Raw genomic sequence first — 57,671 nt, 5'->3', positions numbered from 1 at the left:
CCGTCGGCGGCAAGCTGCCCGGGGATCGCTTCACCGAGGCTGAAGTCGGCGCCAAGTATCTTAGTGGCCACGCCACTGTGTTGCCTGTGCCGGAGGGCAACGACACCGTGGAATCCCTGCGCGCCATCCGCCGCAGGCATGGCTTCGAGCGCGTCATCATCGTGACCGACCCGCTGCATCGCTTGCGCGCCTGGCTAATCGCCCGCGACGAGGGGTTTGCGGCACGGGTGGTCGGTGCAGCCGGCTATCCCACGCCCACCTTCGCGCCGCCGTGGTGGCGCGATGTGGCCCACGAGTTGGGTGGCCTGGTGGTCTTCGGCGCGCGGAAGGTACTAGGGGAGGAGCTAGCTGAGCATCTGCGCAGCGGTCTACACCGCATCGAGGCGCTCATCCGCCCGACGCGACGCGCCCGACACGAAGAAATTCGCAATAAAACCGGGAAGTAAATCGCCTTGTCAGCGGCTATTTTTAAGTGTTTTTCCAGCTATCGCAGGAAATTTTTAGTTGATTTTGGTGGCAAAACCACTTCCTGCTCGATAGCGTGGTTAGTGAAAGCTCCCCCTATCGAAAGGAAAATCTATGTTTGACATCATCAACAACGTCTTCAACCTCGTAGCAGACACCCTGCAGGCACTGGTTAACCTGCCTTTCTCCTTCGCTGACAAGCTTTCCAGCGCTTTGTCCAGCAAGTAAACTCGGACATAGTTAGAGCTCCTGCCCAAGGTTTCCCGTAAAAAGGGAGACTGGGGCAGGAGCTTTTGCATTGCAATGGCAGCCAGACACCCCTGCCAGAATCAGAAAAGTACAAGCTTGTTGCGCCTACACTGCACTATGTGAGCTATTCCTATACCCCGCACGACGCCGCCCGCCTCTTCGACGAGAGCCCCAAGGGCTCCGTGTTTAATAGCAAGTCTGGCCCGGCTGACGCGGATCACCGCGGCGCCTTCGCCCGCGACCGCGCCCGCGTCCTGCACTCTGCTGCTTTGCGACGCCTCGCTGACAAGACGCAGGTGGTTGGCCCCCACGACGGCGATACGCCCCGCACGCGGCTGACCCACTCGCTGGAGGTGGGCCAGATTGCCCGCGGTATCGGCTCCGGGCTGGGGCTTGACCCAGACCTGTGCGACATGGCCGGCCTAACCCATGACATCGGGCACCCGCCGTATGGCCACAACGGTGAGAACGCACTCAACGAGGTAGCGGATATCTGCGGCGGCTTCGAAGGTAACGCGCAGACCCTGCGCATTTTGGCACGTCTGGAGCCGAAGGTAGTCGATGCGGAGGATAATTCTTTTGGGCTGAACCTCACGCGCGCCGCATTGGACGCGGCGTGCAAGTACCCGCGGACCAAGACCAATCCGGATGGCAGCGTGAACCGCAAGTATGGTTGTTACGACGAGGACGCCCACATCTTGGCCTGGCTGCGCGAAGGACACGAAGACTCCCGCCCCTCGATGGAGGCACAGGCGATGGATTGGTCTGATGACATCGCCTACTCGGTCCACGACGTCGAGGATGGCATCGTTTCGGGTCGTGTTTCCCTCGCTGTGCTCTGGGACTTGGTGGAGCTGGCTGCCCTCGCGGAGAAAGGTGCCAAAGCTTTCGGCGGCAGCGCGGACGAGCTTCTCGACGCCGCGGATTCCCTGCGTGCCCTGCCCGTCATCCAGCAAGTCAGCGAGTTTGATTCCTCGCTGCGCGCCTACACCACGCTGAAAAAGATGACTTCGGAGCTAGTGGGCCGCTACGTTGGTGCCACGGTGCAAGCCACCCGTGAGGCCAATGGCCCGGAGCTGGTTTTGGGGCGTCAGCAGGGTAACCTTTCCGTGCCAGCGCGTGCGGCAAATGAGGTCAAGCTTTTGAAGACCATCGCGGTGCTCTACGTGATGGATGAGCCGGTGCACTTGGCGCGTCAGGATCGCCAGCGCGAGCGCATCTACCGCGTTTTTGATTATCTTTCCGCCGGCGCACCGGGCGCCCTCGACCCGATGTTCCGACTGTGGTACAACCGCGCTGAATCGGATGCCGAGCGCCAGCGGGTCATTGTGGATCAGATCGCCTCGATGACCGAGTCCCGTTTGGAGCGGCTAGCGCGCCAGACCGCGGAGTTTTCTGGGTTTATGGGGTAATAGTGCGTGGCCGATACCTCAATCCATAATCCAATCTCTATGCAGCTTCTTAGACGGATTCAGCGTTAAGAGAGGGACTCCCCAAACCTCGTTTTGTTCCGACATTATGGGAACGCCCAGTTCGTGGAAAGCAACCCAGCGCAATGGAAAGTCATTGAATCTGTAAGCGATCCAGCTCGTCGCTGAGAGATACCAGGAATCGGGGTGGAGCGTATGGTTGGCTTTTATCTGTTCCTTGGTTTCCATGAGTTCTATGGAGTGGGAGCCAGACCGCAGCGCCATGCCGACATCGATGCCGAAAATCGAATTGTCAAGTTTCGCGCACCATTCAGGTTGCTAAATGGTGCGCGAAAGTCCCGCAGCTGAAGACTTTTTCTTGTCCTTACACGGAGAGATTGTGGACGAGGCGAAGAGAAACCGCCAACGGCGTAGAACGAGGAGCTGACAAATTGACTGTCATGCTCATCGTTACAGTTACCAGCTGGAATGTCTCCGTGGCGCTGGGCACCCTGACTCTGGAGGAGACACCTTAAATCCAAGCTCTTGAAGGGCCTTCATCGCCACTGCAGGGTTATCTCGAACGGCAGCTTGTAGCTGAATATCAAACCATGAATTGCGCGAAAGTTTCAGAGCCTTCTCCCAACCTTCATTTCTCTGAAAGCCGCACTCTTCAATCGTGAAATACAAGAAGTCTTCGAGTGAAGGCCGAAACCGATGACCGCCGACAGGAATGTGGAGAGCCTTCAGATTTCCGTCTTTGCGAGGGTCATTTTTCTTTGTCTTGCCGTTTTTCATTAGCGCAGGGCTCAACAAGCCGCCGATCCCAGAAAAATGGATATGTGCTGCTGGTGCGCGCTCTTTCTCACGTTCGTATTCAAATTTAATTGCAGATTGAGTGTGAACACGAATCTCGAATGCGCTGTTCCTGACGGTTAAGAACTTCGAATCGCGATCCTGCGTGAGTTTGTATTCCACAACTAGGGCATAAAGATCGCTGCGTTCTGATTCGACTCGCTTTTCTGCTGAGGTTGTTTTCCGTCCGTAGTAGAGCGGTGCTAATACCGACAAAACGAAGATGCCGTTGCTTTCATTGAGTATGAAATCGGCATCTAAATCGTTGTCTGAAACAGGTAGTGCAGCTTTGATCGTTGAATGTACTTCGTCCGCGAAATCTCGTGCTGCGTCCTCCCCGAAGATTCTCGGGTGTGGGTATTCACTCATCGAGGTCGAGCATCATTTCGACACGGCGAAGCTCATCATAAAGCTCACGCTCTTCAAGAGTGAGACATCCCATGGAGGCTAGGTCTCGCAGATCGCGTCGAGTGATTGGTTGTCCCTCTATAGAAGAGTACTTATCCACGAGCTGATGAGTGAGCATTTTTCTACGAGTTTGCAATTCTGAATTGTTTGTTCGACTGATGGTCAATGACATGGTGTACCTCCTCTAATTTGATTATCTCGCAATCTACATGTGGGGGTAGACATTGTGAGTTGATGAATTCGAACAAATCTAAGTCCATTCGAAAATCCGAGCTGCGATTCCAGATAAAACTACATTTTAACCGCGTATTCTGGGCCATCGCATTTTCTTTTTATTTGCAGAAATGAGACGTAGACACGGCACCCCTGTTGACTGAAGAGTGAGGTTAGAGTTTTGGTTGGAAGTCTTACTACTTACTGCGCTTTGACTGGTATGGGCAGGTGAACTTGGAGCTCCCAGTGCAAGAAGATCAGCGGAAGAGACGAACGCCGTTGTCCCCAAGCACCTCGAGAACCGCCGCGGTGTCAGTGGTGGACAGCTTCCATGCTGAGGACACGATGGTTTCCACTTTGTGCTCGCGCAGGAAGTCCGCCAAGTCGTCGAGGTTGTGCGGGGCAGTGCAGGTATTGCAGCCACGGATGGTGCCGAGCGCGGAATACAGATCTGCGCGGCTTTCAAGCGGCTGAGTGATTAGAACTTTGGAGAGATTATTCAGCATCGGGGATCTCGCAGAAGGATTCGTAGTGATCGTCGGTGTAGTACCAGACATCGGGGTCGGTTTCGCTGCCGCCGCCGGTGACGATGCGCTTGGCGCCGCGGTGGTTTAGGCCGGGCGAATCCACGGTGTATTCGCGGTAGTAGTTCTTGGACTCTTTGGGCAGTACGCCCTCGTAGTTTCCAAAACGCTTGTTGTCATTATCCGGATGGTCGTAGGGGCCGCCCGCCAAGATATCCTCGGCCGTTTCTTCTGCTTCCTCGGGCAGGGTATCCATCGCGCACGAGGCGTAGTGCCCGGAGAAATTTGCGGCGTTGGATGATGAAGCGGAGCTTGCAGTTGAACTCGTGGACTGCGAGCTACCAGAATCACCGCCAAGGTCGATTCCGAAGTAGCCAGCGGCTGCGACTAAGAGCAAGCTGCCGAGGACGGCTAAGGGCTTCTTCTTGGAGGAGGGGGGATTGGCCATACCCCCATCTTTGCAGGGATTTTCCTGCAATGAAAATCTAGCTAGCACTGGGAAAACACTCGGACCTTCTGCATTTTCCAGGTTTGGCTTTTGCCGCTTTTTGTCTACCCCAAGGGTGGGTAAATTTCTGTTCTTTCCAGCGGCTTTTCCATCTGTAGTTGTTGGGCAACTGCATCTGCACCCCAAGGCAAGCCAGCAACCTACAAGCGGGGTAGTCTTTAGCGCATGGCACAAGGCAGAATTCCGGAGAGCGACATCCAAGCAATCCGTGAACGCGCGCCTTTGGAAGAGATCGTGGGCGAGTATGTACAGCTCAAACCTGCGGGTTATGACTCTTTGAAGGGGCTGTCGCCCTTCAAGGGAGAGAAAACGCCTTCCTTCCACGTGCGCCCGCAACGCGGTTATTATCACTGCTTTTCCACGGGCAAGGGTGGCGATGTTTTTAGCTTCCTGATGGAAATGGAGCAGGTCTCTTTCCCCGAAGCAGTCGAGGCGGTGGCTCAAAAGATTGGCTACCACATCAATTACCAAGGCGGCAGCACCGGCAATCGCAACGAAAAACCTGGCACTCGGCAGCGCCTTATCGCGGCGAACAAGGCGGCCCACCAGTTCTACCGAGAGCAGCTAGAGACCCCGCAAGCAGCCAAGGCGCGCGAGTTCCTACTCGACCGTGGCTTTGGCCGCGAGATCATCTATGACTTCGAGTGCGGTTATGCCCCGGAGGGGTGGGACACTGCCACCAAGCACCTTCTTCGCATGGGCTTTTCCTTTGAGGAGCTAGAGGCTGCCGGCATTTCCAAGATGGGCAAGCGCGGGCCTATTGACCGCTTTCATCGGCGCCTGCTGTGGCCCATCAAGGACCTTTCGGGCAACGTCATTGGCTTTGGTGCCCGCAAGCTTTTTGAGGATGACAACCTGGGCAAGTACATGAACACGCCTGAGACCATGCTCTATCACAAGTCCAAGGTGCTCTTCGGCCTGGATTTGGCCAAGCGCAACATCGCGGAAGCACACCAGGCGGTGGTGGTGGAGGGCTACACCGACGTCATGGCGATGTATGCCGCGGGCGTGAAGACCGCCGTGGCCAGCTGTGGCACCGCGTTCGGCGGCGATCACCTGCAGGTCCTGCGCAGGTTGATGCTGGATGATTCCTACTTCAACGGCGAGCTCATCTACACCTTCGACGGTGATGAGGCGGGGCAGAAAGCCGCGATGCGCGCCTTCCAGGGCGAGCAATCTTTTACTGGTCAGTCCTTCGTTTCCGTGGCCCCTGAGGGCATGGACCCTTGCGATCTGCGCCTGGCCAAGGGCGACGCCGCGGTGCGTGAGCTCATCGCGGACCGCATCCCGATGTTCGAGTTCGTCATCCAGTCGGTGCTTAGCGAATACCGCATCGATACCGCAGAGGGGCGTCTGCAAGCATTGCGTCGTGCGGTGCCCGTGGTGGCACAGATTCGCGACGCCCCGCTGCAGCGTGAGTACGCCCGCCGCCTAGCTGGCTGGGTGGGTTGGCCCAACCCGGAGGAAGTCCTGCAGCAGGTCCAGCAGGAGGCTCGCCGGCCTAAGAAAAAGGACAAGAAGGCACGGCTTGCCGACGCCCCGATCAAAGCCGGCACGCCCGCTCCCGCACAACAGAACACTCCGGTCTTCCACGTGCCAAGCCCCCGTGAGACCCACCTGTGGCCGCAGCGGGAGGCCCTAAAGCTGGCCTTGCAGTACCCGGGCCTTGCCGGTTCTTACTTCGACGGGATTACCGCCGATGCGTACTCGAACGAGTCTTACCGCATCATCCGCGAGGCAATCTCTACTGTCGGTGGCGTTGCTGCCGGCGCCAACCTGCCCAGCGTGGAATGGATCGCCGCTGTGGCAGGGGAGATGCTCGATCTCACTGCGCGCAACTTTGTCAGTGAGCTTGCCGTGGAACCCATCAAGGTGGGCGATGAGTCCGATCCCAAGGCTTGGGAGGTTTATGCTGACAGCGTGCTTTCCCGCCTCCAGGAAGCCCGCGTGGGCGACCAAGTAGCCCAAATCAAGGCCCAACTAGGTCGCATGCGCCCCTCCGACGACGAGCAAGCCTATAACTCGCTCTTCGCCGATCTCGTCGCCCTTGAGCAGGCCCGCCGCGAGCTCAATGACAGGGCATTCCGTGGGCCGCAGCCTAATTAGTCTTCGTCGGGCTCGTAGATACGGTCGTGGCCGTCTAGCTGGTTTCCTTTGATGCGGCGGCCGCGGCTTAGATCCTTTACCTCTTTCATGCGGGGTTCTGGATCGAGCTTGTTTGCCACTGCCTTGCGGGTGGCGTTTACTGCGTTCTTGGTGACGGGGGAGTTGATCGCTTTTTCGTACGCGCCCTTGATCTGGTGATAACGCTTGCGGCCGGCCTTGGTACCAAAGACATAACCTGCGGCGGCGCCTACTACGAACTGGATCATGGTTGGAGTATCTCACCCTTCAGGTAGTGATTTAACGCTAATAACCTCACCCAGCCTACCTGTATCGGTGGTGTAGTGGTGGGTACCCTCATTGATGAAATTTATTGTGACCGCTTCCCAACGCGGGTAAAGCACGATAGCTTAAAGACGTGACCGCTCGATCCTGTCTCCCGCAAGCGGCATCAGCCGCAATAGCCATCGCCGCCCTGACCACGGCTGCCATCGGTGTTGTTCCTGTCAGCTCGGATTCGAACGAAGATAAAGTAAGCAGCGTCCGGAGCTAAGCCCAACTCGGCTAAGGTCCTCACTTTGCCGCAAAAGATCATCTTTTAGCCGGAAAAATTTAACTTTCTCGCCACCTTATGCAGCTAGCGTTCTGTGCGTTCTTGTTGCTAATTCAATGGAGAAAGTAAATATGGTTCGTCATCGTTATTCGATAGTTGCTACTTCCCGCCGTTCTGTAGCGGCCGCAATTCTGGCAGTGGGTGTAGCGGGTGCAGGCGCACATGTGAATCCTGCGCCAGCTAGTGCACAGTTATCGTCTTCGATGCCAGCGCTTACGGGGGCTGTTACCGGCTCGAGCAGTGGTGCCCCAGCAGTCCAGCATGACGGCGCACCAACCCCAACTCCATTCACCACCGACTACTTGGTTGGCTTTCCTTCCGATGTCTCTTCCTACCAATACGGCGTCTACTGGGAAGTAGTCCGCATGTTTGACCATGTGAAGACCCAGCAGCCAATCATGGATGAGAACCTCGAAAAGGCCATCGCCATCAACAACGCTGCTGCTGATGATCCAGCGCTGATTAAGCGCGCTCAGCAAGATGCTGCTGCTGACACTGATGGAGTGATGCTTGCGGTTTCTGACGCACTGGGTGAGGAGTTTGGCGCCGCTTTCCGCGATGCTCTTGCCGAGCACCGCCTGCCAAAGACGGAGTACCTATTGGGAAATGGCTACCTAGCTCGTGCAGGCGGATTAGCTAGCTCTACCTTCGCGGAGAAGTACTACTTCGACGTGCGCCGTCCTTTCCAGGTAGCACCCGATGCTATTCACAAGTACAACGACGGTAAGAAGGACTATTACGGCACCACGCCAGCCTTTCCGTCTGGCCATACAAACCAGGCAACTTGGATCACCACGTTGATGGCCCACATGCTCCCGGAGGTTGCACCGCAGCTCGTGCTGCGCGGTGCGGAAGCTGGCAACCACCGCGTGGTCATGGGAGTGCACTATCCGCTCGACGTTATCGGCGGCCGTATGACGGGGCAGGCCGCAGCAGCCGACCGTCTCAACGATCCACGTATGCACGATGCGCTTGACCAAGCAGCAGCCGAAATCCGTGCCGAGATGAAGTGGCGCACTGGCAAGGACATCTCCGAGCTCGTAGCCCAGCAGGCTGATGCGGGTAAGAATTACGCTACCGACGAGCAGGCGGTTGAGCGTTATGCTCCGATGCTGGACTACGGCTTTAAGCCTGCTTATGCCACCGATGCTCCAATGATTGTCCCGAAGGCCGCGCCGGTCCTGCTCGAATCAACCCATCCCGAGCTCACTTGGGAGCAGCGCGCCGAGGTGCTTCGCCAAACCGCAAACCCCGCTGGCCACCCTCTCGACTGGCAGGGCGAAGCAGGCTCCTGGCAGCGCCTAAATCTGGCAAAGGCCATGGCTGCGACGGTAACTGTCAATCCAGATGGAGTAGTTCAAGTCTCTAATTAAACAGATCGCAGGGGGAACCTCCCCCAGTCTTGGTCATACCTGCGCGCGAAGAGACAGAAACGTGTAATCATTGGCGAGACAGCAAATGTTGGTATGACACCTAAAACGCTTTCAAGGAGCACAATGGCTAAGCCGAAAATTATGGCTGTGTACGGTACTCGACCTGAAGCAATCAAGGTCGCACCGGTCATCAAAACTCTAGAGGCTGATGATCGCTTCGAGTCCGTTGCAGTCTCTACTGGCCAGCACAAGGAAATGCTGGAGCAAGTAAACACCATGTTTGGAATTACCCCCAAGCATGACCTGGGATTGATGAAGCCGGGACAGACCCTCAATGAGATTGTTTCCCGTGCAATTGCCGGCCTCGATGAGATCATCGTTGCTGAGGAGCCGGACGTCATCATTTCCCAGGGTGATACATCAACGGCCATGGCAGCGGCTCTTGCTGGCTTCCACCGCGGTGTGCAGATCGTTCACCTGGAGGCAGGACTGCGTACCGGCAACATTTTGTCCCCGTTCCCGGAGGAAGCAAACCGTAAGATCATCGGTCAGGTTGCAGCCCTGCACCTTGCGCCGACTGAAGGCGCAATGGAGAACCTGCGCCGCGAGGACGTTCGTTCTAAGGACATCGTTATAACCGGCAATACGGTTATTGATGCTCTCCTTGAAGCAGCAACTTGGGACATCGAATTCTCGGATCCAACTCTTGCTGAGGCCGCTAACTCGGACAAGCGTTTCGTTGTTGTCACCACACACCGCCGCGAGAACCTTGACGCGATGAAGGAGATCGGTGGTGCTGTACAGGATCTAGCAAAGGCATATCCGGATACTATTTTTGCGCTGCCGCTGCACCTGAACCCAAAGGTCCGCGAAGCAGTTCTTCCGGAGGTTGAGGCGCTGGAGAACGTCATCATTACTGATCCTCTTCCGTACGATCAGTTCACCAAGCTCCAGAACCGTGCGGCCATCATCCTGACCGACTCTGGCGGAGTCCAGGAGGAAGCACCTTCCTTGGGCAAGCCGGTTTTGGTCATGCGCCAAAACACCGAGCGCCCTGAGGCCGTCGTCGCCGGCACCGTGAAGCTGGTGGGAACCAACCGTGAGCTTATCGTGGCGGAAGCGAAGCTTCTGCTTGATGACAATGCCGCTTATTCTGCAATGGCTAATGCCGTTAACCCATATGGCGATGGCAAGGGCGCTCAACGCTCGGTTGCAGCAATTGCAGAGCTTCTAGAAGTGGGAAAGCGTCTGCCAGACTTTAGTACTGAGATGGTGCCGGATGAGGTGCCGCGTTTTGAAGAGGTCGTAGCTCCGGAGGAAGAGCTGGAAAAGTAGCCAGTCCGCAGTTCACTCTGGCATAAACTACCCGCCGCATTGGAACACCCATTGTGTTCCAATGCGGTGGTTTTGTATTTCTCAGTGGGTAGGCCAAATTTAAATCTTCATTTGGGATTGGAACTAATCGCACTCTTGATCAGTCCAATAGAGCATGGAGGAAAATAGTGAGCCCAAGGTAGGCGGCGTTGTCATTGACAACGTAGTACGCACTGATACGGGGTGGAAGGCCATAGGGCGGACGAAGGGCTTCAGCGGTGCCATCGTTGAACTTAGTGAGGTTGGCGCCAGCAGGCAAGAAGTACAACGCCTGTTGGAAGAGCGTGGTTGGACACTGGTGTTCAACGAGCAGCGCTTTGCCGTCACGGCGCGGATGACGGTGTTGGAGCTGGTTGACATTGCTCTGCAAGCATTGCGCACTGGGAAAATCGGGCAAGGAAATCGAATTCAAACCGTGAACATGTATCAGCGTGCACGGCGGTTTCTCGTAAGCGAGCGAGGAATTCCAGCGCTGGGGAATCTCCGCCTGGAAGATTGTGAGACGCGCGTAGTCCATTCTTGGCTGTCACGAGTGGCGGACAGCTCGCTTACTTCGGCGCGGCATCTGCGAATTCTGCTCTTACATGCTTTCTCGATAGCTGAGCGGCAAGGGCTTGAGCTATGGACACAGAACCCCGCGCGGACTGCTCAGCTGCCGCATTTGCCGCGCGCTGAACCGGTTGAGGTTACACCGGAGGAGTTCAATGAGCTCCTTGCGCAGATCCTTGCTTGGGAGAGTCAAGGAAAGCGTACCGACCTTTCAGGGATTGTGTGCTGCTACATGGCAACCGGAATTCGTCCGAGTGAACTTCCCGCGCTGCTGTGGGAAGAAGTGGACTTGGATAGCAAGCCGGCGACGATGATTGTCAGTGGCTGTGCTGTATACCAAGACGGAAAGTTAGTTCGGCAGCCGGAGCCGAAGACTGCGGCCGGCTTTCGCGAAATTGTCATCCCTGAATGGTTTGCGGAGATGTTGCGTGAGCGATTTGCCCGCCGCGATCCGAATGTGCCTTATGTTTTTCCTAGTAGGGCTGGAACGATGCACAGCATGCACAACCTCGGCAATAGGTTCCGACAGGCACGTGGCGCGCGTTTTAAGTACATCAAGTTGAAGTCTTTCCGCTCCACCGTCGCAACCGTAATCGCCCGCGAAAAGGGGGCTGAGGAGGCTGCCAGACATCTTGGGCATACAAGCCCCGCGATCACCAGCCGGCACTACATAAAGCGCGCAAACAAAACCGGCGACCACAACGACATCCTCGAGGCCCTAAAGCCCACTGTGTTCAACGAGCGGTAGGGAAGTCCAAGCCCAAAGTTTTATGAACCAACGTGATACAAAACGAAAAAAGAACCGCCTGAAATCAGGCGGTTCCTGTCTGCTCCTCCAACTGGGCTCGAACCAGTTAAGCTATCTATGGTAGAATCCCTTTTGAGCAGGTCAGGAGCATATTGCACCGCCAACTATTGCCTACTAATGTCAATTAATGCCACGCGATATATCACGTATATGGCACGAAGGAGAAAGTCATGGCACGCAAAGCACGTTGGGGGAGTATCAAGAAGTTGCCGTCAGGGAACTACCAAGCGAGCTACCCACACCCCGAGAACAGCGACCTGTCAATGCGCATCAAAGCCCCGCACACGTTCGGACTCAAGGAAGAAGCCGAGACGTGGTTGGCGAAGGAAAGGACGCTCATTGCACAAGATAAGTGGCTGCACCCCGACGAACGGGCGGAGGAGCGCGCACGCGAAGCCGAGGAGCAGGCACGCGAGGAAGCCGAGAAAGCCAAGGGGTTAATCCCGTTCAAGGTGTATGCCGAGAAGTGGATTTCAACACGAACAAACCGTGACGGCCAGCTACTCGCCTCACGTACCCGTGAAGAGTACCTAAGGTACCTAGATGACCGTCTGGCGGAGTTTGCGGATAAACCACTATCAAGTATCACCGCCGAAACGGTGCGTGCCTGGTACGCAGAGCAGATTTCCACAGGCAAAAAGACCAGTGTGGGACGCCAATACGATTTCTTCAAATCAGTACTAAAAACAGCCGTCGAGGACAAATTGATAGCCGAGAACCCCTGCAAAGTCGAAGGCGGTTCAAAGGTCAGCACCGAAGTTGAAGTGAAAGCTCCAACCGATGCAGAGCTGCAAATCATCATCGACGAGATGCCCGACGACCTCAAGCACGTGGTGCTTATCGCAGCGTCAGCAGGTCTCAGGTGGGGTGAAATTGCTCCGTTGACCCCGGAGGACGTCGAAGAGATCTTATCGCCTGAGACGGGCGAGGTGGACGAGGTACGCATCCACGTGACTAAGGCAGAAGTCAGGCTCAAAGGAGGCAAAAAGGAAGTCAAGAAACCCAAGTCAAAAGCGGGTGTACGTGTTATGAGTTTCTTTGGTCAGGACGCGAAAGATGTTGCAGCGCACGTAAGGACGGTTAAACCGGGAGAGCGGCTGACCACGCGGACGTATGCAGGGGTTAGGTATCACTGGAAGAAAGCACGTGAGAAAGCGGGGCGTCCAGACCTGCACTTTCACGCACTCAGGCATTACAGCGGTACACGTTTTGCTCAGGCAGGCGCGACTCTCAAAGAGATTATGGACTGGCTAGGCCATAGCGACGTGAATAGTGCTATGGCCTATCAGAAGGCCGTTCAGAGCAGAATGAAAGAGCTGGCACGGCGGGCCGCCAGAAACTAGCAAAACCCTCAGAACGAATGCTAAGGCAGGTTTTCCGACTCTCGGGCAAATTCGGGAATGTACTGAGTTATGTACCGACTTTGCAGAGAATTGGACTCAGCGCGAAGAGCCCTAAAACATCGGCTTATAGCCCGGCTGCGTGGATTTCTGAGCACCTCGCTGCTGCTGGTTCTGCCGCTGGCGTGTCTGAGCGCGCTGCTCCTGGAGCTGCTGGTTCTCACCTACCGTGCGCTCGTAATAGTCCTGCGTACCGTCTACGACGGCTGCAAACCCCTTCACGCGCTTCTTCTTAAAGTTCTCGTAGTGCCCCTGCATCTTCGGCGATGTGAGCACGTAGTCCAGAAAGTCAGAATCCAGCTGCTTCATATTCTCGCGAGAGTTCTTAACGGCCTCGGCGGCTTCGGCCTCCTGGCGCAGCCGTTGCAGTTCCTCGTGTTTCGCCGTTACCGCGTCCGTGGTCTCCTGCAGTAGTGCTGCCTTGTCCTGCTGCTTCTTCTCCAACTCCTCGCGCTCGTCTCGCAGTTTCTGCACCTGGGCGTGTGCCTGAGCAACGATGTCGTTGGCCTTCTGACGCGCATCAGCCAGTAGCGTGCCCACCTGCTCCTGACCGTCGCCATAGCCCTTCTTGTGGCCAGCGGCGTAACCCTTCTTCGCTGCGTTCTGCTTCAGCGCCGGTAACTTCGCCTTATCTTCGTCCAGCTGCTTGCGCTCGTCCTCGACCTCCTGACGCTGCTGCTGCACGTCTGCATACAGCGCGCCTGCTTCGACCTCGCCGGCCTCATAACCCTCCTGGAAACCTTCGTTACGCGCGGTCTCGCGCATAACCTTCACCGCCGCCTTATCGCGCTCCAACTGCTCGCGCTCGGCTGCGAGTGCTTCAGTCTCCTTGGCTCGCTCCTCGTCCGCCTTACGTGCGTACTCATGGTTCGACAAATGTTCGCGGCTGCGCTCGCTGCTTTCGAGAATCACGTCTACGCCGGTCTCTTTAAGTTCCTTGCGGATCTTCTTGTGAAGACTGCCCAAATGGCTCGGCGACTTGAACAGTTCAAAATCGTTCTGCCGTAGTCTGCCATCCTCCGTAACCGGCGTGACTCCTATTTGAATCTGCGGTACTACCTCATCGAAATGGCCCGTCACGAGTACAACGTTCTTTGCGCCCCCGGCTTTCTTGATAACGATGTCTACGACCGGCTGCAGCGTGTCCATAAACTTCTCCCGGTCCGTGGGGTCTGTCTTCCAGTTCGGGGTGTGCTCAGCTACCCACTCCGGCGACAGACCTAGCACAATCCCGCGCATGACCACCGAGTCCCGGCGCTTGCGCCCCGTGACTGTCGCTAGGCGGTCTTGTAGTCGTTGCTCAATCTCTTCCGTACTTCCCGGCGTTGTCCACTCGTCCCGTGGTCCGTCCGTCGGGAAATACGTCATGTTGTTGAGCGACCGACTCGGGTCAATACCTTCGTTCGAGTGCGGCCGGTAGATACCGTTCTCGGCATCTACGTCACGCGCCCAATGCCGAATCATCGCCGTCGTTGCATCGGCCTTGACCTTGCCGCCCTTACTAACGTCGTACGTGACGCGGGTCTGTGCCATGTTCTTTATCCTGTCCTCTAAAAAGTTAACTTTCCAATAAGTGTAGCCCCATACACTTATTTCGCTGCGCTCCATAAGTTCCTGGGGCCCTCCGGGGGCCCTGCCGGGGGCTGAGCAAAACTAAAACCCCGACACATTGCGTGCCGGAGTTTTTCTGTTTTGCTTTGACGGTCTAGGAATACTGGCCGTAGCCCTCGTATCCCTGACCGCCTGAATCCTCGTTGCGCTCCTGGCGCTCCTCGGATTGCTCCGTGCGTTGCTTGCTCTGTTCTGCAAACAGTTCGTCAAGTAACGACTCCGCCCGCTCGACTTGAGCCTCGCGGTTCAATGAGTCCTCGCCCGTGACCAACTCCCGCAGCCGCTTGCCGAGATTCTCGTCAGCGCGCTTGCGTGCATTGTTCAAACGCCGTTGGGCGTTCTTTGCTTGCTGCTGCAGCTCTTCGAGTGTTGCCATGATGGTTAGTTCTCCTTGTTTTGGTTTTGGTGTTTTGACGTGATGGGCAAGACGCAAGCGCCTTACTCCAGGAGGTCCGCGTTGGCGGTCTAAACGGGTCATGAGGCTGCACCCCCTGCGGTAATCGAGGCGAAGATCTGTTGTAGTTCTTCGTCAGTGACTGCTGCCGTGGCCCAGTTCGCGCGGTTGATAACCGCTACAGCTTCATCGGCGTTAAGTACGTTCTGTTCAAGACTGACGTACGTAGGGCTACCCACCAGGACGGCGCTGTAGCGCTGGATAGAGTGCCGTTGTTCCACCGGTAAACTATCGTTGTTTTCGCTGACTACGCGGATGACGTCGCGGGTATTCGCGGATACGCGTACTTCGAGATTCGTACGTTCCTTGTCGTCGGTGCCGGGCCAATTCCATACGTAGGTTTTGCCGTTGCTGCTGACGCATAATTGTCGCGAATTGGCCGGTTCTCCGGCGACAAGTGCGCCGTTGGCTACTGCGGTGCTTACCGTCGTTGCTGAGCTGTCTAGCGCACCTGTAGTGCGTGTTGCGTAGCCGCTACGGCTGTAGCTGAGTCCCGCAAGGTAGTTCGTGTACGTACTGTCAGAGTTCTGCACTTGCAAAATGCGGTGTTGCTGGCCGTCTTCGCTGCCGTCGAGCAGCCAAGCGCGCGGCGGCGCGGCGGGATTCGCGCAAATTGCTGTGCAAAGGAAATCCGTACGCGAAAAGTACGCGTTCGGCTTCGCGTCTGCGGCAAAGTCCATCTGCGGCGGGTTGATACGCGAGGTGCGGGCCGTCACCTGCTGACCTGCGTTAGCGAAATCAGCAAGTAGCGCGTCGGCGTCTTCTGTCGGAGTGTTCGGGTCGCCGTACAGAATCTGCTTGATGATGTCTACAATCGGCGCGACTGTTCGCGATTCAATTTCGCTAATCACCGCTTCGCGCTCTTCTGGGTCTGCGATGTTCTCGGCCCTACGGCGCAGCTGTTCCAGATTCTGCGAAAGCGGGCCAACCGTGATGTAGTCGAAGTATTCGCGTGTGCCGTTAAAGAATCCCTTGTTCAGGTAAATCGTGTACTGACCCTTCTCGACCTTGATGAGAATCTGGAATCGCCTGTACGCTTGCGATTCGTCTTCTGCCATCTGAGGGCGGCCAAAACGATCTATGTAGGTACCCGCGAGTCCCTGGAAGAAATCATCTGGGGTAGTCGCCGCAGTGACGATGTTGAGCTGTTGAATGGGATACGTACGGCCGTACTTGATATTGGCCGAAAGGCGGCCGTCACCAGGTTGCCTGAACGGTGCAAACATGCGGAAGGCGTTTCCTCTATTGCCGCAAGCCTGAATAATCGAGCCGGCACGGGCGTCTTCCCAAACAACGCACTCTTCACCGTCGTAGCCGTCAAAACCGACGTTTTCGCCGCCGATTTTGAATACCAGAAAACCCAGTTCGTGCGGAAGCGGGCCGGTCATCAGGTCTTTGCCAGTACCGCCGTCGCCGTAGACCAAGATATTCACAATCCGTGGCGGTAAGGGCGCGTACTGCAAGTAGTCACCGCGCAGCTTTGTCAGATGCGCAAGCATTCCGCGCTTGACGTAAAGCTTCAAGTACTTTTCGCGCACTTCAGCGAGCGTCATTTTTCCCTGAGCGACCAGCGCCGATACTTCATCGACATTGGCTTTCTTCTTCTGCGCACGGCGCTCATCGTCTTCGTCGACCTGTTCCCAGAGATCCGGTACGTTGGTCACTACTTCGCTGCGGTCGTAGGTCTCCTTATCCGCCTGAGCAGGGTCTTCGTGCGTCAAGTACTTACAGAGCGGCAAAAACGCGCTAGGAGGCTTTCCCTCTACGTACTGCGGTGGAACACCGAACGCCTTTGCGACCGCTGCAATCGATTTGTACGACTTGCATAACAGCGGAATATGCCAATGAGCTGGCTTTTTGTCACCAACAGCCGCACCCTTCGGTGGCGTGTACTTACTCTTAAAGTCCTTAGGCGTGTAGGTGTCGCGGTCGTGGTTGATGTACGCCCAATACGTCATGCCCTTCGGCGCGAGCGCTTCTTGAATACGCTCCTCCGTGAGCAAATCGCCGTAGCCGTCGTAAAACGCTTGCTGCGTAATGAAAAATGCGCTGAACTTCTTCTTTTCGTACTTGTGCCACTTTCCGCCAGGGCGATAGGGGCATTCGTCGGTACCTACGCGTTGCTGAAGTTGCAGCGACTCAGGCAACGCCTTTACTTTTTGCGGCTCCGATTCCGGCGCTAAAGTTGCATCTTCCGTCATGTGAGTTTCGTCATACTTTTCAGACTTAGACATCTCGGACCACCGCCGAAAAGCAGAAAAAACAGAAAACACAGATTTGCCGATCTGTGTTTTTCGCGGAGGCGAAACGCTGTAACCTGCGGAAACGCAAAATTTCGCAGCGGAGTCCGCGGGCGAGACACAAGCCCAGCTCGCCCGCGCGCGTTAGTGTTTTTGCTGGTAGTTGTAGGTTTTCGTTTTGTGGTTGGTGAAATTCCGTTTGGAAAAAACAGAAAACACAGACCGTATTCGAGAATTCACTTTTCGTGGAAGAATTCCCTGTGAATCTTGGAGAAACCTGGCAACGCTGCCACGGGCGTGAATTTAATCCTTGCGAGGCGGCAATGATTCGCGTAATCTTGTAAGCGAAGTTTGTTTTATTTAGCTCCGCTGTTCCAGCAGCGGAGTTTTTCATTTGCTGCATGGCTACGCATCACCACCGACCACAACAGCGTCGCCGTAGAGGAATTTGGCAAGCTCCAGGGCAGGAATAAGACGCTGTTTGCCTTTGCCCATGGTGCTGGGCACTGGACGAAGTTCACCACGGGCGATAAGACGCTCTAGGTGGCGTTGCGAAATAGATGCACGCTCACAGACCTCCGAGGGCTTGAAAGCCTTGAGAAGCGTGTCGTCGTTGAGAATGATTTGTGTTACCGGTGCGGACACAACAAAAACCTTTCGGTGTTGTGTCGCGTCTTCAATGACGGTCCTAGCACGCGCCCATGCTGCCGCCGTGAGTATCTCTAACCTTGTACCCCCAGAACGTACTCACGCGAGCCGAGGAGGTGCTGCCTTACTGTTTCACATCCACCGGTAGGCAGCTACCAGGGTGCTGAGCGTCTTCATCTTGGCGGGGCGGACTAACGCACGTCCAGCGTGCCCCTACGTCGTGAACCCGCTAGTTTCACGACCCGACTGGCCAACGTCGGTTTCTCTCGCACCGGGGAAGCCAACCCCCGGCAAAGACAATTTTCAGTTGCTAGTTCATCATATCAACAACTGCCAACTTGTGCCAGGCCTCAGACGGGGTTTGAAGTCACGTGAGGGGCAGAGTTTTCGATATAGCATTTTTATAGCACGGCGGCATATATGGCACGCCTGACAAAGCAAAAAACCCACTGTTACCAGCGGGTTTAAGAAGCTCCTCCAACTGGGCTCGAACCAGTGACCCTTCGATTAACAGTCGAATGCTCTGCCAACTGAGCTATGGAGGAATAAACCATGCTGAGAACTTTTTGAAGTGCTCTCTGCAACGAAAAGTAACTATAGTTTAGCTCGTTTGAAAATGGCAAATTGGCTGTTCAGTGTGGGTAAATGGGGTATTTGAAGAGTGGAAAATGACGTTAATGTAAACGGTCTTGGTAGGGCGGGTTAATCTGGTTCCATGAGCCAAGAGATTTCTTTCGATCCGATTCGCTGGGACTCGCGTTCGATCGTGCTTCGAACGAATCTCAAGTACCGGAAGGCCGCTGGTTCTCGTATTGAACGCGCACTGCGTGCGCGTCTTCCGGAGCGTGCCCTTGACGTACATTTTCGCTTTAACCGCCCACTGCAGGTCAGTGGTAGCGCGCTGGCAACCGCGGCTTCCACCTTGTGCGGCAGGCAGTATTCGCACATTGACTTAAAGTTTCCAGTATCTGAGGAGACTCGGAAAAGCATCGAAGGCTGGACGGGAGCTCATGTCGAAGCAGAAAGCGAAGAGGCACGTCCGCAACCACGACAAAATGGTGCGGTATTGCTTAACTTCTCCGGTGGTTTTGATTCCCTTGCCTCTCGCTATTTGCTGCCGGAATCGCATGAACTTATTTCCCTCGATTTAGGCGGGCGCTTTGCGCGCGAACGGAAGTTTTTCCGTCAGTTTGACCCGCTAATCGTGAAAACGAACATCACGGATACTCCACTCCGGGCCAATTCTTGGTCTTTCCTCGGCATCGGGAGCATTTTGGCGGCTGAGTCTTTGCGCGGGGCGTATTGCACCTTCGGCGCAATTCTGGAAGCCACGCTTTTGCAACGGGGGACGCCATTTGAGCGCAACAACACTTTTCCGCCGTTTGCAGCAGCGGGGCTGTGCAATGCGCCTGCGGCGCAGGGGCTCTCCGAGATTGGCACGTTGCTTATCCTCGAGCATTTCGCGCCAGAGTTAATTGGTGAGTCTCTGGGGTCGCTCGCAGGGCCGAGGGAAGAAAAACAAGTGCGCAAATGGGCGCTTGTGGAAGCGCTGCGTTACTACGCGGGAATTGAAACGGGACCGCTTGCGGGCCCAGTTTTTCCAGATGCACCTCAGTATCGCGTCGGTGAAAATTTCGTTGTGGACCTAAGCGCATTGGCTGTTGCTTGGTTGGGCCGACCAGATTTGACGCGTCTGATGGTTCGGGATGCGGAACACAAACTAATTCCGACTGCCAAGAGCCTAAATCTTGGTTTCCTGCTCAAAGCGGATAAGCGCATGTATGCCAAGTATCCCGGCCCGCTTAAAGGTAGGTTGGCAGAACAACTCAATGCCGCTGGGATTGAGTGGTATTCGCCGGCGGATGAACAATCTTGTGAGGAGGTTCGCCAGTTCATCGAATCGCTGGCGTGCGAATCATAGGGAATAGGTGGCTGAAAAGGCGTCGTCGCTGAAGAACTCAGACCAATTCCCATCGACAGAAATGGCAAAGTCAACGACGCCCTTGAGGACAAAAACCGGCGGCGAAGCATGTCCTTCGCCCCAGTCGCCAACGATGAATCGACGGTGTTCTGATTCGTTTTCGGTGGCGGCAGCCCAGGGAGCTAGGTGATTGTCGTTGTGGAAGTCATCGCTTTCATTGATGAGATAAGCAACGTAGTTAGGAAAACTCTGCTGGTAGAGCGGAATCAGATCAGTAACAGCAGACACGTCCGAAATGTCTTTAACTTTCCACACCTTATCTAGGTATTGGTTCACTGCTGCCGGAAGGTAATGTGCGATGTCGGTCTGGGGGTTCGACACGATGGCAAGGGAATCAGGGAAGCAATGGGAGTAGTAAAGGGATGCGAAACCTCCTGCCGAGGACCCATAAAAAATAAGGTTATGGGCGTTTAAGTCTTTCTGGATTTTTGAAAGAACGTTGACCAGATCTGTCTGGAGCGGGCAAGCGTCGTCGCCAGTAAACCAGCCGATGCTGCTGCCGCGTTCAAGGGATGGATCGCTGACGAACACGACGTTGGCCTCGGAGTGATCGGTGAGCTGCTCACCTGTAAACAATGGCAGTGTGGTCTGCGCCAGATTTGCCGCCGCATGGAAAATGACGACTGTGGTGGCAGCATTGCGGTTGATAACGCGTAATTCGACGAGTGTGTGCCCGAAATCGATGACGTTGATGCCGTCGTGAATGGGTTCGGTGAGGAAGGCGTCTAGGCTGCGATGCAAGACGACGTCGGCTGAGTAGCGCGAATAATTCCTAACAAAAGCCATAACTTCGGATTCTAATGCACGAGGGCTTGTGCTTTGGTTATCGTTTATATGGTCCGCTAAATGAAACGAGGTTACGAGTCCATTATGGATGTTAAGAAGCTGCGTCGCGCCCTGTGGCATTTTCGGCATGGTGGAATCACACAGTTAAATCGTTTCCTGGAATTTGAAGAGAGAAAGCGTCTCGAGCAGTCCACCGATGAAGCAGATGTTCGTCGCCTCCAACAAGTAGAACGAGTCGAACGACGCGGATTCGACCCTCTGGATTTCGCGGAATACACCCCGAATCCGCAGTGGAAGAAGCCATACGAGCACATCAAGGTAGGCGTCATTCTCGATGACTTCTCGCACTTAGCGTGGGGTGAAGAATTCACCACCATCTCACTGCTGCCGGATACCTGGCGCGAGGAGCTTGACCGCGGCTTCGACTTCCTGTTCGTTGAGTCGGCCTGGCAAGGCAATAGCGCGGCGTGGCGCTATCAGGTTGTCGGCAGTCAAGCGCCTTCGCAAGGGCTGAAGGACCTCGTAGCGGAATGTAAGGCAAGGGGTATTCCTACAGTCTTTTGGAATAAGGAAGATCCCGTCCATTACGAGGATTTTATCGGTTCTGCACAGCTATTTGATTATGTGTTTACTACCGATGCCGATCTAGTCGAGAAGTATCGAGCTGAGATTCCACAAGCAACCATTGGCGTCTTGCCGTTTGCGGTGCAACCTGCCATTCATAACCCAATTCGGGATGCTGATAGAAGCAAATATGGGCTCGGCTCAGTGTGTTTTGCAGGAACTTATTTTCGTGACAAATTTCCAGAACGTGCCCGAGATCAAAAGCTAATTTTGGATGGTGCTATCCAAGCTTGTGAAAGTCTGCGAAGCTCCTTGACCATTTACTCCCGTAACGAAGACGTGGACGAGAAGTATCGCTTCCCCGAGCCTTATGATGACTGGGTAGTCGGAGCCCTACCGTATTCCACGATGCTTACTGCATACAGAGCGTTCAAAGTTTTCTTGAATGTCAATACCGTGACGACTAGTCCGACGATGCTTTCGCGCCGGGTATTGGAGCTTGCTGCCTGTGGAGCGAACGTGATTAGTACTCCTGCGAAGGGCATCGAGGAATTCTTTCCACACGGAGAGCTTACGACGGTAGCTGAACATTCACAGATTCCAGCGATTATTGAAGCGACGGTTCGTTCCAAACTATCGCGTGAGAGACAAGTGCATCGTGCTCAGCGCGTGCTGTGGGACGGGCATACGTATACTCACCGCGCCGCGGCAATTCTCGAAGCGCTAAATCTCGATGCTTCTGCTCGCCAAGTTGATCCTGTACTGGTGAGCGCAATCGTCTCCACCAACCGGCCAGAACGCCTCGAAGGAGTTCTAGAAACAGTCTGCTCGCAACGTGAGGTGGATTTGGAGATACTCGTTCTAACTCATGGCTTTAAAGCTAAAGATGTTATTGACCCCGCCGATTTTCCGACTGTGCAGTTCTTGACTGCATCAGCGGAGGTAAGCCTTGGTGCTTGCCTGAACCAGCTGGTGGAAGCCGCACGTGGGCAGGTAATCGCGAAGATGGACGATGACGATTTTTATGGTCCCATCTATCTTCATGATCAGTTAAACGCATTGCGCTTCTCCGGCGCAGATGTAGTGGGAAAGCAAGCGGCGTATCTGTACCTAGAAAGCAGCAACGAGTTGGTCTTGCGAAAGGAGTGGAATGAGCATTCCTGGGTGGATCTCGTGCTCGGAGCCACGCTAGTGGGGTGGAAGAACACCTTCAGCGAGCATCCTTTTGCTGAAGTAGGCAGGGGAGAAGACACTCGCTTTCTCCAGTCGCTTGCAGCCGAAGGTGCCAAGATCTATTCGGCTGATAGGTTCAATTACATCCAGTACCGCAGTGCCGGATCCCATACCTGGGATATAGACGATTCTGCTCTGAAACGCAGCGGGCGCGTGGTCAGTTACGGGTGCAATCTGGAACATGTCTACGTGGAGGAGCAGTAGAGCATGTTTTTCATTGGGCGCACCCGCTATAGTCAGTTGCTTCCGGAGACCAATTCTTGGCATTTATCTGTCGGGGTTAAGAGCATTGAGGCTTATCGTGAGAGGTTGTATGACTCAGCTCGTCTTAAAATCCGCGAAAAGCTATTTACTGAACTAACGCTCCCATCGCTGGATGCAGCGCGCCAGGCTGCGGGGATAGATCTCACTCATGTCGTTTCCTATTCCGAGTCTTTGCCAGATGCGTTTAAAACGGGGCTTGAAGAGGCAGCTCAGAAATTTCCATTTGTCGTTCTCGACGAGCAGCCAGACGGGCATTGGGGAACTTCTCTTGATGCAATTGCTCGTCAACATGTTGGTGACGGCGAAGCCTTCGGCCGTTACCGGATTGATGATGACGATGTCGTGGCCAAGAGTTACTTCACTACGGTCTCGCGCTATGTATCGCCTGAGTTTGCGGGGATGGTGGTCAGCCTGCCACTTGGAGTTGAGGCGATCTATCACGAAGGTAAGGTAACTTTTCCTCGTATTTCCCATTGGCCGATGTACTCCCTTGGATTGCTCGACGTGTGTCTTTTTCAAGGGGACGATGAGCTAGTGCAGCCACCGAGTGGTGCGCATAATATGGCTGACCGGCGCGGGCCTGTAATTTTGGATTCGCAATCGGTGAGCTATGTGCGTCTCAACCATGTTAATCAAGACAGCGGGTTACGTACCGGCAACGCGGCCTCATTGTCTGACATCATGCACAGTCTTTCTGCTTTTCCTCCGCTCACTGAACTCGAAGAGTTCAATGAACAATTTCCAACCACTGCAAGCTTGCTTGAACGCGAGACTTGGGTGGAGGTTAACTCCGGTAAACAACGAGTGGTGTTGCCAAAGAAAATTAAGCTTCCTACGCCGATGCAGGAAGTGCACGTGAAAATTGAACACACCTTCCCGCGGTGGGCGAGAGAAAAACAGGCTGTGGTCTCGTTTGACCTGTGCGACATAGAAGGGGGATCTGTTCCACTCCGAAGAGCGATGAGCGGCATCGGAAATTCCCGGTGGAAGCAGATTGGACACTACTGCTATTTGAATACGAAGCCAGGTCGCGCAGTGACCAGTCTTGATATTTTGCTGCCCGAGGACGTGAGACTTCATGGGTTCAAGCTCATCCCCTTTGGCCGCGGTGGCGTTCCATTTAGCGTTGATGGAGTCTGGATTTCCACGGAAAATTCCGAGACATCCTAGGTAATTGTTCGATGTCAAACCCTGCACAAGAACAAATTCCAAAATCCCAATTCTGATACAATCAACGAAGTTTGAAGCGCTATGGATGGGCCAAGTTGAGTGAGGTGTGAGTCATTAAAGTTCTGGTTCTCTCACAGTATTGGCTGCCCGAAAATGGTGTTCCGCAGCGGCGTTGGGCGTGGTTAACGCGAATTCTTAAGCGCAACGGTCATGAAGTGGTTGTTGTCTGCCCGCCACCGCACTATGAACGTTCTGTCCCGCTGCGGGAATGGCTCAAAAGAGAAAGGCCGTGGCGGCGCTTTCGTATTGAAGAAGGCGCTTTCGGCGAGACCATGGTACGAACTGGGTACTTTCCTTCTGGGCGTTCCTTGAGCAGTCGAATTCTCAATCAGGCGGTCGTCGCGTTGTCGATGATGACGTTTCCAGTGCGTAAGCCGCGCGCTTTGAAAGGTTATCGCCCAGATCTCGTGATCGGAACTGTTCCTGCGCTGCCCACATCCGTTGTGACTAGGCTGATTGCCAAATCTTTGAGACGGCCATATACCATCGATCTGCGCGATGCTTGGCCGGCACTTCTCGACGTCAGCGATGACTGGAATTCGGCTACTGGAACGCCTTCTATTCGCGAGCGCTTAGCGCGGTTTGGTGCACTTCAAGCCTTGACAACACTTACTGAATGGGCGATGAACCGCGTACTCAAAAAAGCAGATGGCATCATAACGACGTCTCAGAAGCTAGAAGATTGGTTGCGAAATGAGCATCATTCATCTTCTCAAGATATGACGACTATCCGTAATGTCTTTCCTCCACGGAGCACGTTTAGTAAGAAAGACAGCGACAACGCAAATGATTCGCTGCACGTACTTTATGCGGGCACGCTGGGCCGTGCACAGAAGCTGGGTAATGCTCTTCGAGCAGCGCGCATTGCCCAGGATAGAGGCGCAAGCATCGAGCTTCGCTTCGTGGGAGACGGCGCGGCCTGGGAAGAACTCCACGAGACTGCGCAGCACCTTGGCGTAAACGTTGATTTTTATCACCGCCAAGCGGCTGAGGCGCTGGAGGAGCATTATGCGTGGGCAGATACAGCCTTGGTGCATTTGGCGGACTGGGAGCCTTTAACGAGGACGATTCCGTCTAAGACCTATGAGCTGATGAATCTTGGTCTACATATTTCCGGCGCTGTAGATGGAGAGTGCGCTGAGCTTATCAATGAACTGCATGCGGGACACGTGGTTCATTCTGAGTCCCCAGAAGAATTGGCGCAATTGTGGATTCGTTTGGCAGAGGATCGCAGTCTTCTACACGTCACCGATGAGGGGGCTGATTGGGTCAAGCAGCAAAGAGATGAAGTAGTTCCACGCCAGCTCATCGACTTTATTGACCGTGTGGTGAGAAGCTCATGAAGCTTTCTTCGCTTGCTCTTTTAAACCTGGATTCCCATGAGGAGCGTACGTGGCTTCTTATTACGAAGGAGACGGCGCTGTTGCATTTGAGTGAGTTCGGAACCGATTTCGAGGTCATATTTAGCGCTAAAGAGCTGCCTAAAACTCCCCTTAAGGGTGATCGACTACTCGTGCTGGGAAGCAAATGCGAACATGAGAATGCGCAAGGCGACGATACTTGCCAAATATTTTCCCGCTGGTTAGAGGTGCCTGGCACTGAAGCCCTTTGGGTGCTTCCGCTGGAGAGTGACGAAACCTTCTCGGCACTGCGCGATGCATTTTCTGGAGAAGAGCCACTGGAAATCTCTGCGTTAAACGTGTCTGCTGGATATCTCTGGTTGGAGATTGGTATTTCCGCAGAGGAAAGCAAAAGCGAAATAGCACCGGAGGCTGCTTTCCTATCCGCTATGGAGCTGCTTGGAAGCGAGGAACGGTCTGGAGACAACGCTGACAAGACTTTGGATTCAACTCCTGAGTTTCCAAGTATTCGCAGCCAGATCATTATGAAAGTGACGCCGCGACTTAAGCCACTGAAGCAACGGTTACCTAAGAATGTGGTCGTGGCGTTGTACAAAATCTTGGAGAAGATTCGATGACGCGTGCACCCGGTATCAGCATCGTTCTGCCTACATACAACGATTCCGTGAGTCTCGCGGCGGCACTTCGCTCCGTAGCCAAACAAACTTTGCCGGTCCAGCTTATTGAAGTGGTCGTCGTCTTTAACGGAACTTATGAGAAATCACGGCGAACGCTAGAGAAGTTCCGTGTCGAGCACCCAGAACTAAAGATTGTTAGCGCAACATCGACCCGAAAGGGCGCTGGCTGTGCGCGCAACATCGGGTTATCTTTAATCTCGCGTCCTTATGTCACTTTTCTTGACGATGATGACACCTTGGAAGAACGCTTCCTTGAGCACGCTTGGTCTCAGTGCGGCAAAAATTCGGTCGTTCTTCTTGGCATTAAAAATGTGAGCACCGATGGGGATGCTGCTGGCTCTAACTCTCTTGACGCGAGGATCTCGCCTTTGCAAGGCAGGAAAGTACCAGTCGCCTCTATACCTTGGGCACTAGGGTTTAATGCCTCTAAGGTTTTTCCAGCGGAGCTTGTGGCTGAGCATCGCTTCGAAGAAAGTTTGCGTTCGGGCGAAGACGTAGTCTTCTTTTCCAAGTTTCTTGAGCATCTGGGGCTTGAAGTGAGGATTCCCGCCTCGCTCGAGGGCGCTCGGTATTGCCGGACGATGACGCACGATTCAGTGTCCCGTCAGACACACAGTTTTGATTTTGCCGTCCGCCAGCGCCTGGAATGCATTTCGAAGATTCAGCCAACGCGTGCGCTACACAATAAGGACGCTGTGTCCGTTGCAAAGACAGCACTGGTCGATGCGCAATTCGAGTTCATACGCTCCTACCTTGAGCAACATCCGCACGAGACCGACAAGGCCATTGAAACAGCGGTCAGTCTTGGTGTCGCGGGGCTACCGTGGGACCAATTGCGCCCCGAACCCGTACGCCGAGCAGTGATCTCGTACTGTTTCCCGCCTTTTGCAGATACCGCCGGCAATGTAGCAGCGAAGCGAATTCGTGAACGCGGTGAGATTGTCGATGTGTTTTCAGCAAATATGTCGCGGGTGCGCAAGGAAGATCCGAGCGCACTACTGATGGTGGAGGAATACCTGGGGTGTCACGAAATTCTCGATGTGACGGCTTCTTTTGCACGCTGGTTCTTCATCTGCAATTTTGCCGTCCAGGCCGCACGGCGAGCCACCAAACGCGGGCGTGAGCGGGGCGGCTACCAGTCTTTGTATACCCGCTCAATGTGGTCGGGCTCCCACGTTGCGGGGGTACTTCTCAAACGCAAGAATCACAAACTCTATTGGGAAGCTGAGTTCTCCGATCCGATGCGTCTGGATGCGCGGGGCAACGAGCGAGTAGGGGAGATTACTTTTCACCCTGTCACCATTGCGTTGCATAAAGTCGTGGCTCAGGCCGGTATTGAGCCCAAGGCTCTTAATTCCCACTTTGCGTTGACGGAAGCGGCAACGTTTGTTTTGGCTGATGAACTGGTGTTCACTAACGACAATCAGCGTGAATTAATGCTCGCGCCCTATCCGGAAAATCTTCGCCAGTGTTTCAGGTCGAAGTCCCGAGTTGTTGCGCAGTCGCGGCCAGACGGCAACCTATATGATCTTGTGGAATCAAAGTATTCCGTTGATGGAAACCTGGTAAACATCGGTTATTTCGGCACCTTCTATGAAAACCGGGGCGTCGGCGACGTAGTCAAGGCGCTACAGAGTCTTCCCCAAGTTCAGCAGGACCGTGTACGCCTTCATATTTTCTGCCCGAATCCGGAACAGGCTCAGGCCCAGTTATGGATGATCGGTGCTCCCGAGCAGATCATCATTAATCCCACGGTTCCATATCTTGAGTTTCTAAACCTAGCTACGAAATTTGATGCTTTGTTGGTCAATGACACGGATACGAGCGGGACGAGCTTCAACAAGAATCCCTTCTTGCCTTCAAAGTATGCGGACTACGTGGGCGCCGGCGTTGCGGTGTGGGGAATCGTCACGGAAGGCTCTCCGCTTTCGGAGCTGCTTGTCGACGTCCACTCTCACGCCGGCGACATACCTTCCATTGCGGCCGGATTCAAAAAGATAATAAACGAGACCTAGGCGGGGCTGCCTAGCCATAAGAACGGGTATTATCTTTCCAGTGACTCTGATTCCATATCGAGCCAAAGTGACCATAATCGACAGCGAAAGGATTGGCGATTCGTGAAGTTTAGACTAAGCCATTCGCTGCGGAAGGAAGCCGCTTCCAACCAACAACTGAACAAAAAATACTCGGACCACGAAGGCCCAATTTTGATTGTTCGGAGGGGAGAACTTCGGCCGCTTCAGGTTCGTCCGACTTTCGTTGAGTACATTAGGCAAATTTGGTCAAGACGGTATTTCATATGGGCCGACGCTCGTTCCAAGGCTTTGCGCACCACACGGGATTATCGACTTTGGAAATTGTGGTTGGTAATCAATCCCGTACTCAACGTCGTTTTTTATGGATTTATGTTCGGCATCTTGTTTAAAACTTCGCACGGTGTACCGAATTTTATTGGGTTCCTTTTCCTTGGTACCACTTTTATGCCAATGATGTCCGGGCTTTTGGCCCAAGGCACGAGCCTAATTCCCTCAAATCGCGCGATGATTAGGGCCTTCAATTTTCCAACTGCTTCGCTTGCAATATCCCAAACATTAAGAGCTGCGATTGACAATCTAATTCCAGCCGCCGTGGCAATTGTAATTGCCTTATTACTGCAGTGGCATACTCCACCGTCTTGGAAATTAGTATTGGTAATTCCGCTTTTTGTCTTGATCCATATATTTGGATGCGGGCTTTTGTTCTTTACCGGAAGAATATGTGCCCAGATTTCTGATATCAAAGCGATAGTTCCTTTGCTTACGCAAGCATGGTTTTTTCTGTCCGGCGTAATGTTTACGATGGATCGTTTCAATCATCTTCCGATGATTAAGCAAATAATGACATACAATCCGGCGTATCAATTTCTGACAGCGGTTAGGAATGTTTCTATTTATGACACTCTTCCGAATTGGCAAGATTGGGCGTCGCTAAGTATTTGGTCGTTTGGAACTTTTATACTCGGATTTTTGTTTTTCTGGCGAGCTGAGCATAAGTACGTAAGGTTAACCTAGAAGGCGCGGCGTGGACATTAGATATATTGAATCCGCGAATGTCGTTGTCAGCGGCGTAAGTAAGCGGTATGTGATTTCGCAAGATCGTTCGGACGATGCTTCCGTAGTAAGAGCAAGAAAACAAGACCAAGTCGTAGATGCTCTCGTCGATGCGAATTTCGTAGTTCAACCAGGGGAATCAGTTGGAATAATCGGTCTAAATGGCTCAGGAAAGTCAACTCTGCTCTCGATTATTGCTGGTGGGCAAGCACCAACAACTGGCCAGGTTTATACGGCTTCAACGCCCACATTGATGGGTGTAGCTCCTGCATTGCAAGGTGGGCTTACAGGCGCACAAAACATTTATGTGGGGTGCCTTGCCCTTGGAATGACTCCTGAAGAAGCAAAGAAACAAATCCCGATTATTGCTGATTGGACCGAACTTGGTGAAGCCATAAATAGGCCAAAGTCTACCTATTCTTCGGGCATGGGCGCACGATTGGCATTTGCCATTTCGACCGCAATAGAACCCGAAATTTTGATGATCGATGAGGCACTATCGACGGGAGATGCAGCTTTTGCGGACAAAGCGACAAAGAGAATGGGTGAGCTCTTAGATCGAGCCGGAAATCTATTCCTTGTTTCCCATTCTATCGCTGATATCGAGAAAAATTGTCAACGCTGTATCTGGATAAATAAAGGAAGAATTATTGCTGATGGGCCAACTTCAGAGGTCGCTCCGAAGTACCATGAATGGGCACGGCTAATGGGAAAACCTGACAAAAATCCAGGGTACAAATATCTCCAAGAAGTTATTGACTCGTATGTGCAGCCATTGATTGCTCTAGACGAAGCTTCGATTACTCCTAGGGCAGAAGCTCCGATGAAGAAACGAAGAACGAGGAAGAGAAAACGACCTGCTCATCGTAAATGATCTCGTAAGGAATAGCGGAGCGTATTTGACAGCTGATTAGTTGCTTTAAATCCGCAAACCATAATGGGCCGGTGTGTCCAAAAAATGATTTTAACTCGAAATACGACTCGAAGGCTTACTGATATAATTCGCTAGGCATGCGAGCATATGCTTCCGGGTGAACTCGAAATCGCGCGCGGAGGAGTTGATTTAGTCCTGTTCACGCCGTTGGATGCTTTAAAGACTCCAAAAATAGTGATTGCCAACAAAAGTGGGACATGAAGAAGATGAAGATTAATGCTAGTGGTTCTGGAAGTGATAGGAAAATAACCAGTGTGAAGTTCCTGTCCGCACTTTTGCTGCTTTCAGTGCTCTTGTTTGGTATAAGCCAATTGGGTAGGTCGAATCCTTGGAGCATGTTGGCAGGTGCAGGAGCTTTCCTATTACTCGCTTCCTTTTTAGGGCTAACTATTGTGTGGGCAAAGCGTTCGTTCAGCATCTTAAACCACCAGATTGGAGAGCTGAAAAAACTCACACTATCGGGCGCTAATAATTATCGTGAAAACTCCTCTCAACCTTTAGCACTTGCAGATTCTTTAGGTGGCGTTGTGACAACGAATGTCGCTAACCGAGTTGAACCTGATGAGGGCGAACCTGATTCTTTGCTCGGAGTTAGGAGTCTTTATGATCCTCGAAGGTTGCCTGCGAGTCGCATAGAGCGCGGAAATACTCCCGGTGTTATTGGTCGGAAAGCTGCTGAATTTGAGCTAACTGATTTTAGCCGTCGCAATTTTTCAGAAATTTTCAATTCGGAGCCTACGGATTGGCAAGAGTCAATTTTGACAGTCGTTCCACTGAAATGCGCTGAGTCTTTGGGAAGTAGCTGTATTCAAAAACGCTTGACACCAAATACGCTAGATAAACTAGAGGACCAACGCTTCAGGTACTTAATTATTGATGAAGATGAGCTTACAACGGGCCTGTGGGCTGGGGTCCTCGAAACTTATAGAACGCAACTGTTTCTTTCGCTCAATGCCCTGATCCGCAGCCTCCGTGCCTCAGGCACGGTAGTGATCTTAAAGCCTAGCTCGATGATATTTCCTTTCACCCTTACTTTGCGTGAGAGTGCAGACGTAATTTTGCCGTCGAACGGCGTTGATGTCCAAGATGCCTCTACTGGTGGGGGTCTCGAAATCCTGCGGAAACTCGAGAATATTGGAGGCGAATTAGATGTCTAAGAGCGCTTTGGTTTATGCGGATATTAATCCCAGTGCCATTGATGGATCTTCCATTTGGATGATGTCCATTACTGAAGTTCTGTCACGGGTTTTTGATCGGGTTACGTTACTGTTGAAGTGTACTCCAACTGATTATTCGCTTCTTGAGTCTTTGTCCGAGTTGGAAAATGTATTCTTGGACTTTCCTGAGGCGGATGCGGCCAGTGAGTCTCCAATAGAGCATTCGATCAGCCAGTGCGCGGATCGGGCAGAAATTCTAGTCCAGCAGCATGCTACAGATGTGGTTTTGGTTCGTGGATTCGATGCGTGCAATGAATTTTGTCTGAGGCCTCGACTTTCGAAAGTTTTATGGTCTTATGTCACTGATTTGCCTTTTCCGCCTAGTAAGATCTCTCAGAATGCACTGAACCGTTTGGAACGAATTTCTTCTAGATCCGCAGGGCTCTTTGCCCAGACCGAAGCTTCACGAGCTTACTTGGAGGCGCTTGCTAAATCAGCTCCCGGAAAAGTTGCGTTGCTTCCCCCAATGATTCCGGAAGCGGGGTTTGCCGAGATTGATCAGATCGAACCAAACTCTGCTAAAAAAATTGGCCAAGTCACTGAGCCAGTGCAGCTGGTCTATGCGGGAAAGTTTGCAAAAGACTGGAAAACTTTAGAAATGCTCGAATTGCCAGGCGAACTGGAAAAATTGGGTGTTGCTGCCGAGTTGAACGTTGTCGGCTCAAAGGTGAATCACGATAAAACTGATCCGGAATGGCGCATTAAAATGCTGGAGGCCCTCGAACGCGCTAAGTCTGGTGAAATAGTCGGCGTTAATTACTACGGCGGTCTTCCTCGCTCTGAGGCTCTTAGCATCATTAAGAAGAGCCACATCGGTCTTGGCTGGAGAACCGCAAAGCTAGATTCCAGTCTGGAGCTTTCCACTAAAGCGTTGGAATATTCTGCCGCAGGGGTACCTCCGATCATTAATCGGACACCTGACCATGAACTTCTTTTGGGCCGCGAATATCCTCTTTTCGTCGACAACAGTATGAACGCCGCTGACTTGGCAGAACACGTTAAGGCGAAGCTCGATGATATTGGTATTGCCGGTCAGAAGGCTCGAGGCGCGGTTGAGTATTATTCCATGTCTGCCGCCGCCAAGCGGCTCACAAAGATATGGGGACTTGACCGAAATACTTTTGTGCAATTCACGACGTCACAAGAGCCCACCAAATTGTTAGTTGCGTCCCATGACCTAAAGTTCGCAGGGGAGTTGATCACTCAATTTCAAAAAGATCCGCGATTCGAAGTACGTTTTGATCATTGGGATTCGCTGCATAAACACGACGAAGCGGCAGGCCGTGAATTAGCGCAGTGGGCGGATGCCATATTTTGCGAATTTGCAGGTCCCAACTTGGCCTTCTATTCCCATGCGAAGCCTACTCATACAAAGTTGTTTGCTCGCCTGCACGGATTTGAGGTCAGAAATAAAGCTCGCTGGTTTAAAGATGTCGACTTCGAGCAAGTAGACGGAATCATTACCGTATCTGAACACTACAAGGTTGAAACCGAAAAGTTTCTACCGGAAATTTCGGGCCGAGTGCTGGTACTCCCAAACATGATTGACTGCAATGATTTTGATCGTGCCAAGTCTAGTGGGGCGCAATATGTTTTGGGAATGGTAGGCATGGTGCCGTTTCTTAAGCGACCCGATCGGGCACTCGTTTTGCTGGAAAAGTTGCTTGATGAAGATCCACGCTTCGTTCTGAGAATAAGAGGACGGATGCCCTGGGACTACCCTTATGTATGGAACTCAAGTCTCGAAAGAAACCAATACCTTGATTTCTTTAAGAAGGTTACATCGAATAATAAAGTTCGTGATCGTGTCGTGTTCGATGAGTTCGGTACCGACATGGCGGCATGGTTGCGAGGAGTGGGTTTCGTCTTGTCACCTAGTGACGTCGAAAGTTTCCACCTTGCTCCAGCGGAAGGTATGAGTTCGGGGGCAATCCCAATTGTGTGGAATCGGCCTGGCGCAGAGGCGGTGTTTGGTTCAGAAAACGTCTATGACTCTTACGAAGATATGGTCCGACGGATTAGCGACCTGCGCGATAATGCGTATCAACGGCATTCACAGAATGCAAAGAATTATGCATCAAAATGGGATATTAGAATTGTTTACGAAAAGTGGGCGGAGCTTTTCCAAGGAGTAAATGAGTAATGGTTGCGGGAAAAACTGAGGCTTCGGCAAATGTGCATTCACTAGAATGTCCTTCGGTTGTTGAACTAAAACCAGGGAACTATCAGTCAATCAGTTCATTCTTAAAATGGTGGATGCTGCACTTTAACGGCACAACCCCTCGACGTTTCCTAGTCGACTTAACTGATCTTGACACCAGTATTCGAAACGCTGCCTCTGAGATTGTTAGGGCTTCGGGTCACTCGGTGGTTGGTGAAGCCACTGTTCAGTTCAGGCCGGATTTGAGTTTGATATCCAACGTTGTTTTATCCGAGTCTGTATTCGCAGACATTGAAAACCGGCCAGAAAAGCTGGATCTGTTTTTAAACTATTATCGGTTGACACTTCGTTCTATTGCGAATCAGGAACCGGTTCAGGGGACACGATTCGTTCATTTCACGCATATTTCTCGTGACAAAGAAAATACGGTTATATCCCTTGCAAAAGAGATTAATCGTCTAAACGCAACGAGTAAGTTCGCGACGCTTTACCTAAATGTTTTCGAACATCCCGAAGAAGGCTATTTGAAGCCGAACAACGGGCACATCGACCAAGTTATGCGCCCATCGCTTTTTAATGGGCGTCCTGAATTCCTCTTTGACCGGGCATTTTTAAGTCTGGCTGAGCCTGAGCTAAAGAACAAAGGGTTTTTCATTCGGGTGTGCATCGACGACGATGATTTATGGATGCCGTATGCCATCGAGGAGATGGTAAAGCAAGGTAAAGCGTTGTTAGATATGCCAGGGCGAGATAATCGATGTGTGGGAATATCTAACCAGTTTCTTTACTATCCCATCGATGGAGGACGTCTCGATTCGGTGGATATGCGAATGGTTATGCCGGGGTCGAAATTTAATGTCGCGGACAAATGGACGGCAATTCTTTCCCGACATCCATGGATGCTTCCCGAATCGTTTAGTAGTAACGTGGCTCGACAGATGCGGGCAAGGAAGGTAGATATTTCAGTCGCGCGAAATGCTCGTCCAATTCTGATATACGTGCGCCGTCACGGCAGATTGTCGGCTATGACTAAGTTCGAGCATTATAGGAACGAACCTCGAGTGTTGAAAGCAGTAGGTTCAGACTACGATGCGCTCGAGTCAGCTATTGAGTTGAGTCGCAATTTCGAGGTTGAGAGTACACCGGAGTTTTCAGTTGATCCGCCCACTCCTGAAGCCAGGGCAGAATTGATTTCGCCTTCTTGTCTGCAAATTCGACTAAATTCCGACGAGTTAACTGCTGCATTTGGACTACAGCCCTCTGAACTCGAAGTGCGCGTCAAATGTGCCACAAATGATGGAACAGATATTAACGTCTTTCCTTTTCAACCATCTTTTGAGGTAAACCCTTCGCTATGGACCGGCCGAGCAATTCTTACAATTTGCGATGCGGAAGGTAAGGAATTGTTTGGTACTTGGATTCGCGGTAACGAAAGCTACCTATCGTAGGACTTTTGGGGTGGGGATGGGCCGACCTGAGGTTAACTTGAGATAGCCAGGCACGGTGCCGCCGAGTCGTTTCAGTTCTGTCTTATTGACAACCGTTCCAATCATCAAAAGTAATATGGAGCATGCGCATTTCTATTACGACTTGGGGTGTTCGGGCAGTCTTCAACATAATAAAGTGCAGCACCACATGCCCTTTCAAAATTTGCTCTGCATGCCTGAACAACGTTCGCAAGGTGGCGTTAGATTTTTAATTTCCGGTTAATCGGGTAGGAAGTTCGCTGCTCTCAGGAGGGGCATGACAATCAGGAACGGGTTCCTCAATTGCGACTAACTGGTTTTGCTCGCGGAGAAAGACGAAACTTCTTGATGGACGAACCGGGCTAGGTCTTGCTTTGCATCGAATAGAGCAAAGCAAGACCTAGCCCTCTGCACCCAGTCAGGTTTCGCCTATTTCATTTGGCTACCGCCACAGCCCTTTAGTATCAACGAGCTCCTTGCTGCTTACTTCGGCGATTGGCAGGTCCTTGAACTCTTTATGATCTACAAGGAGGACCACGACGTCGGCAGTTGCGATGGCGTCCTCAACGGAAGCGAGGGTGACGTTGTCGAATCCCTTGAGACGTTTCGGTAGCTCGGAGATGTTGGGCTCAACGGCTAGGAGCTCGATAGGGTCGAGTTCTTCAGCGAGGTCAACGGTGATGTTGAGCGCAGGGGACTCGCGGAGGTCATCGATGTCGGCCTTGAAAGCGAGGCCGAGTACTGCAACCTTCTTGGCATCCGTCTTGGAGACTGCATCCTTGACCTTGTTGATGACCCAACCGGGCTTGCCGTCGTTGACCTTGCGGGCGGTGTGGATCAGCTTCGAGTTCTCCGGGTCAGCGGCAACGATGAACCACGGATCGACTGCGATGCAGTGGCCACCGACGCCAGGGCCAGGCTGCAAGATGTTCACGCGTGGGTGGTGATTGGCGAGGTTGATGAGCTCCCATACGTCGATGCCGAGCTTGTCGCAGATGAGCGAAAGCTCGTTCGCAAAAGCGATATTGACATCGCGGAAAGAGTTCTCGGTGAGCTTTGCCATTTCTGCAGTTACGTCGTTGGTAGCAAGCAGCTCGCCCTTGCAGAAGGTTGCGTAAATCTCGGTTGCGCGGCGGGTGGCCTCTGTAGTTTGGCCGCCGATAATACGGTCATTCGTGCGCAATTCTTCCATTGCGTACCCAGGGAGGATGCGCTCAGGGCAGTGCGCGAAATAGAGGACCGGTTTGCCGTCTGGATTCTCGGCACCATCAGCAACGAGGTCAGTGCGAATTTCGAGAATGCGTTCAGCCATCTTTGCAGTGGTCTGCGGTGGGGAAGTCGACTCGAGCACAATGAGCTCATCGCCTACAAGCTGAGGTGCAATTGCCTCTGCGGCCGAGTAGATGAACTTCATGTCAACGTCATAAGAATCCGTGAACGGGGTTGGAACCGCGATGATGTAAGCATCAGCATGAACTTGCTCAGTGGTAGCGCGGAAGCGACCCGAAGAAAGAGCTGCAGTTAATTCCTCTTGGAGACCTGGCTCGACGATGGTTACTTCACCACGGTTGATTTTCTCCACGTTTGCGGCATTGACGTCTACTCCTGTTACGTCTACACCGGAGTTTGCCATTACTACAGCCGTTGGAAGGCCAATGTAGCCAAGTCCGACGAATGCAACCTTCTGTTTGGTCATTTTGGAGTTCCTAACCTACCTGCGTGCAGTTTTGAAACCGAGTCCCGTGTGGAAGAAACGGCTAACAGGAAGAACTTAGCACTTTTTATTCGTCTTTTTTGATTTAGGGAGAAAATGAGGTGACGAGCGCTCGGAACTGTTAGATGCTTTGTGTCACTGGGTTAATTCGGCTTAAACAATGCCTTAAGGCGGGGGATTCAATTCTGAGATTTTATAACGGGCAGGCAGTTTAAGGGTCGTGTGTGGGAGTCTTACACCGTGCATGTATTCTAGGTGAGCATCCCAGCATGCATTTAGGGGCTATAGCTCAGTCGGTTAGAGCCGCGGACTCATAATCCGCTGGTCCCGGGTTCGAGCCCCGGTGGCCCCACCCTTTGGGATTCTTATCACAAAGTGCCAGCGCACAGGGGGAGCCTTTGTAATCTGAAGAAGATTTATTTCTTCTCTTTCGGAGGTTCTCCCGATGTCTCGCTCTCTTGGTTTGATGGTAACTACTCTGGGCGCTGCCACACTACTTGTAGGCTGCGGTGGAGGAGATTCAGATTCTCAGCCCACGTCGGAGCCAACGACAACGGCGACGACATCGCAGACCACCATTTCCTCCTCTAGCTCGGCTACTTCCACGACTTCTTCTTCTACGCCAGCTTCTGAAGGAACCCCCTCACCGACGGAACCGGCAGCACAGCTAGAGGTAAGTCCGGCTCAGGTAACGGAAGAAACCGTCCAGCAACAAGAAGCATTTTTGGCTCCACCAGCGGGCGTCGATGCAAATGTCGATCCTGATGCAGGCGCCTACGTTGAACAGCCGGCTCCGGAAGCACCAGCTGTTGAGGAACAGCAGGCTCCAGCGCCGGCGCCAGCGGCTGCTTACTATCCGAACTGTGCAGCGGTTCGTGCTGCTGGTGCAGCCCCGATCTATGCGGGAGATCCTGGCTACAGCTCCGATCTCGATCGCGACGGTGACGGCGTAGCTTGTGAAAACTAGCTAAACGGCAACTGTTAAGGAGAAGGCATTTGCGCGGCGTCGCCAAGCATGTGCCCTTTCTTGTCGTGCCTGCCTAGTTGATAAATAGTGGCAGCAGGAACGCCATGCCGGTGCTCCAGACAAGGTGGAGCGTGGTGGTAGAAGAACAGGAAATTGGGCGCATCGTGTTCTTGGGTGGGCTGCGTCCTTCGGATGAAGAGCTCTCGGAGCGTCTGCAGGGCGCTATTGGTCCGGATTGGATTCGCCATGAGATTACGCCGATTTCGGTGCGCGATGTGGTCTTCTACCTGGCTAGCGCGGCGGAGCTACCAGCTGATGCGAATCGCACTTTCGATATTGGCGGCCCGGACACTCTGGAATACGCCTTCATGATGAAGGAGTACGCGAAGACGGAAGGTTTGTTGCCGCGCTTGGCGTTCTCCGCGCCGGTGACCACCCCGGAGTTGGCTGCTCGGTGGATTGCTTTGGTGACGCCGATTAAGACGGGCCTGGCGGAGCCGCTCATCGGCAGTCTGCTGCACAATACTGTGGCCAAGGAGCGCGACCTGGAAGAGATAGCCGCCACTACCGCAGCCTCAAACTCCCGAACTGGCAGCCGCCGGCCATCGCGTTCCCAATTGTCTGGACTGCGCTGTATGGGCCGGTGCGCTGACCGCAAGCTCTGCGGATTTAGTTCGTCGCGCCTGGAAGTCCGCACCTGAGCGCGGTGCGTTGCTAGTACCCTATGCGGCATGGACGGGCTTTGCCACCGTGCTCAGTGCGGAGATAGTGCGATTGAATCGCAGACACTAGCACTGCGCTAGAGGATTGTGACTCGGCCATGCCAGAACGGCCCGCTATTTACGGTAAATGAGGCGCCGGAGTTGCGATCGCCGTCTTTTTCGCAGGTAAGGGTGTCGCCAGCGGAACCGATGCGGCAATCGACGTTGTAGGTCTGGTCAGTGGTTGGGCTGGTGACTGTCACGGTCGTTTTCGGGACAGCAGTGACATGGGGGTTGCTTTGACTGTAGGTGTAGGTCGCTGCGGTTGCTGCCTTGTAGAGCTCCGCTACATAGGCGCAGGAGCTCATGCTGCCGGGGCGAACGGTGATGTCTGCGGGGAAGTCGTAGCAGTCGGTTGAAGCGATGGCATCGCCGTTGGGATAGGTGTTGCTGCCAGACTGGGTATCTGGATTTGCGGCGGCCCCGCTAGCGGCTTGGGCGTTGGCGCCCTCGCCGCTATTGCCCAGAGTTGGCTGTGGACCTTGATGTTCCTTTGCAGTGTCTTCGCTGGAGGTTGAACGGGCATCGGATTGCGTAGCGCCGGCAGCTTGAGAGAAAGAGGTTTCGGGCAATGCTTCGGAGGAATGCTCGCTGTTGTCGCTGCCATTGCTACAACCGGTCAAAAGAAGTGTTGCGGCAAGGGGCAGGGAAAGTAGGAGAGAAGAGAGTTTGTGCATAGGTGTATTCTAAGGCGATTGCCCAGCGCACTGCGGGAAACGGGGAATCTTCCCCTATGTGCGTTCCTTGCCTAAATTCGGCTTCGCGGAGCGTGTCAAGTTTTGTGTGGGGTTTGGTTCTCTTAGAGGTATTTATTGAAGCGGTCGGGGTATGCCACAGCCATTTGGTTGCTGGCTTGCTTCCAGCCGGAAGCCTTTCCGCCCTCGACAAGTCGGCTCGATGACGCTGCGGCCCGTTTTCCTTTCTTGGCGCGTTGATCAGCGCGTTTGTCTTCAATAGTGCAGATCATCAACTACAGTGTCTATAGCGCGGATTCGTCGTTGGTAGGTTGCACTCGGTTGCGGGTGGCTTTACGCAGCTCATTGTTAAACGACTCGATAGAGTTCGTTGTGCAGATGACTTTCCTCGCTGCCGGAGGAAACTGTAAAAACGGCACGAACCGCTTCCACGCGTCCTGCCAGACTTTAACGGACTGGAGGTATTTCTAACCCAGCTCAGAGCCTGCAAATTCCTCCAACGCCGCGGCAGCACTGGCCTCATCTGGGGCGGTGTAGATTTTCTTCAACGCCGCTGACACTTTCTTCCGGTCCCCGTAGGTTACCCACCGGTTGGCGGCACGAATCGGGCGCACGACACAGGTTTGCACCATGAAACCAGGCGACCGAGTCAGGTAAGCCTTTCAGCCCATCACAGCAGACAATTAAGACGTTCTTAACCCCACGGTTCGACAAGTTAGAGCTCACTTGTGTCCAAAACGACGCTCCTTCTTCTTTAGCTATCCATAGTCCCTAGATGTGCTTGATTGCTTCGATATCAACGCCGATGGCCATGTAGGCAGACTTGTTGATCACCCAGTGAAGTGCCCCGAGTTTTGTTCCTAGGTATTTGCCTTGATTTCTATTATTTCCTGTGGCGGGATCTGCTTCCAAAAGGTCAAGCCCGCGTCCGTGGTTCGGGCGCTTGCCCGCATCAATATTTTTGTTTTCGTCCCACGCCGCACCCCCGCTGGCGCTGGTAGCGTTTATACATACCGCAACCGACAGCCACGGGAGGCCTATTCTATGAACGGCGATGTTACTGAGTTGCTTGTATGCGCCGGGGTAGTGCTTGTCATGGTGCTCTACTGGACCTACTACATTAGGTGCGTGCGGAGGCAACCTAGATCGGAAAAATGGTACGACGATGTCGACTTTGTAGGCGCAGAAAGTGATGGCGTCCTTTTTATTTATCCTTACTGCTCGCTCATCATGGGCGCTGCCGGCGCCATGGGGTTGGTCGCAAGTGCCAACCCTCCCGAGTTTGTCTACACGGTGCTGAAGGTTCCGCTCGCGGCAGCTTTCGTTATCGGAGTCATTGGATTTACGGGCGCGGTCGGGGTTCCGCTTCCGTGGCCTTTTGTTCCGCGTTGGGTCGTCGATATCCGCAAAGCAAAGCGTGCCCAAAGGCGTGAGCACAGACAAGCCAGAAAAAGAGAAACGGAAGAATAGCTACTGCAGGAAGAGGCCATCTTGTCCAGCGTTCGCGGGGTGGCAGCGTCACGCTGCTGCGAGCGTTGCATGAATCACCGCATTCACATGAGCAAATGGAATCCGCTCCTGCTCAATGCGCAGCCGGCACGCAGTGAAGAGAAGGCGGTAGGCGCGCTGCTCTTCGGTGCTGAGGTGGGTAAGGGCGGCGGAGCCGTCGCCGGGGTCGGGGACAGCCAGGTGCTGGAATTCGGTGACGGTGGCTGTGTCCATGAGCAGTGACGTCGTGTGGGGGAAATGGGCGCGCACGGCGTTGAGGATGGCAAAGCCGGCGGCGTCGAGGTCGCCCCAGTAGGTGATGTGTCGTTCCGTCGGGGTACAACTCACGGCCGATAAAGCTCACGTGCCGGAGGGTATCTAGCACCACGTTGCGCCAGCGGAGATCCTCTGGCTGGCTCGAGCCCAAACGGCTCAAGATCTTGTCCAACGCGTGGTAGCGCGCAAGGGCAGTCTCTGTATCATCGGAGCCGAATTCGCCCAAGCTGTGGGAGGTGGCGGCATCAAGATCCCGCTGGAAATCCTGGACCACCTGGCCGCGAGCATCCTTGACGTCGATGCGCACGGTGCGCTCACCGTTGAAGGGAGAGCGCTCCAGGGACTTGTTGATGAATTCCATGCGCCTCTCAATATCACTGCGAGCACGGCGCAGGTCAGTGGTGAGGTGGGAGAGGTTTCGCACGGTGGAGCCGTTGAGAAGCTCGAGGAAGCGGGCGCGGAAATCCGCCAGGCGGTCGGCGCGGTGACCGCGTGCGGCGTTATCGGCTCGATGTTGAGCAAGCCGGATAGCCGCCACTACTGCAGCCTCAAACTCCCGAACTGGCAGCCACCGGCTATCGCGTTCCCAATTGTCTGGACTGCACTTTATGCTGACATCGCGGTCATCAACTCGATCGTTCTTGCCGACCACATCGAAGAAGACACCGCCAAATCCAAAGCCGCAGCACGCAAGCATGCCGCGGTTCTCGGTGCGAACCTCGCATGGAATGCCGGCTGGAGCGGCGTCTTCTTCCGCTCGAAGCGTAAGAGGCTGGCCGCCGTTTGGGCCGGCGTCCTGGCCGCAAGCTCCGGGGACCTCGTGCGCCGCGCCTGGAAGTTCGCACCCGAGCGCGGTGCGTTGCTCGCACCCTATGCGGCATGGACGGGCTTTGCCACCGTGCTCAGTGCGGAGATTGCGCGGCTTAATCGGAAGCGCTAGGGATTCGCTAAAATTTCTAACGTGGAAGATTTTCAATTTCACCAGCAAATCGCAGTATTTGGTCAAGCCGGAAGCGGAAAGACCGTTCTACTTTCGTCTCTCTACGGACACCTGAATGAGCAAAGTGTTGTGGACTCGAACGGCTACCGCTTCTTGGCGCAAGAATCGACCGATGGAAATCGTCTCCTTCAGCGCTACTACGGCATGAAGGAGAAGAATGTAGCTCCTGCAGCCGATAAATTTGTGTCTTCGAAGTACGACTTCAAGTTGATGCCGATTTCGGAACCGTTGGGTGAGCGAAGCAAACGCCCACGCATCCACATCACTTGGCGTGACTACCCAGGTGAGTGGTTTGAATCGAAGCCCTCGAGCGAAATGGAAAAGGAAGATAGGTCAGCAACTTTCCGTGAGCTCGTCAAATCTGATGTGGCTTTGGTCCTAGTTGATGGCCAAAAGCTTGTGGACTATGAAGGCGATGAAGCTCGCTACCTGAAGTCGCTATTCACCACTTTGCGCAATATGCTGCTTACGGTTCGTGAAGAGATTCTCGATGGTCACGAGCAGCTTGAGCAATTCCCTCGCATTTGGGTTATTGCGCTGTCGAAGGCTGACTTGCTCCCTGAGATGACAGCGCATGATCTCCAAAAAATGATCATTTTGCATGCAGCAGATGAGCTGAACGGGTTGCGCCAGGTCCTCGCTGACTTGGTAGAGGGCGATAAGGCTCTTTCTGTTGGTGAGGACTACGCAGTACTTTCTTCTGCGGAGTTCGCCCACGGCGAAATCGACGTCGAGCAGCAAAAGGGCTTGGAGGCAATCCTCCCGCTGGCCACCATCTTTCCGATTGAGCGCTACCAACGTTGGGCAAAACTACGAATCCTTCCAGCCGCTCTCTTGGATGAAAAGTTGGCTAAGGCAGGCATTAGCCTCATTATGACTCTTGCCTCCGGCTTTAACGCACAGAGCTTCGCTCCGAACCTCCTTAAAAAGTTGCCTAGAAGGTTGGCAGGTAAGTGGGGCAAGGTTCAGTTGATTGAGCGAATTATCCAAGAGCTTGCTGGTCTAGCTGTGCCAATGCTTGAAGAAAAACGCCAAAAGGCACTGGAGAATCACAACTTCTACGAGATGCTTCTATCCGATTTCGTTCTAAAGATTCGGCAGTCCATTGAAGACGGTTTCCTTAAGAGGTCGCCTCAATGGGGATAATTTGGGCGACTAGGGGAAAGAACTGGGGAAACTGCTTTCTCATGGATGGCGGTTTCCAGGACCCATTGCCGGAGTATCTTTCGGCTTTTTCTGGGCTGGAAAACTCTCGCGAGGTGTTTCAGAAGATGGGAGACCGCGTCATTATGAGGTTCGAAGACCCGGAAGGCCGACGCGATTGTTCCGGCCGCCCAATCGAGCATGATTTCGTCATTGATGGCCCAGAGCTGGAAGCGAAGTCTACGTTGGAAGAAGCACGCGACTTCGTTTGGCCGTTGGTAGCTGGCCAGTATGAAAAATGCTGGGCGGCGGACTCCGTCTAGCTAAGGCGCTGGGCGATACGCACTCTGCTGGCGAACCTACAAAACAAAGTGCGGCCCCTAACTGCGGCAAAGTGAACCGCATTGTGAATGAATTTGAAACTACCCCGCGGCGGCAGTGATTTACTGCGCCGCGGGGTGGCTATCTGGAGAAGAGTGAAGTACTTTCGTACTTTGCCTGACTTTTCTGCCGCTTTAGCGGTCGGCGGTCAGGGTGATGCCGTTGGTCTCGGCGGTCTGCTGCAGTGCAGTGAGAGCCTTGGCGTCCTTTTGTAGGTCGTAGGTCTCAGCGAAGCCAACGTGGACGTGAGTTGAATCGTTGACGTCCAGCTCGAACAGCTTGTGGCCGGCTTCCTGCTCCAGCTGTGCGGCCTTGTGCTTCAAGGCGTTGATGCCGGTTGGCAGGTTCTCCTTGTTGGAGTCGGTGTTTTCACCGGCGTTGTCGCCAGCTTCGGCCTGCCCGTCGGTAGTGGCGGCCTGTGCCTGGGCGTCGGTGTTGCCACCGAGGAGCTCAGAGAAATCCGGGCGGTTGCCGCCGAGCAGGGAGCTGCCGAGCTGCAGGAGGGCAGCAGGGTCGGCAGAAGATAGCTGGTTCAGCGGGGTGTCCGCGTCGATGCCGGCGGTGTTAGCGGTGCCAGTGGTGGCGGCGTCGGCAGCCGGGGTTCCGGTGGTGGTCTCAGCGGCGGTGGCGTTGGCGGCACCGGCGATTACGACTGCGGGAAGTGCGGCGGCAACGGTTGCGCGGCGCAGGGCGTTCATGGAACGCATAGGATAAATCCTTTCTATTGTTGCGGTCTTTCGGACCACGGGTGATGTTAGGAAGCGTTTCTGTGGTCGAGCTGGCTTCTAGCTGCCGTCTTATTGCAAAGCGGACTCGATTGCTTTCAGGGATTCCTTGATGTGCGGGATGGTGCCTGCCACATGCGAGCCGGCGTCGTTCGGGATGAAGGTGACGTCGCCGCCGCGCTCAGACCACTCTTTGGCCAGCTGCTCAGCAGTGGAGAAAGGAATCACATCGTCGCCGCGGCCGTGGGTGATGACCACCGGGATGGACGGAGCGTCGTAGCCAATGTGCTGGTCGGCCAGGATCTTGTCGTAAGGTGCCTCAGCGATGAACTCGTCGACGTTCTTGCCATCGATGCTGACGTCTTCAATCTTCTTGCCCGCGAAGCCGATCAGACCCAGGGTGCAGGTGTTGGCGGCATTTTCCAGAACGGTCTTGCCTTTCTCATTGAGGTGGGAGTAGAGGTCCTCGTCGTAGGAGTTACTAAGGCCCAGCAGCGCGAAAGACTCGAAGAGGAAGTAAAGCGTGCCGTCGAGAGCCGGCGGCAGCAAGGTCAGATCAGCGGGTGCGGCGCCGATGGTGGCGAGCTTGATGTTGAGCTCCGGAGCGTAGTCGTCGTAAAGCTCAGCGGCAGCTCCTGCGGCGCCCCCACCCTGCGAATAACCGTTGATGATGACCGGGTTATCGGCGTTGATATCCCAGCCTTCTAGCTGGCGGGCAGCGCGGGCGCTATCGAGCACGGCGTGTGCCTGCGAGACACGGTCCATGTAGGTGTGCATGCCCGGGGTACCCAGGCCCTCGTAATCGGTGACCACGACGGCGTAGCCTTTCTTCAGGTACTGCTCAAAGAAGAGCTGCTCGTAGTCACCCACGCCGTCGGCAATCTTGCGCGAAGGTGCGCAGCGGTCGGCCACCCCCTGGGTTCCCGGTGCGAAGGCGATGAGCGGGCGCGGACCGTTGCCGGTCCACTCCGCCTTCGGCTCAATCACGATGCCGCTGACCGGAATCTTCTCACCCGTGCGGTTGGTGGAGGAGTACAGGATACGCTGTGCTTTGTACGGGCCCACGTTGGTAATGCCCAGCGTGTTGGCGGGGTTGCGCACGGCATCGGAGCGGAAGAGCTGGCCTGGCTCAGAGCCGGCGAGCTCAACTGGGTCGTGGTAGAAGGCCAGGTACTCGTCGCCGACCTTGTTATCGGAGGAGGCTGCGGCGTCGGTGCTTGGCGCGGCGTCGTCAAGCTCCTTGGCGTCGGTTGCGATGTCGGAGGCTTCAGCCGGGCTCTCGTCAGCAACTGGATCTTCGAGGGCCTTTTCAACGAGGGCGCTTTCAGGCAGCTCGGTGTCCGGAGCATCGGCAGCGACGGCGGCGGGGCAGATGCTGAAGGTCAGGCAAGCGGAAGCAAGAAGTGGAAGGTAAGTGCGCAGTGATTTTTGCACGGCAATGTCCTTTCTAGAGATCGGAGGAGTCTTAGTGTTTGTCTGGCTACGCCGAGAATGGCGGGGAGAGCGCTGCGCGGTGGAGCTGACACGATTATTATTGATTTTATTCGTCTAACTAACAATGGAAAGATGAATTGAATCCGTTTGTACAGGCCCGTATAGGGGCGTACGCCGTTAGCATTACGTTTCCGGGCGGGCGTGCTTGAATGGAATCATGATTGATGCGCGCGATAGGCAGGCCCTCGACGTGGCCAAGCTGTACTACAACTCGCACCTGCCCCAAGCGGAGGTAGCGCAGTGTCTGGGGATTTCGCGCCCCACGGTCTCCAAGCTTTTGCAGCACGCGCATGACCAAGGATTCGTGGTCATCAGCATTAACGATCCGCGCGAGCGCTCCGATGAGCTGGTGCGTGAGCTAAAGGAGCGCTTCGCGCTTGCCGACGCCCGCGTGGTCACCACCCCACGCGGCGGCAACCTCATGCAGGACTTAGGCGCGGCCGGCGCCGCGCTGCTAGAAGAGATCGTCCACGACGGCTCCAGCGTCGGCGTGTCCTGGGGCCAGACCATGTCCGCCGTGGCGGAGCACCTGCGCCAGCTGCCGCTCGAAGGGGTAAAGGTGGTGCAGCTAAAGGGCGGGCACTCGCACACGCAGCGCTCCACCAAGGACTTCGCCACCCTCCAGGGCTTTGCTCGCGCGTTTAATGCGGAGACTTTTATGCTGCCGCTGCCTGTCATTTTCGATTCGGCCGAGACGAAGCAATGGGTGGAAAAAGATCGCCACATTGCCCACATCGTGGAGATGGGCTCCCATGTCGACGTCGCGGTGTTCACAGTGGGCGCGGCCGCGCGCGAGTCTTTGGCGCTGAACCTGGGCTATCTCAGCGAGGAGGAAACGCAGCTTATCTTGGAGCGCGCGGTGGGGGATGTCTGCTCCCGCTTCTTTGACGCTGAAGGCCGCGTCGCTGTGCCCGAGGTGGACGCGCGAACGGTGAGCATTACTTTCGACGCCCTGGCGGCGCGGCCGGCACGCGTCCTCGTTGCCGGAGGGGCGGAAAAGGCCGACGCCATCCGGGTGGTACTCGAGCAAGGATTGGCCACGCATTTGGTCATCGATCACAACACGGCGCAGCGCGTTCTGGCAGGGGAGTGAGCCGTATCATAAAGGTGAACAAATGTAAATAGCGTCATTGACATTTGTGCTGGCTGGGGTAGGGTAATGCCTGAAAAGTCATTATCATTCCGATAGGAGTTCACCGTGTCTGAAGCCGCACACGCAACCGAATTTTCCACCGAAATCGCCACCCCGCACATCAACCCCAAGGGTGCGGAAATCGCAGAGACCATCCTGCTGCCAGGTGACCCACTGCGTGCAAAGTTCATCGCCGATACCTTCTTGGAAGACGTCGTACAGTTCAACGAGGTCCGCAACATTCTCGGTTTCACTGGCACCTACCAGGGCCACCGCGTCTCTGTCATGGGCACCGGCATGGGTATGCCTTCCATCGGCATCTACTCCTGGGAACTCATCCACAACTACGGCGTTAAGAACCTGATCCGCGTCGGCTCCATCGGTGCACTGCAGGAGGACATCGACCTGCACGATGTCATCGTCGCCTCCGCCGCTTCCACCGACTCCAACTTTCTGAGCCAGTACAACCTGCCGGGCCAGTACTCTCCGACGGCTTCGTGGAAGCTGCTCAAGGGCCTTGTCGATGAGGCAGAAAAGCAGGATGCCCACATCCACGTCGGCAATGTCTTGAGCTCCGATGTCTTCTACAACTTCGACCAGACCGTCAATGACCGCTGGGCACACATGGGCGTACTTGGCGTCGAGATGGAATCCGCTGCGCTTTATGCCACCGCTGCCGAGGCAGGCGTGAACGCCCTCGGTCTGTTCACCGTTTCTGACAACATCGCTGCCGATACCCACCTTTCGGCCGAGGAGCGCCAGACCGCATTCCACACCATGATGAAGCTCGCGCTGCCACTGGCAGGCCTGGACTAGGAAGGATGGCTTAAAAAGCCATGTCAAAAGATACAAACGCTAAGCCATCGGGCGTCGTAAAGCGCGGCGTCGATGCAGCCCTCAACCCCAAGGCAGCCGTACCGGTGCTGCTATTCTGCTTCGTCTTCTCCCTCGTGGTGGATAATGGTTTTAAGACCATGACCATGCCGATTGCGCAAGGCTTGGGCATTGATGACAACACCGCCTCGCTGCAAGCATCCCTTGCCGGCGTCATCATCGGCATCGGCGCCGTGGTCTACGCGGCGCTGGCGGACTCCGTGTCCATCCGCAAGCTCATGATCACCGGTGTGCTCCTCGTGGCCGTCGGCTCGATTATTGGTTTCGTGGGCTCGGGCTCCTGGCCCATTGTGCTGGCCGCCCGCCTAATCCAGACCACCGGCCTGGCCGCCGCGGAAACCCTGTACGTCATCTACGTGACCAAGCACCTATCTGAAGCAGACCAAAAGACCTACCTCGGCTTTTCCACCGCCGCCTTCCAAGCCGGCCTGCTGATTGGCGCGCTGACCTCCGGCTTTATCTCCACCTACATCTCGTGGACCGCGATGTTCCTCGTGCCGCTCATCCTCGTGCTGTGCATCCCCGCTATCCACAAGATGGTGCCGGAAGATGAAGCAGTGGAGTCAAACCTGGACGTGCTCGGCCTTATCCTGGTGGGACTTTTCGCCACCGCGCTGACCATGTTCATGCAGGCGTTCAACTGGAAGTGGCTCATCCTGGCCGTCGTGGCAGTGATTGGATTTACGCTGCACATCCGATCCGCTAAGGCGCCCGTGGTGCGCCCGGAATTCTTCACCAACGGCCGCTACGTGTGGGCAATCACCCTGGTGTTCTTCATCTACTCCACGCAGCTGGGCTACATCTTCCTGTTGCCATTTGCGGCCAACGAGCTGCACGGCATGAGCATTGACCGCGCCAGCCTACTGATGATTCCGGGCTACATCTGCGCCATCTTGGTCGGTGTCTTCTCCGGCAAGATCGGCAAAGTCCTGAACTCCCGCCAGACCATCTACACCGCACTGGTCATGATCGTCGGCTCCCTGGCCGTAGCCGCTCTCTTCGTGCAGGAGCACGTCGCCGTGCTGGCCGTGACCATCGTGACTTTCGCCTCTGGCTTCGCGCTGATGTATGCACCGCTGGTCAACACTGCGCTGCAAAACATCCCGGCCGCGAAGTCCGGCATTGCCATCGGCTTCTACAACCTGACCATCAACATCGCCATCCCGCTCGGCATCGCGTACACCGCAAAACTCATTGACGTAAGCGATGGCTTCAACCTCGTCCTCGGCGTGCTGACCGCCGTTGGCGCATGTGGCGCCGTCCTCTACGTCGTGGCCGACCGCATCATGGCGCGCAAGGCGCGAGATGTTTCTCGCGCGAAATCTGTAGACGCTTCCGAAACACTCGCTTAAAGGAGAAGAAATGTCATCCAACGTCGCATCCATGATCGACCACACCCTGCTCAAGCCGGAAGCCACCGCGCAGGACGTATCCGCACTCATCGAGGAAGCCCAGCGCCTGGGCACCTACTCGGTGTGCATTTCCCCGTCCCAGCTGCCGGTTGAGGTTCCCGAGGACCTGCACGTGGCAACCGTCGTGGGCTTTCCCTCCGGCGCCGTCAAGCCGGAGATCAAGGCCGCCGAGGCAGGCCTCGCCGTGGACAACGGCGCCGAAGAAATCGACATGGTCATCAACATCGCGCTGGCCATTGAGGGCCGCTTTGACGCACTTGAGGAAGAGATCCGCACCGTGCGCAGCGCCTGCCAGGGCAAGGTCTTGAAGGTCATCATCGAGTCCGCCGCGCTTTCCGACGACGCGATTGTTGCCGCCTGCCGCGCCGCCGAGGCTGCCGGGGCTGACTTCGTCAAGACTTCCACTGGTTTCCACCCAGCCGGCGGCGCCAGCGTGCATGCGGTAAAGCTCATGGCAGATACCGTGGGCGGCCGTCTCGGCGTGAAGGCCTCCGGCGGCATCCGTACTGGCGCGGATGCGCAGGCGATGATCGACGCCGGCGCCACCCGCCTCGGCCTGTCTTCCTCCGCTGCGGTGCTCGCGGACCTAGAAAACTAGTGGCTTAGAAGCTGAATCGAGGAAACAATGTCACTTGTTGAATACGCTCGCACGTGGGCCGAACACGACCCAGACCCGTTAACCCGTGATGAGGTCTTGGGCTGGATTGAGGCTGGCGACGAAGCTGCTTTGTCCGCCGGCTTCGCCGGCCCGCTGGCCTTCGGCACCGCCGGACTGCGCGCCGCCGTGGGGGCAGGCGAGTCCCGCATGAACCGTGCCGTGGTCATCCGCACCACCTATGGCTTGGTTTCGTGGCTAAAGCAACAGATTGAAAACCCAGTTGTGGTCATTGGCTGTGATGCCCGCTACGGCTCGGCTGATTTCTACCAGGATGCTGCGGAGGTCATCTCCGCTGCCGGCGGCCGCGCATTGGTGCTGCCGAAGCAGAACCCGACGCCTCTGACCGCTTATAGCGTGCGCGAGCTCGGCGCCGACGCCGGCATCATGGTCACCGCCTCTCACAATCCGCCGGCCGATAACGGCTACAAGGTTTACCTGGGCGGCCGCGTGGCCACCGGCGATGCCAACGGCGTGCAGCTTGTCTCCCCGGCGGACGCAGAGATCTCAGCGGCTATTGCTGCGGCGCCGCCTGCCGACGAAGTGCCGCGTTCCGCCGACAACATCGAGGAAGTCGATACCCGCGCGCAGTACCTCGAGCGCGCCGCCAAGCTGGTGGGGCAGTCCACCAGCGCCAAGATTGCGCTGACTGCCATGCACGGCGTAGGCGCAAAGCTGGGCACCGCGCTGCTCGAGAAGGTCGGCTTCGAGGTTTCCCTCGTGCCGGAACAGGCCGAGCCGGACCCAGATTTTCCAACCGTTTCCTTTCCCAACCCGGAAGAGCCCGGCGCTCTGGACCTAGGCAAGGCGCACGCGGAAAAGATCGGCGCGGACATTCTCATCGCATACGATCCGGATGCTGACCGTTGTGCGGCCGCTATCCCGACGCACGGTGCGGAAGGCGGCGTCGTCTGGCGTCAGCTCACCGGTGATGAGACCGGCGCCCTGCTGGGTGACTACCTGGCGCGCCGGGGCGTGGGCGGAACGTTTGCTAATTCGCTCGTATCCTCGCGCCTGCTGGGCCGCATTGCCGCGCACTACGGCCTGCCGCATGAGGAAACGCTCACCGGTTTCAAGTGGATCGCCCGCACCCATGACTTGAGCTTTGGCTATGAGGAAGCCATCGGCTTTTGTCCCGACCCGCAGGCCGTGCGCGACAAAGACGGCGTTGCCACCTCGGTGGTTCTGGCCAGCCTGGCCTCGGAGTGCAAGGATGCAGGCATCACCCTGCAGGATCGCCTCGCAGAGATTTACTCCACCGTGGGCCGCCTGGCCACCGCTCCGCTGACCTTCCGTGTGGAAGACCTTTCGCTGATTACCCGCGGCATGGAAAAGATCACCTCGACCCCACCGACTCAACTGGCGGGCTCGGAGATTGCAAAGGCAGAGAAGTTTGCCCAAGGCATGAAGCTCTACACCGTGGACGATGACCGCGTCATCGTGCGCCCGTCCGGCACCGAGCCGAAGCTCAAGTGCTACTTGGAGTCCCCGGATCCGGCCCGCCTGGATGCCATTGCAGAGGATCTGCGGGTCTTTTTCGACATGTAGCTGCAAGTTCTTTGCCCTAGGCCGTGATGCCTGGAAGGAGATGGGGCGTAACGCGCTAAGCGTTACGCCCCCTTTTCGCGTCTGGTGCCATTAATTTTAAGAAATTTCTGGGTTGTGACCTAACCGTTATCTAACCCTATAAGCTGGCTTTTAACGCTTGAATGAAGACATTTCACAGGTTTATGGCAGGCGATGTCCATACATTGCGGTGGCGGAATCTCGCGACTTCCGTACTGTGGGTTTCAGCGCCACGATGGGAGCTAGCGCAAACGCTTAGATTTTCCAAACGGCCTGATAGTTACCTGTTTTTTAAAGAAAGAGGAGATCATGACTAACCAGAATGCACGCGATATCAAGGACCTGTTCAACAAGACCGCATACGACGTAAACGGCGACAAGCTGGGCTCCGTCAAGGAAGTATTCGTTGATGACAACTCCGGTCAGCCAACCTTCGTTGAGGTTAGCCACGGTCTGTTCGGCATGAGCGAGTCCATCGTTCCGATGCGCGGCCACAAGTTCGCTGGCGAAGATGACCTCATCCTCGCATTCGACAAGGAGCGCATCAAGGACGCTCCAAGCGTTGACACCGACAAGGCTCTTAGCGCAAACGACCAGAACGAAATCTTCCGCCACTACGGCGTTGACACCATGAAGGACGAGCAGTCCTACACCGGTGGCCGCCACGACGTTTCCGATAAGAACAAGGCTGGCCTGGCTGCTGGCGCCGGTGCAGGTGCAGGCGTTGGCGCTGCTGCTGGTGCAGAGCACGCTGCTGGTGCAGAGCACAAGGAGCACGCTCACAAGGACCACGTTGCTGGCACCGAGACCGCAGACCACACCAAGAACGCTGGCCACACCCACGCTGATGTTGATGGCCGCGATTCCCTGGTTCGTTCCGAGGAGCAGCTGGACGTTAACAAGGAGCGCGTCGAGACCGGTGAGGTTCGCCTGCGCAAGTATGTCGTAACCGAGACCGAGAACGTTGAGGTTCCGGTTACCCGCGAAGAGGTTCGCGTCGAGCGCACCCCAATCTCCGAGGAAGAGGCTGCTTCCCTGCGCGGCAAGAATGACCTGACCGATGACGAAGCATCCGTCACCCTCCACGAGGAGCGCGTCCGCGTTGAGAAGGACACCGTTCCGGTTGAGAAGGTTGAGCTGAACAAGAAGGAAGTTACCGACACCGAGCGCGTCTCCGAGGATCTGCGCAAGGAGCGCATCGAGACCGAGGGTGTAGACGGCAAGACCACCAAGTAAAAACTTGGATAGTACTAGGTAGCTCGTACTTAGTACAGACACCTCCTAAATAGGCCGCTGGCAGTATTGCCGGCGGCCTATTTGTCTTTATGGCGTTGCTTGGCGGGCCCACCGCCGTCGGCGGCGGCATCATCGCCGACGCGATGAGCGGGTGGAAATAGACTAAGAGCTTCCCCGCCATAGGGCGCCTCTGCTCATAGACTGGAATCATGAGTGTTGAGGTGGATCCGCTGATTGAGGCGCTGTACTACTGGTCCGACGTCAGCGGCGTGTTATTGATGGGGATCATCGGTGGCACGCTTGCGCGCCAGCGCGGCTATGACATTGTGGGCTTTTTCTTTATCGCGATGTTCTCAGCCTTGGGCGGCGGCATGATCCGTGACGTCCTCATCAACCGCGGCACTGTCGCTGCCATGTCGCAGCCGGAGTACCTCTATCTTGCTTTCGCCGGAGCGCTGATTGCACGATTCTTCTACTTCAAAGGCAGAACCTGGGACTATATCCAATCTCACGGGGATGCCGTAGTCTCCGCGCTGTGGGCAGCCACCGGTACCGTGAAGGCGCTGACCTATGGCCTGCCGCTTATCCCATGCGTGATGATGGGCGTGTTTACCGCAACGGGCGGTTCCATGATCCGTGACATCAGTATGGGCCGCGAGCCAGCCGTCTTCGGCGATAATCAGCCCACGGTGATCCCCGCGGTGGCCTGTGCCGCAGTGGTGCTCGTGGCCGATTCCTTCGACCACCTGGCCACTGGCATGCTGGTAGGCCCGGTCGTTTCCTTCATCCTGACCTTGTTCGGCATCTGGGCCGGCTGGCGCATTCCTGCCCGCCAGGAATGGGCGCCGCTGAACGATACCGCGGCGCAGGTCATGCTGCTCGCGCGCAAGGCCGAGAACAAAGGCCGGGCAGTGGGGCGTCGTCTAGAGCCCACCAAGGTGCGCAGCTGGCGGCACCAGCAGATGGAAAAGGCCCTGCAGCGCCGCATCGAAAAGCAAGTGGAAAATGGTCGCCTCCGTGCGGCCGCCACCAGCGATGCCGCCGAGCTTCTTGAGTCCTTCACCGACACCATGGAGCAGCTCCACGGCGAGGCCATCCCAGCCACCAACTCCGGTTCTGCCGCGAAGAATAAGGAAGCTCTAAGTCAAGAATCGAAGGGCATCCTACAGGAAATCGGCGTGGACTTAAGCGGCGATTCCTATGAGGACGATGACGAGGATGCACCGCTGCTCGATCCAGAAATGCTCAAGGAGCAGCGTGAGAACCTAGACATCGTGCTCTCGGATGAAAAGCTGACCGATGAGTTGGTGGAGCACTTAGTCCAGCGCTATAAGAAGCAGAATTAAAAAGTGGATAATTAAGTTTAAAAACTCACCTTTTCTTCTGCTTTAGCTGAGCACTCATATAAGATTATGCGGTGGAATCTTTCAGGATTTTCCGAGGTGATTCCTTATATAAGTGGAAAGGGGGAAAGCGTCATGTTAAAGCGCGTATTATGCGTTAGCGCAGCCGCCACCCTGGTATTGGCATTATCGGCGTGTGTTCCCCCGGACCAAACCCCGGATATCTCGGGCGTTGACTTCATCACCACTGACGGCGCGGAGCCGCAGAACCCGCTGTTGCCAGCGGATATCAACGATGTGCCGGGCGCGACCATCGTTAATCTCATCTACTCCGGCTTGGTCTACCTCAACGAGGAAGGCGAGGCGGAATACGACGTCGCGCAGAAGATTACCCAGACCTCGCCTACTGAATACGACGTCGTCTTGCGTGAGGATGCGAAGTTCTCCGACGGCTCTTCAGTTCGTGCGCGTGACTTCGTGGATTCCTGGAACGCAGCTGTTCAAAACAACATGCTTTCCTCCTACTTCTTCAAGCCGATTCTGGGATTCGGGGAGGGCGAGCCCACCATGCGTGGTCTTAAGGTAACAGGCGATAGGACCTTCCACATTGAGCTGGCCGAGCCTACCGCGGACTTCGTGAAACGCCTAGGCCATTCGGTCTTTTTCCCCATGCATCCTTCAGCCAAGAAGGGCTATGACGCATATGGCATGAACCCCATCGGCAACGGTCCGTACCGCCTGGCGCGCTGGGATAAGGATGAAAAGATCAACCTCATCCCAAACGCGGAATATGTCGGCCCGCGAAAGTCCCGTAACGAGGGGCTGGAGTTTCGCTTTTATGAGACCGAAGAGGAATCCTATGCTGCCCTGCAGCGCGGCGAGCTGGACTTGGTCACGGATGTGCCGATCACGCATATCCACCGCTTTGAGGAGGAACTGGACGGGCGAAGCTTCAACGAGACTTCCGCCATGTTCAGCTTCATCACTATCCCGGCCAATGACCCGATGTTCCGCGGGGAGGCCGGCGCTTTGCGACGCCGCGCCATCTCCATGTCCTTCGATCGCACCCGCATCGCGCACGAAGTCTTGGGCGATACCGTCACTCCAGTTACATGTTTTGCCACCCAAAAATATTGCCCTGAGATGGGGATGATTCCGGGTCAGGAAGTACTGGTTTATAACCCAGAAAAGGCACGCGAACTGTGGGCAAAGGCTGACGCCATCTCGCCGTGGACGGGGCCATTCTTTCTGGGATATAACGCGGATGGCGGGCATGCGGAATGGGTCGATGCGGTAACTAAACAGGTTTCAGAGACACTTGGTATCGAGGCTTATGGCCGTGCTTTTACGACCTTTAAGAAGTACCGGCAAGCCGTAACGGACCGTCAGATGCGCGGTTCCTTCCGTTCCAGCTGGCAGGCCGTGTACCCCTCGGAGGTCAACTTCCTGGAGCCGGTCTTTGCATCTAACTCGTTGCTCAACGAGTCCGGCTTTAATAACCCGGAATACGACAGGCTGCTCAAGGAAACCAATTCCGAACTCGATAAAAAGGCCCAAGAGCAAAAACTGGTCGCAGCGCAGTCCATCCTTTTGCATGACCTGCCAGCGCTGCCGCTGTGGGAATCCAACGTGGTTGGCGGCTATGACACCGATATCGCGCGTCCACATTTCAGCTGGAAGGGAAAGCCGTTTTACTTTGAGCTGACTCGCGACAAAGGCTAACAGCGCATTTTTAGCTTTTAGCCGGTTGTCGTTGCGGAATCCTGGCTAATCTAAAAATATGAACCTCGTTGGCTACTTCTTTTATCGGATGTGGCAGGTCGGAATCGACCATGTCCTGCCGCTCGTCGCGTTGTTGCTGCTGGGCATGTTGGTGCCGCGGCTGGGTCGGCTGGCCATCCGCGTCCTGGAATCGCGGCTCGATGAAGGCGAAGAAGCCACGAAGGCGCGCCTGGCCTTGGGCGGCGCTTTGGTATACGTATTGCAGGCGGTGGCATATTTCCTGCTCGTGCTGGCCGCACTCTCGAACGTGGGCGTGCCGGCGCTGGGCGCGGCAATCCCGGCGACGGTGGTTTCTGCCGCCCTTGGTTTTGGCGCGCAGAAGATAATCGGGGACTTCCTCGCGGGCTTTTTCATCCTTTCGGAAAAGCAATTCGGCGTCGGTGACTACGTGAGCTTTGAGGGCACAACGGGCGTGGAAGGAACCGTGGTGGCGCTGACCCTGCGCACCACGAAGGTACGTACGCCCACGGGCGAGGTGGTCATGGTGCCCAATGGCTCGGCGGGCGTTATCACCAACTTCTCGCAGGATTGGTCCCGCGCTGTAGTGGACCTTTCGGTGCCGCTCCACGAGGGCGAGACCCTTGAGGAAATCACTTCTCAGGTGCATACGATCTCCCAGCAGGCCATCAAGGATCCGGCCATTGCTGGCGACGTCGCCGGCGAGCTCGAGATCCTTTCTGCCACCGGTATCGTGGAGCCAACTGTTGCGGGCCAGCCTTGGCAGGTTAAATACCGCGTACTCGTGCAGGTCAACCCTTCGCGGCAGTGGGCGGTTGAGCGCGCAATCCGCTCTGCGCTGCTCTCGGCGTTTTGGGATCACTACAATTTGCCAGCCGATACCGCTGGGGCTGTCCCATTTCCTTTGGATAGGATCACTGCCGCGGCCTCCCTAGACATTGATGCGCCTGGGGGTGCGAAGCCGTCTGTGCAGCAACCGGTGCGCGCAGAAGGCCCGGAGGAGTCTGCTGCCGCGGCAATGGCGGCGTCGGAAAGCGCTAGCAACAACGCCACGAAGCCTTTTACCAACGCGGGCGATAGCGCGCATCTGGAAAGCGATGTGGTGGAATCCAAGGACCACGGACCCGGCCGCCCTGCTACCGGAGATGTTGATCCAGATTTAGAAGACGCTGACGCACACACCGACATCTGGCGACAGGACGCTCCCACGGGCAAGTTCCGCAGGCTATGGACCCTGGGTGGACGCGTGCGTCCTTCAACTACCAGCCTCTTGGTAGGTCTTATGGTTACCGGATTGCTTCTCTTTGCGTCGTGGAACCCCGAAGACGCCGGCACAGGCTGGCTCAACCCCGCCTACTGGACGGAGCGCAAAGCGCCGGCCACCACCAGCGCCCCCGTCCCGACCGCGGAACCAGAGGTCTCGGCCACTGAAAACCCAGGCGCAGACAACGTAACGGAGGAATCTGCCGATGCGTACGCTCCATCCAGTGAGCCGAATGACGCGAATTCGGATGGAGTCGCGGCAGGCGGAAATTCTCATGACTCGAAAAAGAATCGTGACGAGCGCCGCGTGCAGGAGAACCCCCTAGGCGGCCAAGAGAGCAAGGCGCCGGCCGCCCCTACCCCACAAGACACGGCTGGGGCTCCACCTGGCGACGACGCGGGAGCCACGAACGCCCCGGCTGGCGAGCAAACGGAGCCAGCGCTAGAACCGTAGTTGCCGTCTGCGGGGTTGGGGTGAGTATCAAGTATTTCACGGGTGACGTGACTAGCTTGTCAGCAGGTGGATCCGGTGCTGGGGGACTGTGGTGACGGTAGCGAAGACGCACCCGCAGGGCATTTCTAGTGCTGCCAACATGGAAAAGTCTTTAAGTCGCGGGGTATTGGTGCGTGTTATGCAGGCACTACATCTTCTTTAATGTTCAAAACTTGAGTATGTGTCCGATTTCATTAAGGGTTTCTTAGATTTATGTTGGTTTACTTTTGGGTGGCGTGCTAAACCTTATAGGTATTTTCTCGAAGGTTCCTATCTCGGAAAGGCTCAATATGAAAAAGATTTTTGGAAAGGGTCGCGGTGCGCGGGTAGCTGGTGCGACCCTAGCCATCGTCGGACTCACCCTGGGAGTGTCCCCGGCAGTGGCGCAAGACCTGGAGCTTGCAGAATCCACCGATAACGTTGCCGTGCAGGATGCCAATACGCAGCTCACGGGGCTCAACACCGAAGGCGGCGACGCTAACCGTTTCATCGTCACCTTCAACGACATGGCGACTGTGGACCAGAA

At 55.2% G+C, this 57,671-nt stretch carries 49 protein-coding genes, 2 tRNA genes and 2 pseudogenes (2 of these 53 running past the window's edge); 36 read left to right on the top strand and 17 right to left on the bottom strand.

The annotated features are described in order from the left end of the window. On the top strand, nucleotides 1-446 hold the 3' portion of the coding sequence (locus QKB66_RS05210) for a YdcF family protein (protein WP_414252838.1). Its footprint begins 133 nt before the window's first position; the window shows 446 of its 579 coding nt (coding positions 134-579); the start codon falls outside the window, past its left edge; its stop codon occupies nucleotides 444-446. Between the two features lie 387 nt (nucleotides 447-833). Further along, nucleotides 834-2,126, top strand: a complete 1,293-nt coding sequence (locus QKB66_RS05205; RefSeq protein ID WP_414252837.1) for a deoxyguanosinetriphosphate triphosphohydrolase — start codon at nucleotides 834-836, stop codon at nucleotides 2,124-2,126. A 474-nt stretch (nucleotides 2,127-2,600) separates the two neighbouring features. On the opposite strand, the gene QKB66_RS05200 is transcribed toward QKB66_RS05205, so the two are convergent. The 4 genes from QKB66_RS05200 to QKB66_RS05185 all read right to left on the bottom strand — a co-directional run bounded on the left by QKB66_RS05200 (nucleotide 2,601) and on the right by QKB66_RS05185 (nucleotide 4,571). Then, nucleotides 2,601-3,347, bottom strand: a complete 747-nt coding sequence (locus QKB66_RS05200) for a hypothetical protein (protein ID WP_061923954.1) — start codon at nucleotides 3,345-3,347, stop codon at nucleotides 2,601-2,603. Further along, nucleotides 3,340-3,558 (bottom strand): hypothetical protein, encoded by a 219-nt coding sequence (locus QKB66_RS05195; RefSeq protein ID WP_070455935.1) that lies wholly within the window; start codon nucleotides 3,556-3,558, stop codon nucleotides 3,340-3,342. The genes QKB66_RS05200 and QKB66_RS05195 overlap by 8 nt, the downstream gene beginning before the upstream one ends. A 298-nt stretch (nucleotides 3,559-3,856) precedes the next feature. Beyond that, on the bottom strand, nucleotides 3,857-4,105 hold the full coding sequence (locus QKB66_RS05190) for a hypothetical protein (protein WP_061923951.1): 249 nt from the start codon (nucleotides 4,103-4,105) through the stop codon (nucleotides 3,857-3,859). Further along, a complete protein-coding gene (locus tag QKB66_RS05185) occupies nucleotides 4,095-4,571 on the bottom strand; it encodes a ribonuclease domain-containing protein (protein WP_062043717.1) in 477 nt (158 codons plus the stop codon). The genes QKB66_RS05190 and QKB66_RS05185 overlap by 11 nt, the downstream gene beginning before the upstream one ends. 225 nt (nucleotides 4,572-4,796) lie before the next feature. Here QKB66_RS05185 and dnaG point away from each other — a divergent pair, with 225 nt between their 5' ends. Continuing rightward, nucleotides 4,797-6,737 (top strand): DNA primase, encoded by a 1,941-nt coding sequence (gene dnaG / locus QKB66_RS05180; protein WP_414252836.1) that lies wholly within the window; start codon nucleotides 4,797-4,799, stop codon nucleotides 6,735-6,737. Here dnaG and QKB66_RS05175 read toward each other — a convergent pair. Continuing rightward, on the bottom strand, nucleotides 6,734-7,003 hold the full coding sequence (locus tag QKB66_RS05175) for a hypothetical protein (RefSeq protein WP_062043721.1): 270 nt from the start codon (nucleotides 7,001-7,003) through the stop codon (nucleotides 6,734-6,736). The genes dnaG and QKB66_RS05175 overlap by 4 nt on opposite strands. A 415-nt stretch (nucleotides 7,004-7,418) precedes the next feature. Between QKB66_RS05175 and QKB66_RS05170 the strand changes: the two genes are divergently transcribed. The 4 genes from QKB66_RS05170 to QKB66_RS05155 all read left to right on the top strand — a co-directional run bounded on the left by QKB66_RS05170 (nucleotide 7,419) and on the right by QKB66_RS05155 (nucleotide 12,794). Further along, on the top strand, nucleotides 7,419-8,720 hold the full coding sequence (locus QKB66_RS05170; protein WP_414252835.1) for an acid phosphatase: 1,302 nt from the start codon (nucleotides 7,419-7,421) through the stop codon (nucleotides 8,718-8,720). A gap of 123 nt (nucleotides 8,721-8,843) precedes the next feature. After that, on the top strand, nucleotides 8,844-10,055 hold the full coding sequence (gene wecB, locus QKB66_RS05165; RefSeq protein WP_414252834.1) for a non-hydrolyzing UDP-N-acetylglucosamine 2-epimerase: 1,212 nt from the start codon (nucleotides 8,844-8,846) through the stop codon (nucleotides 10,053-10,055). A gap of 154 nt (nucleotides 10,056-10,209) precedes the next feature. Then, nucleotides 10,210-11,391: a tyrosine-type recombinase/integrase gene (locus tag QKB66_RS05160; protein WP_414252833.1), complete on the top strand. Its 1,182-nt coding sequence runs from the start codon at nucleotides 10,210-10,212 to the stop codon at nucleotides 11,389-11,391. A 230-nt stretch (nucleotides 11,392-11,621) separates the two neighbouring features. Next, the gene (locus tag QKB66_RS05155) at nucleotides 11,622-12,794 is read left to right on the top strand and encodes a tyrosine-type recombinase/integrase (protein WP_414252832.1); all 1,173 of its coding nucleotides are present in this window, start codon (nucleotides 11,622-11,624) and stop codon (nucleotides 12,792-12,794) included. Between the two features lie 111 nt (nucleotides 12,795-12,905). On the opposite strand, the gene QKB66_RS05150 is transcribed toward QKB66_RS05155, so the two are convergent. The 5 genes from QKB66_RS05150 to QKB66_RS05130 form a co-directional block, all read right to left on the bottom strand. Beyond that, a complete protein-coding gene (locus QKB66_RS05150; RefSeq protein WP_414252831.1) occupies nucleotides 12,906-14,384 on the bottom strand; it encodes a plasmid recombination protein in 1,479 nt (492 codons plus the stop codon). Between the two features lie 172 nt (nucleotides 14,385-14,556). Then, nucleotides 14,557-14,838 carry a hypothetical protein gene (locus QKB66_RS05145; protein WP_414252830.1) on the bottom strand — a complete coding sequence of 94 codons (282 nt, stop codon included), beginning with the start codon at nucleotides 14,836-14,838 and terminating at the stop codon, nucleotides 14,557-14,559. 98 nt (nucleotides 14,839-14,936) lie between these two features. After that, nucleotides 14,937-17,150, bottom strand: a complete 2,214-nt coding sequence (locus tag QKB66_RS05140; protein WP_414252829.1) for a hypothetical protein — start codon at nucleotides 17,148-17,150, stop codon at nucleotides 14,937-14,939. Nucleotides 17,151-17,561: 411 nt separating this feature from the next. Further along, nucleotides 17,562-17,801 (bottom strand): helix-turn-helix domain-containing protein, encoded by a 240-nt coding sequence (locus QKB66_RS05135; protein WP_414252828.1) that lies wholly within the window; start codon nucleotides 17,799-17,801, stop codon nucleotides 17,562-17,564. Between the two features lie 475 nt (nucleotides 17,802-18,276). Beyond that, nucleotides 18,277-18,349, bottom strand: a tRNA-Asn gene (locus QKB66_RS05130). 170 nt (nucleotides 18,350-18,519) lie between these two features. Here QKB66_RS05130 and QKB66_RS05125 point away from each other — a divergent pair. Continuing rightward, entirely contained in the window at nucleotides 18,520-19,725 is a 1,206-nt protein-coding gene (locus tag QKB66_RS05125; protein ID WP_414252827.1) for a hypothetical protein, read from the top strand. Here the strand turns inward: QKB66_RS05125 and QKB66_RS05120 are convergent. Then, entirely contained in the window at nucleotides 19,720-20,571 is an 852-nt protein-coding gene (locus QKB66_RS05120; RefSeq protein ID WP_414252826.1) for a hypothetical protein, read from the bottom strand. The two genes, QKB66_RS05125 and QKB66_RS05120, sit on opposite strands and share 6 nt — an antisense overlap. Nucleotides 20,572-20,655: 84 nt before the next feature. Between QKB66_RS05120 and QKB66_RS05115 the strand changes: the two genes are divergently transcribed. From QKB66_RS05115 to QKB66_RS05070, 10 genes are all read left to right on the top strand, one after another. Then, nucleotides 20,656-22,572 (top strand): glycosyltransferase, encoded by a 1,917-nt coding sequence (locus QKB66_RS05115; protein ID WP_414252825.1) that lies wholly within the window; start codon nucleotides 20,656-20,658, stop codon nucleotides 22,570-22,572. Between the two features lie 3 nt (nucleotides 22,573-22,575). Beyond that, nucleotides 22,576-23,802 (top strand): glycosyltransferase, encoded by a 1,227-nt coding sequence (locus QKB66_RS05110; protein ID WP_414252824.1) that lies wholly within the window; start codon nucleotides 22,576-22,578, stop codon nucleotides 23,800-23,802. 113 nt (nucleotides 23,803-23,915) lie between these two features. Further along, on the top strand, nucleotides 23,916-25,205 hold the full coding sequence (locus QKB66_RS05105; RefSeq protein WP_414252864.1) for a glycosyltransferase family 4 protein: 1,290 nt from the start codon (nucleotides 23,916-23,918) through the stop codon (nucleotides 25,203-25,205). Then, on the top strand, nucleotides 25,202-25,840 hold the full coding sequence (locus QKB66_RS05100; protein WP_414252823.1) for a hypothetical protein: 639 nt from the start codon (nucleotides 25,202-25,204) through the stop codon (nucleotides 25,838-25,840). The genes QKB66_RS05105 and QKB66_RS05100 overlap by 4 nt, the downstream gene beginning before the upstream one ends. Continuing rightward, a complete protein-coding gene (locus QKB66_RS05095) occupies nucleotides 25,837-27,915 on the top strand; it encodes a glycosyltransferase (protein ID WP_414252822.1) in 2,079 nt (692 codons plus the stop codon). Before QKB66_RS05100 ends, QKB66_RS05095 begins: the two co-directional genes overlap by 4 nt. A 102-nt stretch (nucleotides 27,916-28,017) precedes the next feature. Then, nucleotides 28,018-28,950, top strand: coding sequence for an ABC transporter permease (locus QKB66_RS05090; RefSeq protein ID WP_414252821.1), 933 nt, complete (start codon nucleotides 28,018-28,020; stop codon nucleotides 28,948-28,950). 10 nt (nucleotides 28,951-28,960) lie between these two features. Continuing rightward, entirely contained in the window at nucleotides 28,961-29,863 is a 903-nt protein-coding gene (locus QKB66_RS05085) for an ABC transporter ATP-binding protein (RefSeq protein WP_414252820.1), read from the top strand. Nucleotides 29,864-30,120: 257 nt separating this feature from the next. Next, nucleotides 30,121-31,080, top strand: coding sequence for a hypothetical protein (locus QKB66_RS05080; protein ID WP_414252819.1), 960 nt, complete (start codon nucleotides 30,121-30,123; stop codon nucleotides 31,078-31,080). Further along, entirely contained in the window at nucleotides 31,073-33,283 is a 2,211-nt protein-coding gene (locus QKB66_RS05075; protein ID WP_414252818.1) for a glycosyltransferase, read from the top strand. Before QKB66_RS05080 ends, QKB66_RS05075 begins: the two co-directional genes overlap by 8 nt. Next, nucleotides 33,283-34,749, top strand: coding sequence for a hypothetical protein (locus QKB66_RS05070; RefSeq protein ID WP_414252817.1), 1,467 nt, complete (start codon nucleotides 33,283-33,285; stop codon nucleotides 34,747-34,749). Before QKB66_RS05075 ends, QKB66_RS05070 begins: the two co-directional genes overlap by 1 nt. 460 nt (nucleotides 34,750-35,209) lie before the next feature. Here QKB66_RS05070 and wecC read toward each other — a convergent pair whose 3' ends face one another. Beyond that, nucleotides 35,210-36,463 (bottom strand): UDP-N-acetyl-D-mannosamine dehydrogenase, encoded by a 1,254-nt coding sequence (wecC, locus tag QKB66_RS05065; protein ID WP_414252816.1) that lies wholly within the window; start codon nucleotides 36,461-36,463, stop codon nucleotides 35,210-35,212. A 296-nt stretch (nucleotides 36,464-36,759) separates the two neighbouring features. On the opposite strand from wecC, the gene QKB66_RS05060 reads away from it, so the two are divergent. From QKB66_RS05060 to QKB66_RS05045, 4 genes and pseudogenes are all read left to right on the top strand, one after another. Next, nucleotides 36,760-36,833, top strand: a tRNA-Ile gene (locus QKB66_RS05060). A 93-nt stretch (nucleotides 36,834-36,926) separates the two neighbouring features. Continuing rightward, the gene (locus tag QKB66_RS05055; RefSeq protein ID WP_070731574.1) at nucleotides 36,927-37,448 is read left to right on the top strand and encodes an excalibur calcium-binding domain-containing protein; all 522 of its coding nucleotides are present in this window, start codon (nucleotides 36,927-36,929) and stop codon (nucleotides 37,446-37,448) included. A 592-nt stretch (nucleotides 37,449-38,040) separates the two neighbouring features. Next, nucleotides 38,041-38,100, top strand: a pseudogene (locus tag QKB66_RS05050) (tryptophan-rich sensory protein); the annotation flags it as partial. Next, the gene (locus tag QKB66_RS05045; protein WP_414252863.1) at nucleotides 38,097-38,240 is read left to right on the top strand and encodes a tryptophan-rich sensory protein; all 144 of its coding nucleotides are present in this window, start codon (nucleotides 38,097-38,099) and stop codon (nucleotides 38,238-38,240) included. The pseudogene QKB66_RS05050 and the gene QKB66_RS05045, both read left to right, overlap by 4 nt. Nucleotides 38,241-38,247: 7 nt before the next feature. Here QKB66_RS05045 and QKB66_RS05040 read toward each other — a convergent pair whose 3' ends face one another. Continuing rightward, on the bottom strand, nucleotides 38,248-38,886 hold the full coding sequence (locus tag QKB66_RS05040; protein ID WP_248093928.1) for a hypothetical protein: 639 nt from the start codon (nucleotides 38,884-38,886) through the stop codon (nucleotides 38,248-38,250). A gap of 122 nt (nucleotides 38,887-39,008) precedes the next feature. After that, nucleotides 39,009-39,738 (bottom strand): annotated as a pseudogene (locus QKB66_RS05035) (IS256 family transposase); the annotation flags it as partial. Between the two features lie 39 nt (nucleotides 39,739-39,777). Here QKB66_RS05035 and QKB66_RS05030 point away from each other — a divergent pair. Next, nucleotides 39,778-40,374, top strand: a complete 597-nt coding sequence (locus QKB66_RS05030) for a hypothetical protein (protein WP_248093887.1) — start codon at nucleotides 39,778-39,780, stop codon at nucleotides 40,372-40,374. 48 nt (nucleotides 40,375-40,422) lie between these two features. Here QKB66_RS05030 and QKB66_RS05025 read toward each other — a convergent pair whose 3' ends face one another. After that, complete coding sequence (locus tag QKB66_RS05025) at nucleotides 40,423-40,740, bottom strand: Wadjet anti-phage system protein JetD domain-containing protein (RefSeq protein WP_061923842.1); 318 nt, start codon at nucleotides 40,738-40,740, stop codon at nucleotides 40,423-40,425. Nucleotides 40,741-40,843: 103 nt separating this feature from the next. On the opposite strand from QKB66_RS05025, the gene QKB66_RS05020 reads away from it, so the two are divergent. From QKB66_RS05020 to QKB66_RS05010, 3 genes are read left to right on the top strand one after another with little or no spacing between them, the layout of a single operon-like run. Next, nucleotides 40,844-41,608, top strand: coding sequence for a TspO/MBR family protein (locus tag QKB66_RS05020; RefSeq protein ID WP_235591068.1), 765 nt, complete (start codon nucleotides 40,844-40,846; stop codon nucleotides 41,606-41,608). A gap of 21 nt (nucleotides 41,609-41,629) precedes the next feature. Next, complete coding sequence (locus QKB66_RS05015) at nucleotides 41,630-42,814, top strand: TRAFAC clade GTPase domain-containing protein (RefSeq protein WP_414252815.1); 1,185 nt, start codon at nucleotides 41,630-41,632, stop codon at nucleotides 42,812-42,814. Nucleotides 42,815-42,855: 41 nt separating this feature from the next. Continuing rightward, a complete protein-coding gene (locus QKB66_RS05010) occupies nucleotides 42,856-43,134 on the top strand; it encodes a hypothetical protein (protein ID WP_235591067.1) in 279 nt (92 codons plus the stop codon). Nucleotides 43,135-43,326: 192 nt separating this feature from the next. Here the strand turns inward: QKB66_RS05010 and QKB66_RS05005 are convergent, their stop codons facing one another. Together QKB66_RS05005 and QKB66_RS05000 are read right to left on the bottom strand one after the other, a co-directional pair. After that, complete coding sequence (locus QKB66_RS05005; protein WP_248093890.1) at nucleotides 43,327-43,899, bottom strand: hypothetical protein; 573 nt, start codon at nucleotides 43,897-43,899, stop codon at nucleotides 43,327-43,329. A gap of 90 nt (nucleotides 43,900-43,989) precedes the next feature. After that, a complete protein-coding gene (locus QKB66_RS05000) occupies nucleotides 43,990-45,351 on the bottom strand; it encodes a lipase family protein (RefSeq protein ID WP_248093891.1) in 1,362 nt (453 codons plus the stop codon). 217 nt (nucleotides 45,352-45,568) lie between these two features. On the opposite strand from QKB66_RS05000, the gene QKB66_RS04995 reads away from it, so the two are divergent. From QKB66_RS04995 to QKB66_RS04950, 10 genes are all read left to right on the top strand, one after another. After that, nucleotides 45,569-46,504 carry a sugar-binding transcriptional regulator gene (locus QKB66_RS04995; protein ID WP_248093892.1) on the top strand — a complete coding sequence of 312 codons (936 nt, stop codon included), beginning with the start codon at nucleotides 45,569-45,571 and terminating at the stop codon, nucleotides 46,502-46,504. Between the two features lie 105 nt (nucleotides 46,505-46,609). Then, nucleotides 46,610-47,359, top strand: a complete 750-nt coding sequence (gene deoD, locus QKB66_RS04990; RefSeq protein ID WP_414252814.1) for a purine-nucleoside phosphorylase — start codon at nucleotides 46,610-46,612, stop codon at nucleotides 47,357-47,359. A 20-nt stretch (nucleotides 47,360-47,379) separates the two neighbouring features. Beyond that, entirely contained in the window at nucleotides 47,380-48,789 is a 1,410-nt protein-coding gene (locus tag QKB66_RS04985; protein ID WP_248093893.1) for an MFS transporter, read from the top strand. A 10-nt stretch (nucleotides 48,790-48,799) separates the two neighbouring features. Beyond that, nucleotides 48,800-49,447, top strand: a complete 648-nt coding sequence (gene deoC, locus QKB66_RS04980; RefSeq protein WP_248093894.1) for a deoxyribose-phosphate aldolase — start codon at nucleotides 48,800-48,802, stop codon at nucleotides 49,445-49,447. A gap of 27 nt (nucleotides 49,448-49,474) precedes the next feature. Beyond that, nucleotides 49,475-51,052 (top strand): phospho-sugar mutase, encoded by a 1,578-nt coding sequence (locus tag QKB66_RS04975; RefSeq protein ID WP_248093895.1) that lies wholly within the window; start codon nucleotides 49,475-49,477, stop codon nucleotides 51,050-51,052. Between the two features lie 327 nt (nucleotides 51,053-51,379). Continuing rightward, nucleotides 51,380-52,306 carry a PRC and DUF2382 domain-containing protein gene (locus tag QKB66_RS04970; protein WP_248093896.1) on the top strand — a complete coding sequence of 309 codons (927 nt, stop codon included), beginning with the start codon at nucleotides 51,380-51,382 and terminating at the stop codon, nucleotides 52,304-52,306. 209 nt (nucleotides 52,307-52,515) lie between these two features. After that, complete coding sequence (locus QKB66_RS04965; RefSeq protein ID WP_311518545.1) at nucleotides 52,516-53,652, top strand: trimeric intracellular cation channel family protein; 1,137 nt, start codon at nucleotides 52,516-52,518, stop codon at nucleotides 53,650-53,652. Nucleotides 53,653-53,784: 132 nt separating this feature from the next. Further along, complete coding sequence (locus tag QKB66_RS04960; protein ID WP_414252813.1) at nucleotides 53,785-55,371, top strand: peptide ABC transporter substrate-binding protein; 1,587 nt, start codon at nucleotides 53,785-53,787, stop codon at nucleotides 55,369-55,371. Between the two features lie 58 nt (nucleotides 55,372-55,429). Further along, nucleotides 55,430-57,106, top strand: a complete 1,677-nt coding sequence (locus QKB66_RS04955) for a mechanosensitive ion channel family protein (RefSeq protein WP_414252812.1) — start codon at nucleotides 55,430-55,432, stop codon at nucleotides 57,104-57,106. Nucleotides 57,107-57,435: 329 nt separating this feature from the next. After that, nucleotides 57,436-57,671, top strand: partial view of a S8 family peptidase gene (locus tag QKB66_RS04950; protein ID WP_248093900.1) — the beginning only. It continues 1,444 nt past the right edge of the window; the window shows 236 of its 1,680 coding nt (coding positions 1-236); it begins with the start codon at nucleotides 57,436-57,438; its stop codon lies off the right edge, out of view.

It is taken from the genome of Corynebacterium sp. c25Ua_89 (assembly GCF_047459735.1).
GTDB classification, from domain to species: Bacteria; Actinomycetota; Actinomycetes; order Mycobacteriales; family Mycobacteriaceae; genus Corynebacterium; species Corynebacterium simulans.
This window is presented reverse-complemented; position numbering and strand designations above follow the sequence as displayed.

Coding starts and splice junctions, on each gene's coding strand:
- QKB66_RS05005 (WP_248093890.1), bottom strand. CDS start 43,899: ATGCGTTCCATGAACGCCCTGCGCCGCGCAACCGTTGCCGCCGCACTT.
- deoC (WP_248093894.1), top strand. CDS start 48,800: ATGTCATCCAACGTCGCATCCATGATCGACCACACCCTGCTCAAGCCG.
- QKB66_RS05185 (WP_062043717.1), bottom strand. CDS start 4,571: ATGGCCAATCCCCCCTCCTCCAAGAAGAAGCCCTTAGCCGTCCTCGGC.
- QKB66_RS05125 (WP_414252827.1), top strand. CDS start 18,520: ATGAGCCAAGAGATTTCTTTCGATCCGATTCGCTGGGACTCGCGTTCG.
- QKB66_RS04965 (WP_311518545.1), top strand. CDS start 52,516: ATGAGTGTTGAGGTGGATCCGCTGATTGAGGCGCTGTACTACTGGTCC.
- QKB66_RS04975 (WP_248093895.1), top strand. CDS start 49,475: ATGTCACTTGTTGAATACGCTCGCACGTGGGCCGAACACGACCCAGAC.
- QKB66_RS04995 (WP_248093892.1), top strand. CDS start 45,569: ATGATTGATGCGCGCGATAGGCAGGCCCTCGACGTGGCCAAGCTGTAC.
- QKB66_RS05115 (WP_414252825.1), top strand. CDS start 20,656: ATGGATGTTAAGAAGCTGCGTCGCGCCCTGTGGCATTTTCGGCATGGT.
- QKB66_RS05160 (WP_414252833.1), top strand. CDS start 10,210: ATGGAGGAAAATAGTGAGCCCAAGGTAGGCGGCGTTGTCATTGACAAC.
- wecB (WP_414252834.1), top strand. CDS start 8,844: ATGGCTAAGCCGAAAATTATGGCTGTGTACGGTACTCGACCTGAAGCA.
- QKB66_RS05200 (WP_061923954.1), bottom strand. CDS start 3,347: ATGAGTGAATACCCACACCCGAGAATCTTCGGGGAGGACGCAGCACGA.
- QKB66_RS05145 (WP_414252830.1), bottom strand. CDS start 14,838: ATGGCAACACTCGAAGAGCTGCAGCAGCAAGCAAAGAACGCCCAACGG.
- wecC (WP_414252816.1), bottom strand. CDS start 36,463: ATGACCAAACAGAAGGTTGCATTCGTCGGACTTGGCTACATTGGCCTT.
- QKB66_RS05170 (WP_414252835.1), top strand. CDS start 7,419: ATGGTTCGTCATCGTTATTCGATAGTTGCTACTTCCCGCCGTTCTGTA.
- QKB66_RS05150 (WP_414252831.1), bottom strand. CDS start 14,384: ATGGCACAGACCCGCGTCACGTACGACGTTAGTAAGGGCGGCAAGGTC.
- QKB66_RS05155 (WP_414252832.1), top strand. CDS start 11,622: ATGGCACGCAAAGCACGTTGGGGGAGTATCAAGAAGTTGCCGTCAGGG.
- QKB66_RS05110 (WP_414252824.1), top strand. CDS start 22,576: ATGTTTTTCATTGGGCGCACCCGCTATAGTCAGTTGCTTCCGGAGACC.
- QKB66_RS05120 (WP_414252826.1), bottom strand. CDS start 20,571: ATGGCTTTTGTTAGGAATTATTCGCGCTACTCAGCCGACGTCGTCTTG.
- QKB66_RS05080 (WP_414252819.1), top strand. CDS start 30,121: ATGAAGAAGATGAAGATTAATGCTAGTGGTTCTGGAAGTGATAGGAAA.
- QKB66_RS05070 (WP_414252817.1), top strand. CDS start 33,283: ATGGTTGCGGGAAAAACTGAGGCTTCGGCAAATGTGCATTCACTAGAA.
- QKB66_RS04970 (WP_248093896.1), top strand. CDS start 51,380: ATGACTAACCAGAATGCACGCGATATCAAGGACCTGTTCAACAAGACC.
- QKB66_RS05195 (WP_070455935.1), bottom strand. CDS start 3,558: ATGTCATTGACCATCAGTCGAACAAACAATTCAGAATTGCAAACTCGT.
- QKB66_RS04955 (WP_414252812.1), top strand. CDS start 55,430: ATGAACCTCGTTGGCTACTTCTTTTATCGGATGTGGCAGGTCGGAATC.
- QKB66_RS05040 (WP_248093928.1), bottom strand. CDS start 38,886: ATGCACAAACTCTCTTCTCTCCTACTTTCCCTGCCCCTTGCCGCAACA.
- dnaG (WP_414252836.1), top strand. CDS start 4,797: ATGGCACAAGGCAGAATTCCGGAGAGCGACATCCAAGCAATCCGTGAA.
- QKB66_RS05055 (WP_070731574.1), top strand. CDS start 36,927: ATGTCTCGCTCTCTTGGTTTGATGGTAACTACTCTGGGCGCTGCCACA.
- QKB66_RS05140 (WP_414252829.1), bottom strand. CDS start 17,150: ATGTCTAAGTCTGAAAAGTATGACGAAACTCACATGACGGAAGATGCA.
- QKB66_RS04960 (WP_414252813.1), top strand. CDS start 53,785: ATGTTAAAGCGCGTATTATGCGTTAGCGCAGCCGCCACCCTGGTATTG.
- QKB66_RS05100 (WP_414252823.1), top strand. CDS start 25,202: ATGAAGCTTTCTTCGCTTGCTCTTTTAAACCTGGATTCCCATGAGGAG.
- QKB66_RS05010 (WP_235591067.1), top strand. CDS start 42,856: ATGGATGGCGGTTTCCAGGACCCATTGCCGGAGTATCTTTCGGCTTTT.
- QKB66_RS05095 (WP_414252822.1), top strand. CDS start 25,837: ATGACGCGTGCACCCGGTATCAGCATCGTTCTGCCTACATACAACGAT.
- QKB66_RS05075 (WP_414252818.1), top strand. CDS start 31,073: ATGTCTAAGAGCGCTTTGGTTTATGCGGATATTAATCCCAGTGCCATT.
- QKB66_RS05190 (WP_061923951.1), bottom strand. CDS start 4,105: ATGCTGAATAATCTCTCCAAAGTTCTAATCACTCAGCCGCTTGAAAGC.
- QKB66_RS05175 (WP_062043721.1), bottom strand. CDS start 7,003: ATGATCCAGTTCGTAGTAGGCGCCGCCGCAGGTTATGTCTTTGGTACC.
- QKB66_RS04985 (WP_248093893.1), top strand. CDS start 47,380: ATGTCAAAAGATACAAACGCTAAGCCATCGGGCGTCGTAAAGCGCGGC.